Source organism: Bradyrhizobium sp. 26S5 (assembly GCF_036923295.1).
Taxonomy (GTDB): domain Bacteria; phylum Pseudomonadota; class Alphaproteobacteria; order Rhizobiales; family Xanthobacteraceae; genus Bradyrhizobium; species Bradyrhizobium septentrionale.
The window spans coordinates 57,672-114,686 of the sequence record NZ_CP145949.1 but is presented as its reverse complement, the minus strand read 5'-3'; the positions used below and the strand labels follow the sequence as shown (position 1 = coordinate 114,686).

At 60.6% G+C, this 57,015-nt stretch carries 49 protein-coding genes and 9 pseudogenes (2 of these 58 running past the window's edge); 20 read left to right on the top strand and 38 right to left on the bottom strand.

Going from position 1 to position 57,015, the window contains the following annotated elements; translation table 11 throughout:
• Positions 1-374 (bottom strand): annotated as a pseudogene (locus V5279_RS46105) (ATP-binding protein) (its annotated part extends 130 nt beyond the left edge of the window); the annotation flags it as partial.
• Positions 375-680: 306 nt separating this feature from the next.
• Here V5279_RS46105 and V5279_RS46100 point away from each other — a divergent pair.
• Positions 681-869 carry a hypothetical protein gene (locus V5279_RS46100; RefSeq protein ID WP_207835012.1) on the top strand — a complete coding sequence of 63 codons (189 nt, stop codon included), beginning with the start codon at positions 681-683 and terminating at the stop codon, positions 867-869.
• On the top strand, positions 850-2,919 hold the full coding sequence (locus V5279_RS46095) for a recombinase family protein (protein WP_173640842.1): 2,070 nt from the start codon (positions 850-852) through the stop codon (positions 2,917-2,919). Before V5279_RS46100 ends, V5279_RS46095 begins: the two co-directional genes overlap by 20 nt.
• Before the next feature lie 34 nt (positions 2,920-2,953).
• Here the strand turns inward: V5279_RS46095 and V5279_RS46090 are convergent.
• The 4 genes and pseudogenes from V5279_RS46090 to V5279_RS46075 form a co-directional block, all read right to left on the bottom strand.
• Positions 2,954-3,301: pseudogene (locus tag V5279_RS46090) on the bottom strand (ATP-binding protein); the annotation flags it as partial.
• Positions 3,298-4,830 carry an IS21 family transposase gene (gene istA / locus V5279_RS46085; protein ID WP_422389058.1) on the bottom strand — a complete coding sequence of 511 codons (1,533 nt, stop codon included), beginning with the start codon at positions 4,828-4,830 and terminating at the stop codon, positions 3,298-3,300. The pseudogene V5279_RS46090 and the gene istA (V5279_RS46085), both read right to left, overlap by 4 nt.
• Positions 4,831-5,132: 302 nt before the next feature.
• Positions 5,133-5,857, bottom strand: a pseudogene (locus tag V5279_RS46080) (ISNCY family transposase); the annotation flags it as partial.
• Positions 5,858-5,980: 123 nt separating this feature from the next.
• Positions 5,981-7,390, bottom strand: a complete 1,410-nt coding sequence (locus V5279_RS46075) for a DUF2130 domain-containing protein (RefSeq protein ID WP_338702091.1) — start codon at positions 7,388-7,390, stop codon at positions 5,981-5,983.
• Positions 7,391-7,864: 474 nt separating this feature from the next.
• Here V5279_RS46075 and V5279_RS46070 point away from each other — a divergent pair, with 474 nt between their 5' ends.
• Entirely contained in the window at positions 7,865-8,131 is a 267-nt protein-coding gene (locus tag V5279_RS46070) for a hypothetical protein (protein WP_338702089.1), read from the top strand.
• A gap of 33 nt (positions 8,132-8,164) precedes the next feature.
• Here V5279_RS46070 and V5279_RS46065 read toward each other — a convergent pair.
• Positions 8,165-8,345: pseudogene (locus V5279_RS46065) on the bottom strand (DUF3606 domain-containing protein).
• 109 nt (positions 8,346-8,454) lie between these two features.
• On the opposite strand from V5279_RS46065, the gene ligD reads away from it, so the two are divergent.
• Positions 8,455-9,375 carry a non-homologous end-joining DNA ligase gene (gene ligD, locus V5279_RS46060; RefSeq protein WP_338702087.1) on the top strand — a complete coding sequence of 307 codons (921 nt, stop codon included), beginning with the start codon at positions 8,455-8,457 and terminating at the stop codon, positions 9,373-9,375.
• Complete coding sequence (locus V5279_RS46055; RefSeq protein ID WP_338702084.1) at positions 9,375-9,542, top strand: hypothetical protein; 168 nt, start codon at positions 9,375-9,377, stop codon at positions 9,540-9,542. Before ligD ends, V5279_RS46055 begins: the two co-directional genes overlap by 1 nt.
• A 49-nt stretch (positions 9,543-9,591) precedes the next feature.
• Here the strand turns inward: V5279_RS46055 and V5279_RS46050 are convergent, their stop codons facing one another.
• Entirely contained in the window at positions 9,592-10,206 is a 615-nt protein-coding gene (locus V5279_RS46050; protein WP_338702082.1) for a cell envelope biogenesis protein TolA, read from the bottom strand.
• A gap of 139 nt (positions 10,207-10,345) precedes the next feature.
• On the opposite strand from V5279_RS46050, the pseudogene V5279_RS46045 reads away from it, so the two are divergent.
• Positions 10,346-10,888 (top strand): annotated as a pseudogene (locus V5279_RS46045) (DNA ligase); the annotation flags it as partial.
• 72 nt (positions 10,889-10,960) lie between these two features.
• On the opposite strand, the gene istB reads toward V5279_RS46045, so the two are convergent.
• Together istB and istA (V5279_RS46035) are read right to left on the bottom strand one after the other, a co-directional pair.
• Positions 10,961-11,824, bottom strand: coding sequence for an IS21-like element helper ATPase IstB (gene istB / locus V5279_RS46040; protein WP_166107168.1), 864 nt, complete (start codon positions 11,822-11,824; stop codon positions 10,961-10,963).
• Positions 11,824-13,323 carry an IS21 family transposase gene (istA, locus tag V5279_RS46035; protein ID WP_166309211.1) on the bottom strand — a complete coding sequence of 500 codons (1,500 nt, stop codon included), beginning with the start codon at positions 13,321-13,323 and terminating at the stop codon, positions 11,824-11,826. The genes istB and istA (V5279_RS46035) overlap by 1 nt, the downstream gene beginning before the upstream one ends.
• Before the next feature lie 158 nt (positions 13,324-13,481).
• Here istA (V5279_RS46035) and V5279_RS46030 point away from each other — a divergent pair.
• Positions 13,482-13,962 (top strand): annotated as a pseudogene (locus V5279_RS46030) (hypothetical protein).
• A pseudogene (locus tag V5279_RS46025) lies at positions 13,895-14,092 on the top strand (hypothetical protein); the annotation flags it as partial. The pseudogenes V5279_RS46030 and V5279_RS46025, both read left to right, overlap by 68 nt.
• A gap of 127 nt (positions 14,093-14,219) precedes the next feature.
• Here the strand turns inward: V5279_RS46025 and V5279_RS46020 are convergent.
• The 6 genes from V5279_RS46020 to V5279_RS45995 form a co-directional block, all read right to left on the bottom strand.
• Positions 14,220-15,383, bottom strand: a complete 1,164-nt coding sequence (locus tag V5279_RS46020) for a YiiX/YebB-like N1pC/P60 family cysteine hydrolase (RefSeq protein WP_338702080.1) — start codon at positions 15,381-15,383, stop codon at positions 14,220-14,222.
• Positions 15,384-15,457: 74 nt separating this feature from the next.
• The gene (locus V5279_RS46015) at positions 15,458-17,212 is read right to left on the bottom strand and encodes an ATP-dependent helicase (RefSeq protein WP_338702078.1); all 1,755 of its coding nucleotides are present in this window, start codon (positions 17,210-17,212) and stop codon (positions 15,458-15,460) included.
• Complete coding sequence (locus tag V5279_RS46010; protein WP_338702076.1) at positions 17,209-19,029, bottom strand: ATP-dependent nuclease; 1,821 nt, start codon at positions 19,027-19,029, stop codon at positions 17,209-17,211. Before V5279_RS46010 ends, V5279_RS46015 begins: the two co-directional genes overlap by 4 nt.
• Before the next feature lie 1,515 nt (positions 19,030-20,544).
• Positions 20,545-21,309 (bottom strand): ImmA/IrrE family metallo-endopeptidase, encoded by a 765-nt coding sequence (locus V5279_RS46005; protein ID WP_338702074.1) that lies wholly within the window; start codon positions 21,307-21,309, stop codon positions 20,545-20,547.
• Positions 21,306-21,737, bottom strand: coding sequence for a hypothetical protein (locus V5279_RS46000; RefSeq protein WP_338702072.1), 432 nt, complete (start codon positions 21,735-21,737; stop codon positions 21,306-21,308). Before V5279_RS46000 ends, V5279_RS46005 begins: the two co-directional genes overlap by 4 nt.
• The gene (locus V5279_RS45995) at positions 21,734-22,309 is read right to left on the bottom strand and encodes a sigma-70 family RNA polymerase sigma factor (RefSeq protein ID WP_338702070.1); all 576 of its coding nucleotides are present in this window, start codon (positions 22,307-22,309) and stop codon (positions 21,734-21,736) included. Before V5279_RS45995 ends, V5279_RS46000 begins: the two co-directional genes overlap by 4 nt.
• A gap of 197 nt (positions 22,310-22,506) precedes the next feature.
• Here V5279_RS45995 and V5279_RS45990 point away from each other — a divergent pair, with 197 nt between their 5' ends.
• Genes V5279_RS45990 through V5279_RS45980 form a run of 3 tightly spaced genes read left to right on the top strand, consistent with a single transcriptional unit; the run spans position 22,507 to position 27,145 of the window.
• Positions 22,507-23,670 carry a hypothetical protein gene (locus tag V5279_RS45990; protein ID WP_338702068.1) on the top strand — a complete coding sequence of 388 codons (1,164 nt, stop codon included), beginning with the start codon at positions 22,507-22,509 and terminating at the stop codon, positions 23,668-23,670.
• Between the two features lie 2 nt (positions 23,671-23,672).
• Positions 23,673-25,940, top strand: coding sequence for a ThiF family adenylyltransferase (locus V5279_RS45985; protein ID WP_338702066.1), 2,268 nt, complete (start codon positions 23,673-23,675; stop codon positions 25,938-25,940).
• A 29-nt stretch (positions 25,941-25,969) separates the two neighbouring features.
• Positions 25,970-27,145 (top strand): patatin-like phospholipase family protein, encoded by a 1,176-nt coding sequence (locus V5279_RS45980; protein WP_338702064.1) that lies wholly within the window; start codon positions 25,970-25,972, stop codon positions 27,143-27,145.
• Between the two features lie 342 nt (positions 27,146-27,487).
• Here the strand turns inward: V5279_RS45980 and V5279_RS45975 are convergent, their stop codons facing one another.
• Positions 27,488-27,709 (bottom strand): hypothetical protein, encoded by a 222-nt coding sequence (locus V5279_RS45975; RefSeq protein ID WP_338702063.1) that lies wholly within the window; start codon positions 27,707-27,709, stop codon positions 27,488-27,490.
• Positions 27,710-27,905: 196 nt separating this feature from the next.
• Here V5279_RS45975 and V5279_RS47165 point away from each other — a divergent pair.
• Positions 27,906-28,143 (top strand): annotated as a pseudogene (locus V5279_RS47165) (IS30 family transposase); the annotation flags it as partial.
• Between the two features lie 194 nt (positions 28,144-28,337).
• On the opposite strand, the gene V5279_RS45970 reads toward V5279_RS47165, so the two are convergent.
• The 10 genes and pseudogenes from V5279_RS45970 to guaB form a co-directional block, all read right to left on the bottom strand.
• Positions 28,338-28,946: a UbiX family flavin prenyltransferase gene (locus V5279_RS45970; protein WP_166106874.1), complete on the bottom strand. Its 609-nt coding sequence runs from the start codon at positions 28,944-28,946 to the stop codon at positions 28,338-28,340.
• Between the two features lie 91 nt (positions 28,947-29,037).
• Positions 29,038-30,165: a nucleotidyltransferase family protein gene (locus tag V5279_RS45965; protein ID WP_166106876.1), complete on the bottom strand. Its 1,128-nt coding sequence runs from the start codon at positions 30,163-30,165 to the stop codon at positions 29,038-29,040.
• Positions 30,166-30,677: 512 nt separating this feature from the next.
• Complete coding sequence (locus tag V5279_RS45960) at positions 30,678-31,442, bottom strand: dTMP kinase (protein WP_166106879.1); 765 nt, start codon at positions 31,440-31,442, stop codon at positions 30,678-30,680.
• A gap of 143 nt (positions 31,443-31,585) precedes the next feature.
• Complete coding sequence (locus tag V5279_RS45955) at positions 31,586-32,242, bottom strand: hypothetical protein (RefSeq protein WP_338702260.1); 657 nt, start codon at positions 32,240-32,242, stop codon at positions 31,586-31,588.
• 518 nt (positions 32,243-32,760) lie between these two features.
• Positions 32,761-33,048 carry a hypothetical protein gene (locus V5279_RS45950; RefSeq protein WP_338702259.1) on the bottom strand — a complete coding sequence of 96 codons (288 nt, stop codon included), beginning with the start codon at positions 33,046-33,048 and terminating at the stop codon, positions 32,761-32,763.
• 357 nt (positions 33,049-33,405) lie between these two features.
• Positions 33,406-33,561 (bottom strand): annotated as a pseudogene (locus tag V5279_RS47160) (helix-turn-helix domain-containing protein); the annotation flags it as partial.
• Between the two features lie 121 nt (positions 33,562-33,682).
• Positions 33,683-34,375, bottom strand: coding sequence for a 7-carboxy-7-deazaguanine synthase QueE (locus tag V5279_RS45945; RefSeq protein WP_166106886.1), 693 nt, complete (start codon positions 34,373-34,375; stop codon positions 33,683-33,685).
• Between the two features lie 61 nt (positions 34,376-34,436).
• A complete protein-coding gene (locus V5279_RS45940) occupies positions 34,437-35,624 on the bottom strand; it encodes a UbiD family decarboxylase (RefSeq protein WP_338702257.1) in 1,188 nt (395 codons plus the stop codon).
• Positions 35,617-36,090, bottom strand: coding sequence for a phosphoribosyltransferase (locus tag V5279_RS45935; protein ID WP_166106891.1), 474 nt, complete (start codon positions 36,088-36,090; stop codon positions 35,617-35,619). Before V5279_RS45935 ends, V5279_RS45940 begins: the two co-directional genes overlap by 8 nt.
• 56 nt (positions 36,091-36,146) lie before the next feature.
• Positions 36,147-37,331, bottom strand: a complete 1,185-nt coding sequence (gene guaB / locus V5279_RS45930; RefSeq protein WP_166106893.1) for an IMP dehydrogenase — start codon at positions 37,329-37,331, stop codon at positions 36,147-36,149.
• Between the two features lie 269 nt (positions 37,332-37,600).
• Here guaB and folE point away from each other — a divergent pair, with 269 nt between their 5' ends.
• Both folE and V5279_RS45920 read left to right on the top strand, forming a co-directional pair.
• Positions 37,601-38,245 (top strand): GTP cyclohydrolase I FolE, encoded by a 645-nt coding sequence (folE, locus tag V5279_RS45925; protein ID WP_178132628.1) that lies wholly within the window; start codon positions 37,601-37,603, stop codon positions 38,243-38,245.
• A complete protein-coding gene (locus V5279_RS45920; RefSeq protein ID WP_166106896.1) occupies positions 38,229-38,813 on the top strand; it encodes a 6-pyruvoyl trahydropterin synthase family protein in 585 nt (194 codons plus the stop codon). The genes folE and V5279_RS45920 overlap by 17 nt, the downstream gene beginning before the upstream one ends.
• A gap of 477 nt (positions 38,814-39,290) precedes the next feature.
• Here V5279_RS45920 and V5279_RS45915 read toward each other — a convergent pair whose 3' ends face one another.
• Complete coding sequence (locus V5279_RS45915; RefSeq protein ID WP_166106898.1) at positions 39,291-40,073, bottom strand: tyrosine-type recombinase/integrase; 783 nt, start codon at positions 40,071-40,073, stop codon at positions 39,291-39,293.
• Between the two features lie 1,410 nt (positions 40,074-41,483).
• On the opposite strand from V5279_RS45915, the gene V5279_RS45910 reads away from it, so the two are divergent.
• Positions 41,484-42,635 carry a hypothetical protein gene (locus tag V5279_RS45910; RefSeq protein ID WP_338702251.1) on the top strand — a complete coding sequence of 384 codons (1,152 nt, stop codon included), beginning with the start codon at positions 41,484-41,486 and terminating at the stop codon, positions 42,633-42,635.
• A 159-nt stretch (positions 42,636-42,794) separates the two neighbouring features.
• Here the strand turns inward: V5279_RS45910 and V5279_RS45905 are convergent, their stop codons facing one another.
• From V5279_RS45905 to V5279_RS45890, 4 genes are all read right to left on the bottom strand, one after another.
• Positions 42,795-43,868 (bottom strand): relaxase/mobilization nuclease domain-containing protein, encoded by a 1,074-nt coding sequence (locus V5279_RS45905; RefSeq protein WP_166106903.1) that lies wholly within the window; start codon positions 43,866-43,868, stop codon positions 42,795-42,797.
• On the bottom strand, positions 43,865-44,191 hold the full coding sequence (mobC, locus tag V5279_RS45900; protein WP_338702249.1) for a plasmid mobilization relaxosome protein MobC: 327 nt from the start codon (positions 44,189-44,191) through the stop codon (positions 43,865-43,867). Before mobC ends, V5279_RS45905 begins: the two co-directional genes overlap by 4 nt.
• Positions 44,192-44,810: 619 nt before the next feature.
• Positions 44,811-45,791, bottom strand: a complete 981-nt coding sequence (locus V5279_RS45895) for a ParB/RepB/Spo0J family partition protein (protein WP_338702246.1) — start codon at positions 45,789-45,791, stop codon at positions 44,811-44,813.
• Positions 45,781-46,542 (bottom strand): ParA family protein, encoded by a 762-nt coding sequence (locus V5279_RS45890; protein ID WP_338702244.1) that lies wholly within the window; start codon positions 46,540-46,542, stop codon positions 45,781-45,783. Before V5279_RS45890 ends, V5279_RS45895 begins: the two co-directional genes overlap by 11 nt.
• A gap of 663 nt (positions 46,543-47,205) precedes the next feature.
• Here V5279_RS45890 and V5279_RS45885 point away from each other — a divergent pair.
• Positions 47,206-47,409, top strand: a complete 204-nt coding sequence (locus V5279_RS45885; RefSeq protein ID WP_338702268.1) for a WGR domain-containing protein — start codon at positions 47,206-47,208, stop codon at positions 47,407-47,409.
• A 153-nt stretch (positions 47,410-47,562) separates the two neighbouring features.
• Positions 47,563-47,790 (top strand): HU family DNA-binding protein, encoded by a 228-nt coding sequence (locus V5279_RS45880; protein ID WP_338702266.1) that lies wholly within the window; start codon positions 47,563-47,565, stop codon positions 47,788-47,790.
• Positions 47,791-47,838: 48 nt separating this feature from the next.
• On the opposite strand, the gene V5279_RS45875 is transcribed toward V5279_RS45880, so the two are convergent.
• From V5279_RS45875 to V5279_RS45865, 3 genes are all read right to left on the bottom strand, one after another.
• Positions 47,839-47,982 carry a hypothetical protein gene (locus tag V5279_RS45875; RefSeq protein WP_338702242.1) on the bottom strand — a complete coding sequence of 48 codons (144 nt, stop codon included), beginning with the start codon at positions 47,980-47,982 and terminating at the stop codon, positions 47,839-47,841.
• Positions 47,983-48,043: 61 nt separating this feature from the next.
• Entirely contained in the window at positions 48,044-48,355 is a 312-nt protein-coding gene (locus V5279_RS45870) for a DUF736 domain-containing protein (protein ID WP_338702240.1), read from the bottom strand.
• A 712-nt stretch (positions 48,356-49,067) separates the two neighbouring features.
• A complete protein-coding gene (locus tag V5279_RS45865; protein WP_148777359.1) occupies positions 49,068-49,250 on the bottom strand; it encodes a hypothetical protein in 183 nt (60 codons plus the stop codon).
• 148 nt (positions 49,251-49,398) lie between these two features.
• Between V5279_RS45865 and V5279_RS45860 the strand changes: the two genes are divergently transcribed.
• Positions 49,399-49,599: a hypothetical protein gene (locus V5279_RS45860; protein ID WP_338702235.1), complete on the top strand. Its 201-nt coding sequence runs from the start codon at positions 49,399-49,401 to the stop codon at positions 49,597-49,599.
• A 140-nt stretch (positions 49,600-49,739) separates the two neighbouring features.
• Here the strand turns inward: V5279_RS45860 and V5279_RS45855 are convergent, their stop codons facing one another.
• The 4 genes from V5279_RS45855 to repA all read right to left on the bottom strand — a co-directional run bounded on the left by V5279_RS45855 (position 49,740) and on the right by repA (position 53,925).
• A complete protein-coding gene (locus V5279_RS45855) occupies positions 49,740-50,159 on the bottom strand; it encodes a hypothetical protein (RefSeq protein ID WP_338702233.1) in 420 nt (139 codons plus the stop codon).
• 104 nt (positions 50,160-50,263) lie between these two features.
• Complete coding sequence (gene repC, locus V5279_RS45850) at positions 50,264-51,496, bottom strand: plasmid replication protein RepC (protein ID WP_338702231.1); 1,233 nt, start codon at positions 51,494-51,496, stop codon at positions 50,264-50,266.
• Between the two features lie 198 nt (positions 51,497-51,694).
• Positions 51,695-52,714, bottom strand: a complete 1,020-nt coding sequence (repB, locus tag V5279_RS45845; RefSeq protein WP_338702229.1) for a plasmid partitioning protein RepB — start codon at positions 52,712-52,714, stop codon at positions 51,695-51,697.
• Entirely contained in the window at positions 52,711-53,925 is a 1,215-nt protein-coding gene (gene repA / locus V5279_RS45840) for a plasmid partitioning protein RepA (protein WP_247446093.1), read from the bottom strand. Before repA ends, repB begins: the two co-directional genes overlap by 4 nt.
• Positions 53,926-55,664: 1,739 nt before the next feature.
• Between repA and V5279_RS45835 the strand changes: the two genes are divergently transcribed.
• Both V5279_RS45835 and V5279_RS45830 read left to right on the top strand, forming a co-directional pair.
• Positions 55,665-55,910 carry a type II toxin-antitoxin system VapB family antitoxin gene (locus V5279_RS45835; RefSeq protein ID WP_338702223.1) on the top strand — a complete coding sequence of 82 codons (246 nt, stop codon included), beginning with the start codon at positions 55,665-55,667 and terminating at the stop codon, positions 55,908-55,910.
• A 505-nt stretch (positions 55,911-56,415) separates the two neighbouring features.
• Positions 56,416-57,015 carry the beginning of an RHE_PE00001 family protein gene (locus tag V5279_RS45830; RefSeq protein WP_338702221.1) on the top strand. It continues 600 nt past the right edge of the window, so only the first 600 of its 1,200 coding nucleotides appear in the window; its start codon is at positions 56,416-56,418; its stop codon lies beyond the right edge, outside the window.

Here is a 57,015-nt window from a genome sequence, read left to right as displayed (position 1 = left end):
AGGATCGTGGCGTGGTGGACCAAACGATCGATGGCAGCCAACGTCATTGCCTGGTCCGGGAAGATACGCCCCCATTCGCCAAATGGCTGATTGGCCGTGATCAGCAGCGAGCGTCGTTCGTAGCGGGCGGCGATCAACTCGAACAGCACACTGGTTTCCGCCTGATCCTTGCTCACATATGTGATGTCGTCGAGGATCAGGAGGTCATAGCGATCGAGTTTGGCGATCGCGGACTCCAGCGCCAGCTCGCGCCGCGCGACCTGCAGCCGTTGCACCAGATCAGTGGTGCGCGCGAAGAGAACGCGCCAACCGTTCTCGACGAGAGCCAGGCCGATCGCCGTGCCGAGATGGGTCTTGCCGCCGCCCGGCGGGCCAGCGTCATAATGCCGGATGTCTGGGATCTGAGGTTGAGATCCTCTACCCATTTCATCCGCGATGTGGAGCGTTAGTCGTCGTTGTCGCCCGCAAGCGGCTCGGGAGTGAGACGCATTTTGTTATCAGACAACCTGATGCGACGTTAACGCTTCTGCCGGCATGGATGACGGCCCCCGCCGCCGCTTCCTTCCGACTGACGGCTGATCCGCGGCTTCCGGTGGATCGTCTGCTGGAGGCGCGCGTTCTTGCCGACGCGGTCTTAGCCTCCTCTCCCAGGGAATCGTCCCAATCGCGAGGAGGCGGTCATGGCGGACGCATCACGTCGTCAGGGGGATCTTTTCGGGAGCCCTCCAAAATACAGCAGCATTCCAATCGAAGCCCACCAGCAAATGTTGGAGCTGTTGAAGGAGCTTCTGACCGAAGCACTCACCGACAGCGCGGTCGACGCAAACGACGTGAACCGGGAGGACAGCGGTGAGCAAGATCACGCCTGAGCACCTTGCTCGCCAGGCCGTCGTGTACGTTCGTCAGTCGACGGCCGACCAGGTTATCAACAACCGAGAGAGCCAGCGCCGCCAGTACGGCTTGGCCGACCGTGCGCGGCAGCTGGGCTGGAGCGAGGTGGTCGTGATCGACGATGATCTCGGTCGCTCTGGTGGCGGCACCACGCGTCCCGGGTTCGAGAAGCTGCTTGCCGCCATTTGCGAAGGGCGAGTTGGCGCTGTGGTCTCGATTGAGGCCTCTCGGCTGGCCCGCAACGGCAGGGATTGGCATACGCTCCTGGAGTTCTGCGGGCTCGTCGGAACACTGATCGCCGATGAGGACGGCGTCTATGATCCGCGCCACCCCAATGATCGCCTTCTGCTCGGCATGAAGGGCACAATGAGCGAGATGGAGCTGTCTATCTTTCGGCAGCGCTCGCTTGAAGCCTTGAAGCAGAAGGCCCGCAGGGGGGAGCTCTTCCTCAACGTTGCAATCGGTTATCTCAAAGTCTCCCACGATCGGATCGAGAAGGACCCTGATCGGCGCATTCAGGAGGCGCTCGCACTCGTGTTCACCAGGTTTGCTGAGATGCAGACACTTCGCCAGGTCCACCTGTGGTTACGGCAAGAACGAATCACTTTGCCCGCGGTCAGCCATGGCCCCGAGGGTCGCCACGTCGAGTGGAAGTTACCAGTCTACAATACGATCTATCACATCCTTACCAATCCCATCTATGCTGGCGCCTACGCCTTCGGGCGCTCGGGCAGTCGGGTGACGATCGAGGCCGGCCGCAAGAGGATCGTGCGGGGCTTCCGGCGGGAGCGCAGCGACTGGGAAGTTTTGATCAAGGATCACCATGAGGGCTACATTACGTGGGCGGAGTTCGAGAGGAATCAGCGCTTGATCACCGATAACGCCAATGGGAAGAGCTTCATGAGTCGTGGCTCGGTCCGCTGCGGCGAGGCCCTTCTTGCAGGGCTCCTTCGTTGCGGTCACTGCGGTCGCAAACTTCACGTTGCCTACAGTGGCACGCACGGCACTGTTGGGCGTTATCATTGCCGCGGTAGCCAGATCAACCATGGCGGAGATCCGTGCATCTCATTCGGCGGCCTGCGCGTGGATCGCGCAATCAGCGCGGAAGTCATCGCACGTTTGCAGCCGCTCGGTGTCAAGGCTGCGCTGGCTGCCATGGAGGCTCGCGGCCGTGAGCACGCCGAGAAGCTGCGCCAACTTGAACTGGCTCTGGAGCAAGCGCGCTATGAGGCCACTCGTGCTCGTCGGCACTATGAGGCCGTCGATCCCGACCATCGCTTGGTAGCTGGCGAGTTGGAGCGGCGTTGGAATGAACGCCTGCTGGCTGTCCGCGCGCTCGAGGATGAGCGCGGGGCGTTTTTAGCCAAGCCGGAGACGACTCTGAGCGAGGCGGATCGCGAGCGGTTACTCGCGCTTGGCTCCGATTTGGAGCGAGCCTGGAACAGCCCTGGGGCGACGCCTGCGACGCGCAAGCGGATCATCCGAACTGTGATCCGCGAGATCGTTGTGCGCGTCCACGATGAGGCGATCGAGCTTGTCATCCACTGGCAGGGCGGCGATCATACAGCACTGAAGACCAGGAAGAACCGTACGGGTCAACACCGCTGGAGGACGTCCGCGGATGCCATCGATCTCGTGCGTGTTCTGGCACGGCAGATGCCCGACAACACGATCGCGGCAGTCCTCAACCGGGCCGGCAAGTCGACGGGGCGGGGTAACAATTGGACCCGCGCCCGCGTTTGCCACTTGCGCAACCAGCAGGCTATCGCGCCCTACCGAGAGGGCGAACGCAAGGAGAGAGGAGAAATCACTCTGGATGAAGCCGCCGCAGCCTTGCAGGTCAGCCCATCGACGGTTCACCGTCTGATCGCGGAGCAGAGCTTACCTGCGCACCAGCTGTGCAAAGGCGCACCTTGGGTGATCAAAGCGCTTGATCTGGAGCAACCCGAGGTCAAGAAGGCCGCGCAGGCGCGACGCTTCCGGCGGCCGCCGTCCGACGATCTGCGCCAAAGAGAGCTTGAACTATAACGGCATAGCGAGGTGAGCAGTATGAATCGGACTCGGGTGGACCGAACAAGAGCAAATTGGCGCCGGCCTTCAACCAGGCGTCGCCAGCGGCGAGCGCCATCGCCTGTGCCTTTGATAGCATCGGCACGCTTTCGAAGTCGAAGGTGGCGAGCGTCTTGCCGGCGGGCAAACGCGCTTCCACCATGTGTCGCTCGATCCGACGGCGGGTGCGATCGGCCGCCTCGTGCTCGGCAAGGGCGGCGAGGAAGCGGGCGGCAGGCCACCCTTCCTTGTCCGACTGTGCGGCGAGCTTCGGCCAGATCGCCTTGACGCCCGGCAGGCGGAGCTCATTGAGAAGCAGCTCGACACGGGCAGCATCGACGGAGGTAGCGATACCGGTCATGCTGCCTCTCCCAGGTTCGAGCGGCCCGACATGACGCTGACGGAGGCGAGTTCATCGTAGACGTCGAGCGGCGCCAGCTTGACGGCGACACGCGGGATCGAGGCCGCCTCGGGTCGGAAGCGGTCGCGCAGCGCGGCAAGATCGGGTAACTGTCCGGCGTCCAGATCCATCGCGATCACCTCGGCGAGTTCTGCTTCGCAGGCGCGCTCGTGAGCCAGCGCCAGAAGCTCGACCGTCACCTTGCAGGCGCGCCGGTCATCACCATGCTCCCGCAAGGTCTCGAACAGACGTTTGTAAGCTGCACGCGGGAAGAGTTGGTCGCGATAAACGAGATTGAGGAGCGCCATCGGCTTGCGCCGCAGGGCATGGATGACGTGCCGGTAATCCACAACATGACCGCCCTGGCTCTCGGACACAGGCCGACCGCGCCGCAGCGTCACGACCGGCGTGACGCCAAGGAAGCATTCGAGCCGGTCGTCGAAGATGCGCACACGCAGGCGATGGCCGATCAATCTTGAAGGCACGGTGTAGAATACGCGCCGCAGGATGAAGCCGCCTGACGACGTCACCGGGATCACTTTCTCCTCGAAGTCGGTCGTGCGGCCTTTTGGCAGCGGCGCCAAGGCCTCCTTCTCGAGCGCGATCGGCTTGGCGAGGTTGGCGTTGCGCCGGCCGACAATCTCGTCGACAAAAGCCCGGTACGCATCGAGACTGGCGAACTCGCGCGTCCCCCGCAGCAACAGCGCATCTTCCAGTGCCCGCTTGAGATGGCCGTGCGCGCTCTCGATCGAGCCGTTCTCATGTGCGATGCCCGCATTGTTGCGCGTTGGCGCCATGCCATAGTGGCCCATCAGCCCGGCGTAGCGCTGCGTCAGATCCCCCCGTGCGTCGGCGGCCAGATTGCGGAATGCTGCCGACAGGCTGTCGCTGCGATGCTCCCGCGGCACGCCGCCAAGCGCCCACAGCGCGTTCTGCAAGCCCTCCGCCAGGGCGACGAAGCTTTCGCCGCCGAGCACGACATGGACATGCTCGAAGCCGGAGAACGCCAACCGGAAGTGATAGAGCCGGTGATCGAGCGGCTCACCCGCGATGGTAATACCGAGCGCGCTCACGTCGGTGAAGTCGGACAGACCCAGGCGGCCGGGCTCGTGCTGCTGGCGGAAGATCACGTCCTGTTCGGGGCCGTTGAGCGCCCGCCAGGCGTTGATGCGCCGCTCCAGCGTGCGGCGGATGTTCGGGTTCAAGTCATGATGCCGTCGGCGCAGCTCGTCCAGCACGCCGATCACGCGGATGCCGGGCGCAGCCTTCAGGATCGGAACGATCTCGGCGTCCCAATACTGCCCGAGCGGATCGGACCGGCGCCGGCCCCTCGGCGTCTTCTTCTGCGATGGCGGGCGACAATCGCCCTCGATTCGATACGCGCTTGCCTTCGAGAACCCCGCCTTGGCCGCGGCGGCCTCGGGGGACAGTGTCAGTCGGTAGGTCATGTACAGCCTCATCTGGTGGTCGGTGATGTGGAGGCCAGGCAAGGCATCGATTCCCTCTTGTCGAGACGAACCAACAGCTTGCACCAGCCGCACCCGGCCGCCAGACGGGTCCAAAAACGCGCGACGCCGATGGGGACGGTCCTCCGGTCGGGCTGCGCCCTCCCTTCGGTCCGTCCCCATCGGCGCAGTCTCACCTTGATTGTCGCTGGAGTCTCACCCTGATCGCCGCCGCGCAGCCCGGCGAGGAGGGCGCACGGACGCGAAGCTGGCCGGGGTTGCGCAGCGGCCGGGCGCCCGGATGAGAGCCCCAATGCCAGCGACGGCGACTGGTCGACTTGCGGGTTTTAGCCCGCCTTGAACAAGCTCGGACCTTGGCCACGTCTTCGCGGAGCCTTCTGGCTGCGGCTGAAGTCGAGCAGCTTCTGCTGCTCGGCAAGTGTACGCCAGAACCGACCCTAACCGCTTGTTCTCGACGATCTCCGCCTGGTCGACTTGTCGCACCTTGTCGAACGTCCGGTAGGGCGGCGCACGGCCCCTGTGCTTGATCACAAGCCGCCCGTCCGGATGGTCGAACACGGTGACGCGCTGGCGGGCGAGGGTGCTCGTAATCTCGTTCGGCTCGAGGATGAACAGCATCTTGTCGTATTGCAGCGTCAGACTCTGCGATACCGTGCGCTCTTCCTTCCAGGCAAAGGCATCATCGACGACGTCGTGCTCAGTCAGCGGTCGATGCACGTCCTTGTCACTGAAGGGAGGCTTCGCAAACCGCCGATTGTAGCCTTCCATGAACGCGGGCAAAAATGCGTTGCCGGCCTCGATGGTTGAGATTCCGGCCAGCCGCATCTCCTTCAACAGACGATCTTGCAGCGTTCCATTGGCTCGTTCGACGCGACCCTTCGACTGCGGAGCGTTGGCACAGATGATATCGATGTTGAGCTAGTGCAACGCCCGGCCAAACTGGGTCATGCCGTCACCCCCGGGCGCCCCGACCCTTGTTTACCCGGAACGTCGCGTGCTTATCCGAGTAGAATGCGACCGGCTTGCCGTAGCGCTGCAAATAGGCGCGCGTCGCAGCTCTTCTAACGGTGGTCTATTGCTCGCATAACATAGATTATGGAATATATTCCTATTTCCCGAAAGTACCATGCTTCTCTTTAACGTAAACAATCGAATCTGCCTGGCCTTGGTTGCCTCACTCCGCGGCTTCAGCAGGTGAGCTTTTCAGCTCCGCAAACTTCGCGGCCATGGTCGGATTGCCCCGGGTCAGCTTCTTGATCGTCACATCCTGGGCCTTGTCGTTCGCGAGGCGCAGGTTGCGGTCCGCGCCGATCAACGCATCCTTCGTCTTCTGCAGATGATCGATGGACTTATCGATCTCAGCGATCGCCGTCTGGAAGTGCCTGGAAGCAAGATCGTAGTTCTTCGAGAATGCAGTCTTGAACGTCTCAAGCTGGCTCTCAAACTGAGTGATGTCGATATTCTGTGCCTTCACGAGCGCGAGCTCGGTCTTGTACTTGAGCGAGTTGATTGCCGCATTCCGCAGAAGCGTAATCATCGGCAGGAAGAACTGCGGCCGGATGACATACATTTTGGGGTAACGGTGGAAGACGTCGACAATGCCAGCGTTGTAGAGTTCGTTGTCCGGTTCGAGCAATGAGACCAGGATGGCATACTCGCAGCCCTTCTCGGTCCGATCCCGGTCAAGCTCCTTAATAAAGTCCTCGTTCTTGCTCTTCGATGCGGTTTTGTCGCTTTCGTTCTTCATCTCGAACATGATCGAGATGATCTCTGTACCTGCCTCATCCGCGTCGCGGAAGATATAATCGCCCTTGCTGCCGGTCCGCGCGTCGTTGTCCTTCTCAAAATAGGCCCGCGGAAAGGCCATCGCCCGCACCCGGTTGAACTCGGTCTCGCAGTGCTGTTCGAGGGTCTCGCCGACCATCTTGGTCGACAGACGGGCTTTCATATCCTTCAGCCGCTCGATCGCGTCATCGCGATCCTTGATTTGCGTTTCGTACTTGTCCTTTAGCGATTGCTCGGAGAGCTGCTTTTCAAGCTGGACCTGCTTGATCCCGTTTTTCAGCTCATCGCGCTCCTTCTCGATGGCGCCGACCGCTTCGGTAACCGCGAGCTTCTTTTCAAGCTCGACAGCCTGGAGCTTGGCCTTGAGCTCTTGGATTTCTTTCTCCTTGGCGGCCGAGATTTTGTTCTGCTCGCTGGCCAGGAGCGCTTCGGCAAGCTCCGAGGCCGCTTTCTTTTCCCGCTCGGACTGGGCAAGCGCGTTCGCGAGCGTGTCACGTTCCTTTTCCACGGCACTGAGCGCTTCCGTGACAGCAAGCTTCTGAGCGACCTCACTTCCCTCAAGCTTGGACTTCAACTCCTGAATTTCGGCGTCTTTGGCCGCCGCTGTCTTCTGCAGATCGTTGCTCACCTGAGCCTTGGCCAGTTGAACAGCGCTCTGCTTGTCACGCTCGGCCAGTTCCAACCGTTCGTGGAGCTGCTGGGCAAAATCGGCGTCACGGACCTGCTTCAGAATATCCACGTAACCAGACTCGTCGACCTTGAAGGCCTTGTCACAGTGGGGACAGATGATCTCGTGCATGTTTCCTGTCCGCATCGGGTCAACGGCTGTTGTTATTCAAAACGTGGATACGAGCTGGCGGAATCAGCCTGCCTGCCATGAGAACAAAATTAGAACGCGCCCGTTTGGTGGGTCAAGCCAGAAGCAGCGGTTGTGCGCATTTTGCCTTGGCAATCCCCTACTTTCAGAAGCGCCGCACTTTCAAGCGCTAAAGCAGGTGTTTGAGCGCGCCGCCGCACGCCGCGAATGCCCCCCCAGGCCGAGCCCTGGCCGTGATGCAATGCTTGGTTGGCGCGGTGTACCTGCGCGTATTCGTGCTGCGCGAGCCCGTGACGGCCCGATCGCTGCGTCCTCGGCTAGAGAACCTCCTGTTGCGGGCGGGACGGAACACGTGGAAAAGCATCTGCCCCGGCGATTTCGAATCCCTGCTCTGTGTTAGCAGCCGGAACGAATCGAGGGTTGCAAGGATTCGTCCCGCGCGGAGGAGCGATCTTGATGCTGATGACCAAGGAGAGGCGGGCGGCGATCCGCACGGTCCGGGGGTGGGCGATAGCCGTGCTGCAGGAGGCAGGCGCGATCCGCGAATGTGAGTACCACGGCTGGATGCAGGACCGCGCAGATCCACACGCCCGTCAGCGGGCGCTCGAAATCGCTGTCCAGGATCCGCCATCGGGTCTTCCGCCCGAGGCGGCCGCCTGCGCGGTGACCGAGGTCCTGGACTCGATCGGCGACACCTGCCCCGAATGCCTGCCCGAGGTCTAGGCAATCCGCTGGACATTCGACGCGAGCAAAGACCTAGCGCCCGAGACGCTTCTCGACGCGCTTCCGGCTGTTGCCGACCTTTTTGACAGCTTTCTTGACCGCTGATGCCGACCGCTGTCTTCTTGGACTCGTACCCCACTTCATACTTTTCCCCGCCGGCCACACGGGCCCAGTCCTGCTTGCGCCCGCGCGCCGTCTTCTTCGCTGCCGCCATCGGCTCCTCCCGTCGGACTTGACAACAGACCAACGCAGCAAAGGATTCAGGGGTTCCGGAACGATTCCAACTGTGTCAGTTTGAATCAGCTGTTGCGTGGAGTGCTTGCGTGGCGTTTCAGCGTAAGAACCCGGCGGCCATCGGCGTCAAGGCGCCCTTCCCCGGCTTCATCGAACCGGCCCTAGCGACCTCGATCGAGCGGGTACCGTCCGGCAGGAGATGGATTCACGAAATCAAGTTTGACGGCTACCGGGTCCAGGTCCACCTGGTCAACGAGGCGGTCAGGATCTTTACCCGGCGTGGCCACGACTGGACGCACCGCTTCAAGAAAGTCGCCCACGACGCCTGGCGCATCAAAGCCAGCTCCGCGGTCATCGACGGCGAGATCGTCGTCCCCGCTGCCGATGGTAGCACCGATTTCTCGGTGCTGCAGAACGAGCTCAAGGGAAAGTCCACCAGGATCGTGCTGGCGGCGTTCGATCTGCTGTATCTGAATGGCCGCGATCTGCGGAAGCTGCCTCAATTCCAGAGGAAGGCCGAGCTGAAGAAGATCGTCGATGGCACCGACGTCCAGTTCAGTGAAGGTTTCGAGATCGACGGTCAGGAGATGTTCGCGCACGCCTGCAAGCTCGGCCTGGAAGGCGTGATCTCAAAGGTGCGAGACGGTGCCTATCCAAAGGGCCGCACAAGCGATTGGGTGAAGAAAACGTGTGTCCAACGCGAGACACTGACGATCGCCGGCTTCGCACTCGACGAGGGAAAGTGGGACGGCATCTATGTCGGCCGCCGCAAGGGCAACGATCTCGTCTATGCGGGAAAGGTCGACCACGGCTTTGACAAGACTTCCGCTGCAGATCTCCAGAAGAAACTTAAGCCGCTGATCCGAAAGACGCAGCCGTACACGAAGCGGATCGCACATAAGGGCATCTGGGTCGAACCAAAGCCGCTCGCCGAGATCGAATATCGCGCGAAGTCGGCCGAGGGAAAGGTCCGGCACCCATTCTACCGAGGCCTGCGGGAGGACTTGTGATGGATGCATTCGATTGCTTCTGGCAGTGGGCCAACAAGCCCCTGGAGGGTCATCTGACCATACCGGCCGAGCTGTATCAGGCCGTAATGGAGCTCGCTCCGGAGGACCGACGGGACCGCGCCGTCGTGAACCAGGCCGCAGCACACGTACGAGATTCCGAACGATGAACATCTGAAGTTGACCGCTGGACTTCACGCGTGGCTGTCGCCACAGAAACTATCTCCGCGCGCGCCGCAAGGCGGCTTCCAATCGCTTCTTCTCCTTATCCCAGCGGGTTTGTTCAGCCTGCGATCTGTTCTCAAGCGCCTCGATCTCGGCCTGGATGGCGGCGGCCCGCTTCGCGTGCTCCTGCTCGGCCTTGTCCAGCGCAGCCTGTGCCTTGTCGACCGCCTGCTGATGGCGTTCAAGCTCCTTCTGCCTGGCGGCCACTTCCTTGGCCCTTTCAAGCTCGCGGCGCCTTTGCTCCCGTTCGTAGGCGAGAGCGGCGTTCCGCTCCGCGGCCTTGTCGACGGGTCGCGACGGAGGCTTCTTCGGCTTTAAGCTTTTCGACTTGCGGGCGGCTTTCTTTGGTCCGCCGCCACCAAGATCGGTGGGCAGCTCGGCATGTTCGCCGAAAGGCCGATCGGTGCCAACCGGGCGCCTGAGAACGACACCGGGCTTTGCCATGGTCGCTGCAACAACGTCCGGATCGTCACTTTCCTTCGCCGCACCCTGATGGAAGAGATTGCTGTCGGCGCCCCACGCTTCCAGAGCCGCCTTCATCGAAGGAGCGGCGATCGCCAGATCGAAGAAGCCCAGCGAAGTCTGGTAGGTCTTCAGTTTTCTGGCCATCGGCCTAATCCGCCCCCGGGTCAATCTTCACCGTTGCGCACGCCCGGTGCCTGCGGAACACGATGCGGCCTCGAAGCGTTCCCTAATCCTTGAAGGACGTACATGCATTTCGCAACGCGCTTTTAGTGATGGGTCTCGAATGACCCGGACGTCGACCCTGCCCAAGCGCCTGCAGCCGATGCTCGCTACGCTCACCGACGCGCCGTTCGACGACCCCGGCTGGGTTTTCGAGGACAAGTACGATGGCTTCCGGATGATCGCGGAAATCCGGCGGGGCAAGGTTGCCCTCTACAGCCGCAACGGCAAGATCCTCAACCGCAGCTATATTGAGGTCGCCAAAGCGCTGGAGGACGTGAGGAGCGACGCCGTGATCGACGGCGAGCTCGTCGCAATCGGCAAGGACGGCGTCTCACATTTCCAGCTGCTTCAAAACGCGCTGCGCCATGAAGCGAAGCTCAAGTTTTGCGTCTTCGATCTCATGTTCGAGAACGCAGTGGACTTGCGCAAGCAGCCTCTCCTCGAGCGCAAGAAGCGGCTGAAGGTGATTCTGCCGCGCGACAAGCTGATCGCCTTCAGCCGTGACCTCAAAGGAGACGGTAAGAAATTCTTCGCCGAGGCCGAGCGGAAGGGTCTGGAAGGCATCATGGCGAAGCGCGCCGACAGCGCGTATGCGTCCGGAACACCTGCCAGCAGCGCACCGGCAGGCATGAAGAAGACGGATGCTGGCCGGCGTTCGAGACGCCGTAACCCGCTGTCAATCGGCGTTCGACTGGGACCCCCTATCGGCATCCAAAAGGGACCCCTTTGATCGGCGTGCTCTGCTGGTAGCGCTCGGGTCGTCGGAGCTGGTCGGGGTTGCGGAGACGGCGCGAGCGCGGGTTGTTTGAACATCGTCGCGGCTTTTGAATCGCCAGCTGTCGTTGCCGGTCTCGACGATGTCGCAGTGATGGGTCAATCGGTCGAGTAGCGCGGTGGTCATTTTGGCATCACCGAACACACTGGGCCATTCGCCGAACGCAAGATTGGTGGTGACAATGATGGAGGTGCGCTCGTAGAGCCGGCTGATGAGATGGAACAGGAGCTGACCGCCGGATTGCGCGAACGGCAGATAGCCCAGCTCGTCGAGAACGATGAAGTCCATGCGGGTCAGATGCTCGGCGAGCCGTCCCTGCCGACCGTTGCGGGTCTCGGTCTCGAGCCGGTTGACGAGGTCGACTACGTTGTAGAAGCGTCCTCTGGCGCCATCGCGGATGCAACTTCTGGCGATGGCAATGGCCAAGTGGGTTTTGCCTGTACCGGTGCCGCCAACCAGCACGACGTTGCGTTGTTGGGCGATGAAGCCGCCGCCAGCGAGATCATTGACGAGAGTCTGATTGATCGGCGTGCCGTCGAACTGGAAGTCGGCGATGTCCTTGGCGAGCGGCAGCTTGGCAATGGTGAGCTGGTATTTGATCGACCTGGCTTGCTTCTCGTTGATCTCGGCGTTGAGCAGGTCGCCGACAATGCGTTGAGGCTCGTGCTGGCGCTTGACGGCAGTTGCCATGATCTCGTCGAAGGCAGCCTTCATGCCGTAGAGCTTAAGTTCGCCCATGAGGTCGAAGATTTGGGTTCGTTCCATCAGATGGTCCTCCGGAGGTTGTCGTAGCGGGCACAATCGGCGATCGGTGCATGACGGAGCGTCAGTGCGGCCGGCGTCATGATGTTGGCCGGTGGGGCGGGTTCACGTTGACGGGCCAGGATATTGAGAACGACATCGGCGGAATGGACGCTGTGACTGAGCGCTTCGGCACAAGCCGCTTCCACCGCGGACAGACCGTCAGTCAGCACCGCGGTGAGGATGTCGACCATCTGCCGATTGCCATCGTCGGTGCTGGCCAGCTTGCGCCGGATCCGCTCGATCGCGGCCGGCAGCACCCAGTCTTTGAAGGGAGCACCGTTGCGCAAGGCGCCGGGTTTGCGGGCGAGCACCGGCACATAATGCCAGGGGTCGTAGACGGTATCGCCGCGGCCAAAGGATCGCGGGTGCTCGGCAACGATACGTCCATCCTGACGGATCACGATGCGATCGGCATAGGCTTGAACCTCGACCGGTCGTCCGACTGCACTGGCTGCGACCGAGTACTTGTTGTTGTCGAAGCGCACCAGGCAGGTCTTCGAGACCGATGCTGTCACCGCATGGAAGCCGTCGAAGCGGCCGGCATAGGGAACGAGTTTGGGGCGTTCGGCTTCGAACACGTCCCAGATCGTCTGATCGACCAGCTCCGGATGGCGATGAGCCTTGGCGTAGGCGATGCACTTGTCGAGCAGCCAGGCGTTTAACTCGTCGAGGTTTTTGAACCGCAGCCGCGGCGTGAAGAAGCGCTCCCGGACCAGCCCGACCTGGTTCTCGACCTGCCCCTTCTCCCAGCCCGACGCTGGCGTACAGGCGACCGGATCGACCAGATAGTGGCTGCACATCTGCAGGAAGCGGCGATTGTAGAGACGGCCTTTACCGACAAAGATCGTCTCCACCGCGGTCTTCATGTTGTCGTAGATGCCGCGGGTGCAGGTGCCTTTGAACAGGGCGAATGCCCGGTCGTGGGCGTCGAACACCATCTCCTGCGTCTCCCGCGGATAGGCCCGCACGAACAGCATGCGACTGTGACAGAGCCGAACATGAGCAGCCTTCACCATCACCGTGGTGCCGCTCAGCAGGACCACCTCGTGGCTCCAGTCGAACTGGTAGGCTTCGCCTGGTGCAAAGCTCAGCGGCACATAAGCCGACGCTGTCGAGGTGCCGCGTTCCTTGGTCCACCGTCGGGCGTATCGACGAACCGCATCATAGCCGCCGGCATAACCCAGGCCGCGGAGTTCCTCGAATAGCCGGATCAGCGTCAGCCGTTCCCGCGCCGCCTTGCTCTCATTCCCTGCCAGCAACCGATCAAGCTCGGCACTCCAGGCACCCATCTTCGGGAGCGGCTGCGTCTCGCGCTCGTACCGGAACTCCGTCGCTTGAGAACGAATGACCTTGCGAACCACCTTCCGCGATACGCCAAGTTCTCGGCAGATCGCCTTGATCGGACGACCATCAACAAAGTAGGCGCGACGGATCTTACCAATCGTCTCCACCACCAGCATCCCAACCTCGGCTTCCATGACTCGATGGAAGCCACTGTGGACCCTTATCCCGGGGTCCCGATTGGATGCCGATCACCCCGAAACGGGGTCCTTATTCCATGCCGAAACACAACCCGCTTCCATATCGCCGATCCGATCTCTTGCGACTGGATGTCCGGATGGCCCCGAAGTATCACCCTACGCCCCTGTCGGGCGGCGATCGAAAGGCTCTGGCGAAAGAGCTCGGCAAGGCACGCGCGATGGCCAACATCCTGTCCGCCCAATCGGCGGCGATGCGAGCCAAGGGCGAGGCGATGATCCAGCAAGCTGACAGGCTGCTTTGCGAAAGCTGGAACGAGCGGATGTGGAGCGACGGCGAGCCGATCGATCCATCGCCCACTATCGACCAGGCCGTGAATGGAGGCTTCCCCTGGGTGGGAGATCAGATGCGCCCGCTGCAAGACTCCGAGCGACGTCGACCTCGCGGCAATGAAGCATCCGCCGACCACCTTCGTGCACGATCTCGCCAGCCGGCTGCGCTGCCGCAAATGCGCCAAGGTGGGCCGGCGCCCATCTGCGACTCTGCTACAACGAACGCCTCTTCCTCAAGAAGCCCGGCCCGTCTCTTCGGCATGCGCTATCGCATGGCTTGCTGCATGACGGGGACCCTTACGGCCCTGATGCCGTCTACGCCTGCTGGCTGATTTTCCGGCTCTGCCTCATTCCCCTCTTTCCTTACCGGGAACAGCTACAGCTTCCCTTCGATAAACCAGCGCCAAGCCACCCTTAGAACCGCAGGCGGCAAATGCTGCATCCGAGACCGGGGATAGCGAAAAGACCGGCTCTTAATCGGTTGGCTTGCTTCGATCGCTTTCGGCAGCAAGCTTCCAACTGTGGAAATGGGCCGTTACCTATTGTCAGTCGCGCGTTGCAGACGGGAAAACCCTCTCCAGCACTTCGTTCAAAACGTTGAGCCTGGTATTGAGTTCGGAGACCGCCTCGTGGGTCATCCTGACCCATTCATCCCAAACGTGGGACTGGCCGACCGGATCAATCAGGATCGACGACCGGGAGACGATTTGGTCCTGTGTCGCCTTAATCATCCCTAGCGTGTCGGCCAAGTTCACGTCGGGGTCTGCCTTAAACGATTCTTCCAGCGAGTATCGCATGCCTTCATCGTCAATTGCCTGGGCGGCCTTCATCATCGCCTGCCATTTGCCCTCCAATAGCAATTCGAATGCAAGGTCATCGATAAATCTGACCTGTTCCCGTGCCTTGTTGGCCTCAGGATGATCGGGAAGCCGATTGGCCGCGATACAGGCAGAATTGATGAACGGCAGGCATTCAAAAAAACTGGTCGGCTTTTTAAGGGTGAGCGTCGGATACTGGGCGAAGAACTCATCGATGGGGACGGATAGCTTGGCATAGTAAGAATTCAACAACTTAGATTGACCTGCCATTGGCGATACCGCCCGGTCTCCATCCAGAGCACTCATTTCTTCGATGTTGCTGGGCGAAAGTACGCTTACGAAGACATCGGACGTGACATCGGCAAAGTGGGCCGATTTCTCCAGGGTAGCCGGCGTCGTCTTCATCGGATGGATCGATGCAAACTCTGGGGCGCCAGCGACCCGGTAAACGGCCGCCACCAGTGCCGAGCAAAACGTCTTATCATCGCCCGAATCCGATATCGGCACCCCGGGCAACACCGATCGCAGGGCCGCCTGCACGGAATATTCCTTCCCAAAGAACTTGAACGCTTCACTTGCGGCCGCGCGTGCGATGGCCTGATTGGGGTACCGAAGGACGCGCACATGCTTGAGGTCATGCACGAAACAATTCTGGGCGCTTATATTTGAGACACCATCCGCTAGCGCCTCAATAAGTGTAGGAAGCGCCGTGCAGATGAGAGCATGACTAAACTTGCCGCGGGTTACCTTCGCAATTATGTCCGACCTGCGTTTGCCCTTGAACGAGCTTGCTTCCGCATTACGCGTGAGAATGACATCACCAGGGCGCAGCTTCGTTAGGTCGGGTTTGAACACCCACAGGCCGTTGTATCTCGGGTTCTTCTCTTTCATCGTCTGCCTAACAAGACATTGCGAACACGGAACGGATCAGTGGCGTTGCCGTTGGGCAGCGTGTAGCCGAGTTCTCAGACAAGCCCAACACCGTCTTGCCCGAGAAACCGAGAGGGTGCATTTCCCCAACGGTCTGGCTCGGCGATGTACATCAAGACGCGTTCCGCGCGCGTCACCGCAACATAAAAGAGCCGCTTCTCAGCGTCCATATCCTCGGCGCGGAAATGAGGAAACCGGCCCTCGCGTAGGTTGATGAGAGCGACCGCGCCATATTCGCGCCCTTTTGAATTGTGGATGGTCGTGAGGCGTACTGCCCTGTCCGGCGACGCAAACAATCCCAGGTCTTCTATGGTCAGGTTGGCAAGGTCGACGTTCTGGCCTCGCATATCAGCCTTCATTTCCTGAACAGAGGCGTAAAACAACCCGGCATGCGCTTGGTCGATTAGTCCATCGCTTTGCAGGATAAATCCCGTCGCCTGCGACATCGCGTCAAGCCATTGGATCGCCCCACCCGCTTGCGCAAGGCGCAAAGCTTCGCGCAGCAACCGAACGAGCGTTACACGTCCGGCGTACGAGAAGATTTCGAAGCAGGCCCTTGCGGTCGCATCCTGCACGGCATGAAACAGGGCGCGCTCAAGCTGGCGAATATTGTGTGCTCCGGGATCAACGATATAGCCGCAAAGCTGTTCCGCCAGCGAGGCGAAGAGACGGGATCGGCGATACGGCCTCGCTCCTGGGCCGACGACTGGCACGCCAAATTCTCGGAGACGTCGGGAGAGCGGAAACAAGGGTGCCCATTCTCTGGCGAGAATAGCAGCGTTGCCAAACTCAATCCCCTCATCCGCCAGTAATGGAAGAAAATGCTCGGTAATCGCTTCGAACGTTCCGCTGGTCTGAACAAGAGATGGCTCGATGCGGGCAGCCCGGTTCCGCCCCACGCTCTGCATCGCTGGCACACGAGGAATAAGGCGCTCCGCATGCGTCACGATTGGCGGACTGGATCGGAAGTTACCCGTAAGCGATAAGTCCGTTCTTGCGCCAATATGTACAGCAAATGGCTGAATGAGCTCCGGACGCGCGCCCGTGAACCCGAAGATCGACTGAGCCGGATCGCCCACGGCGAATATCCGCGACAGTCCCTGCGCGTGAATGAGCTTCAAAATCTCGATCTGAAGTTCGGTCGTGTCCTGAAATTCGTCGATCAGAAAACTCGAAAAGCGACACGAAAGGGAATGCGCGATCAATGGATGATCGCGCAAGAGGCAATAGGCCTTATAAATGATGTTGGCGAAGTCAACGAAGCCCAGCTCAGCGCACTTCTGCCAGAAGTATGGGGCAGCGCGTCTAACGGGTTCGTTGCCCAGGGCAACCCCGATCAAGTTTCCATGGATGTCCAAGCTGAGGGATGCGAAGGCCTCGAAGTCAGCCGCCCTCATTTGCAGCAGGTTTACCTGTTCAGCCGCCCAACGCGCGATTTCTTCAAATTCTGGGCGATCACGGGTGAGCACCCGGATAGAACCGGCGAAGCCCGGCACCAGCCACACAAATGGGCGTAGCACTTCGCTCAGACAGAACGAATGGATCGTTGAAACGACGAAGTGTTGCTTGTCGCCGTCGAGCAGGTGGGCGGCCAGCCGCTGCTCAATTTCCTGAACGGCGGCGTTGGTGTAAGTGATGCAAGCGACCGCTTGCGGGCTTCCCCGCAGCTTCTCGATCTCCTGCGCGAGACGTGCTGTGATCGTCCGTGTCTTTCCACTGCCGGGACATGCCGTAAGCAGGATGTTGTCTTCGCACTCGACAGCGTCGCGTTGTTCCGCCGTTAGGCTCATTGGGCACGCAACCATTCAACTGCATCTGCGATATAACTAGGAAGCTCGGTTGCTTGCGCGACGTGCCGAGCCGCGACTTGTGCGAACCGGCCTTTTCCGAACCGCTTCGCTGTCCGCAGGACAGCGTCCTTCAACTCGTCGTCGACTCCCAAAAAGTCTGCGTCAGATATTTTTTGAGCGATACGCGGTGCACCGAGCGCTCGCGTTGCGGTTTCAAGCATGGCGAGATTACCGTCGGTCGTGATTTCACGCTCGAAGGTCGTATCGCCGAGAAAGACCTTCACGTAGGCATTTTCCAGAGCGGCCAAGGCCGGCCTGACGGGCTGATCGTCGTCCTCGTCAGCAGCATCCGCCTCTGCGCCTGCGTCAGCAAGTTCATTAGCTTCAGCCGGGTCCAGATCGGCGTCCGCGACGATAGCGCATTTTTTCGGCAGGCAGCCGGCACTGAAGAGTTTGGCGAACACATCGAAATGAACGCCGTGAATGGCTATGACTGAAATGCCCTCGCGCTCAAGGTCGACGCCTAAAATTGCCTTCACGAGCGGCGGTATCAACAGGACTTCGGCCGCACCTTCGACGAGCATAACTTTGCGCGCGAAAAGTAGGCTTGATTTTGTGGCATCGAGATAGCGTTCGAGATCTGTAACATCTTCTTCCGCAAGATCGGCATTAGCAGCGATCGTGCCGGCAAACGGGGCCGTCGCGCCCGTGTTAGTCAAAAGGATAAACGAGTCCAGCGCCGCCTTCGACGCGATATTTGGACTGTGGGTCGTCAAAAGGGATTGGAATGGTAAAGCGCGCAGCGCTTCAAGAAGCGTGAGCTGAAGCTGAGGGTGTAAATGCGCCTCTGGCTCTTCGATCAAGATTAGCTCACCGGCAGAGCGGCCAATTGCGGCCCGCTTACGGAAATACTCTATCAGAATTGATATATATAGAACATTGTTGAGACCGAGACCGTTGCGGCGGGGCTCGAATCGCTGCATCGCGGCACTGCTCAAGAGCACATTCAGATTTCGTACAATGGATTGAAATGACGGCGCGGATAGGCCTAATTCCACATCGAGGCTGAAAGCTGGCCCGGTGACTTCCTTAAGAGCGGTATCGATCGCTCCCGAAATCGCTTGGACAGTGGGCGAACCTTCGATGGTATCGTTCGCGTCCTGGATTGCTTCGATGAGTGCTGCCTGCTCGTTCTCGCTGATCGCGCTAGCGTCGATCAATCTGGCCAACGGGGACTGCCGTGGCTGGCGTAAATCGTTTTCGACGTCGCGTAAGGCATGGAGGTAGACGACCAGAAACGACTGTAGGTATTGAAGGCTCACGGTCGTGGCGCCAAGCGCGTCGTTCTCCGTGTCCCATTCGATATGTCTCAGCTCGACTGCGGGATTGCCGCCACCCACCAACTCCCATGCGTAGTCCGCCAAAGTGAGCGTGTTGGGCTGCCGGCTCCTCAGGCTGATAGCTTCCCGCACGGCCCGCTTCGGCCTGAAGCGATAGAAAAGGCGCGCTCGATCCTGTCCAATCTGCGTTCCATGCAACATGGCCTCTTCATTGTCGCGGCCCTCAAAACCTGTGAACTCCACGCCGATCAACACCTGAAACGGTAGGCGTTGGTCAACATCGCAGTGTACGTCGTCTTTCACGAGGGCGCGGTACGCAGACGACAGGTTCACGTCGAGGCACAGGCGCAAAGCCTGAATGAGGTTCGACTTGCCGGTATTATTCTCCCCGACAACACAGGTAGTACGCTCCGCGACCTGCGCGTCGATGAATTTGAGTGATCGATAATTCTTGATGACAATACGGCTTAGCTGCATTCGATCCCCCGCGCGCGCTCGCTCTGTCGGCAAACGTCCCACTTTCGCATGCGGACGAGCTAAATTCACGCTATAATCGTTGCAATTTAACATCTTTAGGTAGTCCGGCTACACTGGCTATTTGCGCTTGCGAAGCGGGACATCGCTTTCCTCGGGGCGCGCCACGCTGTTGATGCCACCTGCCAAAACCTTGCGCTCGGTTTCGCCCGTGTCGGACTTGGCCCCAATCATGGCTTTCGTCCTGCCGGGTCTGCGCGGCTAGCGAATCGGCAACGATCTTGCCATCGGACACTCGGAAGCGGATCCACTCTCCGGCTGCTAATGGGGTTCGTGGAAGGCTTCCTCGAATGGTTATCCAACCTGACGATCGCTTGGGGGTCGGTACAATGAAGGTTTCACCCGAGGGAAAATTGCCCCATGTTCCGTCTTCAATCTGTCCTGAGCTTATTATTGGAATGCTATCCAATTGAACGACTAGGCTATCAATGTTGCCTGAGGGATTAGGCGTGTGAAGAGTAGCGGTACGCGCCCTTGCCAACGCGGCGAAGACCAGCCGACAGGAGGTAGCTAAGTTTGCGATACTTCCGTCGCAGAGGGCCAAATTTTGGACATCAACTCCGGGCATAGATGCGACGCGCCAGTTTTGACCAGAGTGGCCAAGGTTCTGGAGCAGATCGAGACGGGCGCTTGTCGTTTCTGGCGACCATTCCATAAGGACAACGATGCCTCGCGGCGCGTCCGCTCTAATGAAGTCCGGTCCGAAGGACGGTTTATAGCCGTTCAAAAACTCGTCGCGCCGGAATCCGAGAATGCGAGCATTTACGCCAAGAATTCGAGCTACGTCCGCTATGCAATCAGCAGCAGGCCTGTACTCTTCTTGGCAGATGATAAACAGAAGGTCTCCTGAAGATAGCCGAAGACCATCGTTGATAAGAGCGGTGGCGCCTGCGCGGCTAGCGTCGTACTCGTTTCCAACGTTCGCAGCGGTGCCCTCTGATGAAATGGTCATTCAGACTTACCTTGATAGACAAAAATCAAACATGCGCCTGTGTTGCAGCGTCAAACCACCAAAGCGGCATGCTCCTTTAAGTTGAAAGCGAGCGCAACCCTCTAAAGTTCAATATAAATCTCTTGTTTGGTTCGCCGGGCTGCAATCGGGGGTTGGCGGGGCAATATAATACCGCCAGACGATCTAGCTCGGTCCCACCAGCGAAAGCCTGACGTTCTCCGGCCAACCTTCAAAGGCGACTACCGCCGGTCAAGTGAAACTGTCATCCAGTCTCGCATCATTTATCCGATGAAGCCTTTTGACTGTTTACGGATAAAACTTCCGACCGGTTACAGTCGTAATCCGCTCGTCATTTGGAAGGCGCGCAATTTCGCTATGGGGGTCGCCGCAATAAATCCGCGTCGAGCTTTGCTCTTAGTTGGGATGCAATCTCGTCAGCAGCCTGCGATTATTTGCGGCGAAACGCCGACCATTCAATCCAAAAATTCTCCCCGCCGTGAGGGCGCTCAACCAAGGCCTTCCGCAGGGAGGATCAGCAAGGTCAACACCTCTTCATTTGGCAGCAGAAACGACTGCTCCTGAATTTCGTACCGATCCGCGCCACGAAATTCAAACCATGCGTCTGCGCCGATATTCCGCACGTATGAAATCTCCGCAGCGCCGCCGAACAGCATCTCAAATGCGATACTCTCGGCATCAAGCTCGTCTTTGGGAAACCACCAGCCGGGCACCATTGGCGCTCTTCTGAACCAGCGCTTTCCGGATTTGTTATGGCAAACAACTAACAGCGGGAAGCGGTCGGACTCGACAAGTTTGAGCAGGGTTGCCGTGGCACTGACCTTGAACTCATCCGCTATTTCCCGCACAGACGAGAGCACCACGCGTTTCATCTTCCCGGCAATTGGCCGGAACATGAAATCCGGCAGCAATAGATCGGAGGCAAATTGGTCGGCCTGGGTCTCTGGATTGAGAGCGCTGTATGACGGATTTCCGATGTCCCCTGCACCACAGAAGAGAATGCGGCCCCGATGGTGGTGCCAATGCCCAATCTCGTGAGCGATGGAAAACCTCCGCCGGGTTGGAATCGAGCGGCTGTTGACTGTGATGATCGCCCGATGCTGAGCGCCCACGATCATAGCTTCGCATCTATCAAGGGGCCGATATTTTATGACCGCGCCGCCCGCCCATGCGATCGCCTCAAGATCGATCTGGGCCGGCCTCTCGATCCCGAGCGCAACTAGCATTTTTTCCGCGGGGCGCAAGACACTCACTCCTTGCCGTCGCGTTCCAACCGCTCGAGTTCAACCATATCTTCGATCAAGCCTTCGATATCCTGATCTGAAAGTCCTTGCCCCTTACGCGCAGCCATCATGAATTTCTTGTCTGGATCGCCGCCACCCGATTGGAGATGGCCAAGGCGTTTTCTCGCTGCTTCGCGCTCAAGGGTGGAGACATTGCTGCCATTGTCACGCCATGCAGTCAGTTCGGCGCGGGCACGTTCGAGGCGTGCACGGGCAGATGCCGCGCGTGCAGATGCAAGTGCCGAATCGATCCGTGCGACCATGGCATCGGGATGGCCGCCAGCGGCGGCAATCTCCTTGCGCAACTCGTCTCCCGATGCGTTGAGAATACTGTCCACCAAGCCGTCCTCTATTCGCTCAAGCTCTTCATGCGCGGTCGGTTTGTGGGGAGTGCTCATGTGATCCACCCGTCAGGATAGGTCTTTCTCATCTTCATTCTGATCCGCTTAATGGCGTAGTCGATCTGGCCTTGATCCAATCCGGTCGCATCGCGCAGTGCCGCGCCGCGCAAGTCCTCCTGCCAGCCGAGCAGCACGAGTTGGGCCTCAGGATCGTCATTAAAGCAATCTTGGATCGCCCGTATGGCTTCGGCATCCTCCCTTTGCACCAGATCGTCCTCAGGGCTAGGCGCGGAGGATGCCGCTTCGGCACTACCGGCTGCGTCCCCGTCTGGAAGCGCCTGTGTCCTGCGCCACGCCTCGCGATCATGGCTTGCAATGCTCCGCATGGTTTCAACCAGGAAGGCCATGAAGGGAACGTCACGCGGACAGTTCCGGTCGGCCGTCAGGGCGCGGCAAAGCGCCTCGTGCACCAACTCGCCCTGCGCGAAACGGGTCCCGCGCACCTTGATGGCTTCGATCGCCGCGAGCTTGAGTTTGTCATCCGGCGAAAGCGCCTCGAACGCGCCGATCAGCTCTTCCGAGCTGAGGTAGCCGGTCTCGGATCGCGGATTCACGAAGGGTCTGCCCATGGACTCATGCCGCTCACCGTCCTGCTGGCTATGCCGGGCACCCGCCTCTTTTCAGAAATAGGTGCCGAAAATTCTGAAATGGACCTCTCGCTGGGCATAGTCCCCAAGAAGGCCAAATCCGGCCTTTCGTGGGGACCCAGATCATCGTTCTTTCTTTGTTCTGATAAAGTCCTCCGAAATCGAACGATTCGGCGCTTGTGCGCGCCGCCCAAAACCTAAGGGAACACCACATGGTTGCGAAAGTCCACTTCTTCCCGCTTGGAAATGCGGACACGCTTCGCATCGATCTTGCGAACGGTCTGAAAGTACTCGTCGATTATGCAGACATGCGCTGCGCCGACGACAATGACGATCTGCGGTGCGATTTGCCGGCCGAGTTGCGCCGGGATCTTTCAAAGGCCGGCCGCGACTACTACGACGCCGTCTGCATCACCCATCTGGACGACGACCACTGCAAAGGCTTCGGTGGCTTCTTCTGGCTGCGGCACGCAAAAACCTACCAGGGCGCGGAGCGCATCAAGATCAACGAACTCTGGGTCCCGGCAGCAGCCCTCCTTGAGGAGGGCATCGACGGTGACGCCCGGCTTGTACGTGCCGAGGCCCGGCACCGTCTGCGCGAAGGCAAGGGCGTCTATATCTTCTCCCGGCCGGCACGGCTCAAGAAATGGATGGAGGACAACGGGATCGACTTCGAGAGCCGCAAGCATCTCATCGTTGACGCCGGAAAGCTTGTTCCCGGCTACACCAAGGAGGGCAAGGCGCAGGCCGAGTTCTTCGTCCATTCCCCGTTCGGGTGGCGGCAGGACGAGAACACCGTTGTCGACCGGAACGAGGACTCGATCGTGATGCAGGTTACGCTTCGGGAGGGCAGCCGCGATTCGTATCTGTTCCTCGGCTCCGACGCGAACCACGAAACCCTCTCGCTCATCGTCCAGATCAGCAAGAAGCACGGCAATGAAGGCCGGATGCTGTGGGACCTGATGAAGCTGTTCCATCACTGCTCCTATCTCTCCCTGGGGCCGGAGCGCGGCGTCGACGAGACCAAGGCGGTGCCTGACGTGAAATGGCTCTTCGAAACGCAAGTGCGGCGCGGCGGCATCATCGTCTCGCCGAGCTGGCCTATCCCGGAGAAGGGCTCAAAGGAGGACAAGGACGTCCAGCCGCCACACCGTCAGGCCGCCAACCACCACCGCCGCGTCGTGCGCGATCTCGACGGCACTTTCGTCGTGACCATGGAGCAGCCCTCCAGGGCCCGGCCCAAGGTGTTCGGCTACGAGATCACCGCCTTTGGCGTCGCGCTGATCATCGGGGCGCCGATGGTGAGTTCGGCCGCCGCCAGTTCGACACCGCGCGCGGGATAAGCATGCTGGAAAGCTGGGTCGCAGCGTTCGCTCCCATCGATGTCGCGAGTCTGTCAAACGTGCAGGCCCGCGACGTCGCTGCATTCCTCGGTCGATATGCCGGAGAGATCGCCACGCCCATCGAATTTCGGCGGTCCGGTGACGCCGAGCTCATTGTTCTCGATCTCTTGACCGGCGCGCCCCAAGCCCCTGTCTACCCCATCCGGAAGATTGAGCGCATCGGGCTTCTCTTTCTTGGTGAGGGCCGGTTGCCGTTCGTCGTCATGCTGCGCGACGATTTCCCTGACACCGAACATCAGCAACTGGTTCCCGACGGCTACCCCTCCGTCATCTGCATTGATGACCGGCCGTGGGCGGAGGCGCGGCTCACCTGGACGCCCGCCGAATTACTCGATCGCATCATATCATGGTTCCGCCGGGCTGCGCGCGGTGAGCTGCACGACGCCCGACAGCCGCTCGATCCCATCCTGATCGGCAGCACCCTTAGCTTTCTCGTCGCGCGCTCGGTCCTCGATTCGCCTGCCCCGGGGGACCTTGTCGGCGAGCACGATCAGCACTCCGGGAATGTTCTCCGCGTCAAGCTCCGCACGGAGATCGGCCAGATCAGGCCCGGCATGGAGCCTATGACGATCGCCGCCTATCGCGTGCCGCCGGAAAATATGAAGCGTCTCCGCCGTGCCCCGACGAATCTTGCGGGACTTTCTGCAATGCTCAATGAGCGCGGAATTGATCTCCTCGGGGATTTAAGGGACCGCTTTGCAGCCGGGCTCGCGGCGGGTGTGGAGTCAGCATGGTTCCTCAACGGCCGGTTTGCCGTCATCGTCGAGATGCCGATCCTCTCGCCACGCGACGGGGAAGAACGCGGCGTCGATACGCGCGCGTTTGTCACAGCGGTATCGGCTGGCGACATTGCCGTCGCGCTCGGCATTGCACTGAAGCAGAAGACGCCCGGCGAGGGCAGTAAAGTAGGTTACGTCAAGGCGATCGGCTCCTCTCTGGCCGATGCCAATGCGCTTGCCGCAATCGTGGTTCAAAGCGCCGAAGTGCACCTTGAATTTGAGCGCAGTCTTGCAGCGCGCCTCGCGGGACGAGCGGAACTCGATGCCCGCAAGGCGGTGCTCGTTGGCGCTGGAGCAATTGGATCGCACGTTGCGGACTGCCTCGTGCGCGAAGGCCGGTTCACGTGGACCGTGATCGATGACGACCGGCTCTTGCCGCATAACCTCGCCCGGCACATCGGGCACAATCCGGAAGTGCCCCGCCCCAAGGCAATTGTTCTCGCGGGCCTTCTCAATGCGACCATGCAGGGCGGCAATGTCGCACAGAGCATTGTCGCTAACCTGTTCAGCGACGAGCCCGCGCGCTCCATAATAGACCAGGCGCTGGCGGAGGCTGACATCATCATCGATGCCACCGCTTCTGTCCTCGCGGAGCGGGCCTTGTCAGACCATCAGGCGGGCGCACGCCGCCTGAGTGTCTTCTTCAATCCGTCCGGAGAGTCGGTAGTGCTTCTGGCCGAAGCCCAGGACCGGTCCGTCACGCTGCGTGATATCGAAGCGCAGTATCTCGGGCTCATTTTGCGCACCCCGCGGCTTGCGGACCATCTTGGGAAGCTTGCGGAGACTGTTGCCTACACGGGGGCCTGCCGTGCAATCACCAACCGGATTCCAGAATCGCGGGCGGCCATCCTTTCCGGCCTGGCCGCCAGCGCTATCGCCACCGCGGTCGACAGGCCCGGCGGCGATATCTCGATCTGGACGCTGGAGGCGAACGGCGCGGTAAATGTCGACTCGGCTGTCGTGGAGGAAGTGCAGCGCTTCGAGGCGCATGGCTGGACCATTACCCTCGACGCCGGCCTCGTGCGGCGAATTCATGGGATGCGCAACGACCGGCTTCCCGTGGAAACCGGCGGCATACTATTCGGTTCGATTGATATTCCGGCCAAGCGAATCCATCTCGTAGATGCCCGTCCTGCGCCGCCCGACAGCATCGAGAAACGGACGGAATTTGTCCGTGGTGTGATCGGTGTCGAGGAAGCCATGAACGAGGCCCGGCGGAGGACTGCCGGGCAAGTCCGGTACATCGGGGAGTGGCACTCTCATCCACCGAAGGCGTCCGCCCGGCCAAGCTCAGTCGATGCTCTTCAGATCGATTGGCTGGCCGGGTTGATGGGGATGGACTCGGTGCCGGCCTTGATGGTCATTGCCGCCGACAAGCAGCTATCGGTCATCTTCGCCGCTCAACGTGCGACCCCGCTAACACGGGACTGATCGATATGACCGGTGGAGAGCCCGAACCCATGAAGAGGACAATCGGCCTGGCTCTTTCAGGAGGCGGCTCGCGCGCGGTCGCCTTTCACTTGGGCTGTCTCCGCGCCCTCAACGATCTGGGAATTCTGGACCAAGTTAAGATCCTCTCGACCGTCTCCGGCGGCAGCGTCATAGGCGGTCTTTATGCAATGAACAGTGCGTCGTTTCCCGAATTCGAGAAGCGCGTTCGAGAAATGCTTGCCGACGGGTTGATGTGGCCGACCGTCAAGATGGCGTTCTCCAGTTCCGAAGGCCCTAAGGCGCTTCTTTGTGCCACGATGACCGGATCGATCAATCTCGTCCTCCTGCTTGTCTCCTGGATCGTCTGGGTGCTCTCGTTCGCGATGCCGCCGGAGAGGCGTGGAAAACTCCAAATCGCGGGCTGGAGGCCGATCCGTCGTTTTGCGAGTAGGACCACGATACTGCGCCGCGCGATGGACCAAAAACTGTTCAACGGAGCGCGGCTGCGCGATCTCAAAGGCAAAACGCCGCTTCTCATCATCAATGCGGCTGAAATGCGCACCGGATCGGCGTTCTATTTCTCGGCGAACGAGTCGGGGTCCTGGAGGCTTGGTAGGTTGGCGCGCCCGGATATTCCTCTTGCTTACGCGGTCACGGCGTCCGCCGCGTTTCCAATGTTCCTGCCGGCCTTCGACGAGGTCCTGCCGTTTGACAGGCGCGACGGGTCGCGGCGCGTCGAACGGGTTTCGCTCTCCGATGGCGGAGTCTACGATAATCTTGGCCTCGCTCCGCTATGGCCGGACAGAGAGCCGTCGATCAGCCTGAACGTCGATCCCGTCGATACGATCATTTGTTGCAGGGCCGGTTATGGCCTGCGCCATGATCCGCCGAATCAATTCCTGCTGGCGCGGCTCAAGAGCGCCTTCGCTTCCATTCATGATCGTGCCCAGAATGCAGCCACAAAGCGCCTCTTTGACCTCAAGAGCCATGGAAAATTACGCACCGTTGTGATGCCCTACCTCGGCCAGGATGACAGCCGCCTGAAATTCGCTCCGACAGGTCTTGTCACCCGCGAGGAGGCGTATGCTTATCCCACGGACTTCTCAGCGATGCAGCCGGAGTGGATTGAGCGCCTCAGCCGGCGAGGCGAGCAGCTTACAACGGCTTTGATCGCTGAACACGCACCGCACCTTCTGAAGAGCTAGCGACCTTTCCCGCCGACTTGCACGACACTTGCGCGGCCTTCTTACGCAGGCCGTCAACGGCGTCTCTCATCATGCCTACCCTGCGCCGGTGCGCGCCCGCTTCAAGGGCTTCGCCCTCGGTCATTCGATATTGTCATCCGAGCTGACTCACGTATCTACAACTGAACACGTCGGCCTCGTAGAAGATGTCGGTCGGCTCATCACGCCTAAATTGCGCTACTTGGCGTTATCTCTCGGGCTGCCATTTGTGTCTTTCCGCTCCGGCCGAGCTCATTCGGCTGGTTCGGGCGCCTGGGGCGATGAACCCGATATTCCCGATTAGTCGCATGGCGCCCTCACTGGCTAAGCACCCCTTACGTAAAATTTTTCAGATTGAGCACGCATATCGCCATCCTGCGGGCTGTCGGTGAAGCGGAATTGGAGGAGACTTCGATCGTCACCTCCGGCTGTTGGGCCGAACACCTTGTCACCCCGGCGCTTGCCGACCGGGACGCCCGATCCACTATAGATGTACTCACCGGATTCCTGCAGCGGACGCCCGTCCTTAGTATAGAGGCTCATCATTCTCCTCCTGATGCGGAAATTGCAGCGGCACTACAATAGTGGCGCCCAGTTTCATCCTTCGGGGCACGCCAGTAAAGTCAGAGAGCAGACCAATTTGAAAGCGTGAAGGAAGAAATTGTTTCGCGTTACCTTGTCCTGCCAGATTGCCCCATCGGGAGCATGCTCGAAGCGGATGACAAAACGTAAGGGTTATGAAAGAGAACTGCGACGCAACGCGGCCACCGTCGGCGGCGGTTTGGAGTATCGAGCAACAACCGCCCAACGGCATGCGGATCGATCCGCTCGCCGGCCCAAGCCAACCAAGCTTGCGCTCAATGCAACCTCGTCCACTGATGTGGAGGAGAGACTTGCTGGCGGCGACGTAGCCCCGAGCGGCGGTCCCGTTCCTAGCTAGTCCCACCGTTCCGTGGAAGGGCCGCCGGCATGGCCGGCACTAGAATCGGCGATGGGCCAAAGCCTGAAGACCGAACTATGCACCACGATGGTTGGTATTCGCGTTGGCAGAGAGGTCGTAACGTCTATTAAACTCAAACACAATCAATTGCTTACTCGATAAATTCAATGCCGGCCGGGCCACGAGTCTTTTGTGTCGCGATATGCGGCGGTACGAGACGCTAAATCTGCAATCTCACTTCAACGGCCGGCGTCTCAGATCTGAATCTTCGCCCCAACGTCGGATGGGGCCCACTTCTATGTCGAACAAATCCAACATACGTCCCACCGTGTGATCCACCATCTCCTCAATCGTGTTGGGTCTGGCATAAAACGCCGGAACTGGAGGTGCGACGATTGCACCAATTTCGGATAACGCCGCCATGGTTCGAAGGTGACCGGCATGTAACGGGGTCTCCCTTACCATCAGCACAAGCCGCCTGCGCTCCTTCAGCGTGACGTCGGCCGCTCGTGTTAGCAGTGTTGTCGTCGTGCCGTTAGCGATTTCAGACATCGACCGAATCGAGCATGGCGCAACGATCATGCCGAAGGTGCGAAACGATCCGCTCGCGATCGATGCCGCCATATCGTTGATGTCGTGAGCGGTGTGAGCCAAAGCCTTGACGTCAGCGATCTTGACCGCCGTTTCATACGCAAAGGTCAGTTCAGCTGTCTTTGACATCACCAGATGCGCTTCAACGCCGGCGTTGCGCAACAGCTGGAGCAGACGCAGGCCGTAAATTGCACCGGAAGCTCCTGAAATGCCGACGATCAGTCGGCGCTGAGATGCGATCGGGGCGTTCATCTAAACTCCTCACAAGTTGTACAACCGACCACCGCACAGGGTGCGTTCTCCACAGCAATGCCCTGGCGCTGGATCGGGCGAGCTTTTCTGCCTACCGTCGCCCCCACAGCTTTGGCCACACGTCTCCGAGATCATTGATCTCGATGGGATCGGCGCCTTCAGGCGGCACGCGCGCGTCGTGAATGAAGTCCTGTACGAAGGACGGCAGCGGCACGCCGAAATCGGCAAGATGTTTCAAGGTGTAATATCCGCCAGCGACCAGATTATAGTTGTCGAGGATGGCCACGGTGCGGCCGAAGCTGGCGGCGTCCAGCCGCGGTACCAACCGGATCAAATCGGCGTATTGGTAAAGACCTTTGCTATATTTGTGCACGCCCTCCCAATAGAGCTTGTAGATCAGATGTGCCGTGCTCCACGCCAGATCGGGCACGTAGAGCCGCTCGCCAGCGCATTCGACCGTCTGGACATGAGCCAGAAGATCGTCGAGTTCGATGTCGAGCGACAGCTTGTGGTGAATGTCGACGACCGCATAGCACCATGGGGCCTCCGTCAGGGCATCGTGCCAGAACTGGTGGGCCCACGGCTCGGCTGCGATTGCGGCCTTGGTCTCGTCATCGAGATTGGTCGGCTGCAGGCGGCGGACTAGAAAGCCGAGTTCGAAATGGCTTTCTTCGACGATCGCGCGCAATTGCCGGTCGGCGCGATAGAAGCGGGGAAGATCCGGATCGCGCTGAGCCTGATGGAAGCCCGACTTGAGCGCAAGGCCTTCGGCCATCTCGAGGTCAGGCCAAGCTACGCCGAGATCAAAATCCCACGCCGCTCGCATATGGCGTGCCGGATAGAGGAAGCAGGCGGAAGCTGCGCCCTTGAGCAAGGAATGCCGAAGACCGGCGTGCTGAAGCTCACCCAAGAAATCGCGGCATCCGGCGATCTGGGCCCGTTCGAACGCCGTGACCGCAAGACAGGCGCGAACGGTGCGGAGATGGTCATGGGGCGTCATCATTGCGGCGAGGTCCTTGAGAACCTCTGTTGTCAGTGAAGGCAGGATTTGCCAGGAATCGAGCATTCGAGCGAGCAACTCGCCGGAATTCTCGGAGGCTCGCGCCACCGTCGCGTCCGGCGCGACACCAGCGATCAATGCCATCAGGTCGGCTTCGGCCTGCACCGCGCTCGAACCACCGGTGGTATCGCTGCCGTGTCCGCCAGCTGCTTCGTCCACGGCCGGGGCAGCGGCTTGCAATTGCCGTTTGGTACTGCGACTTTTGGCCGATGCTTTCGCCATATCAGATTTCAATCCTCACCATCGGCAAGTCCTCGCGCGCTGGAGCAGGAGCAAGCTTGGCAACGACCTGCGACGCAATCGCCGATGCCGTTCGCGAAAATGCGCTGGTAGGTCTCGTGCCACCTCGCCGACCAACAGCCGGCGTTGCCACGAGCGCCGCGGCAATCTCACTGGCCATGGACGCCGAGTCGTGGCGACGCGGCGGCCCCCTCCGCCTGTGTTGGGAGCCGCGCGAAGCCTTCGAGCGACGCAACTCCGCGACCACTGCGCTCGCGATGAGATCGATATCATAGCGCGGCATGACGGCCCTCCTAACTTTAGGGCGCTACCTAACATCCATACACCTAAAGATTGAATGTATCACAGGTTATGCCCCTCCTCAAGGTGTGCATCATGAGCCGGGTCAGCCATCGCGCCCGATTAGCCCACGCTCCGGCGATCAATCGCTGTTACGACAGCCCCATCGCCGCTAGGATCACGGCGAGTGCCCGCTGAGGTGGCCCGGAGTTATCAACCATCACGACATTGTCTTCGCGTTCCGCCAGCGCCTTGAGCGCTGCACGCATGCGATGGAGGTGGCTGCGCAGGCCTGCTTCGCGCGCGGGCGACACCTGACGCGCGGACGGATCGCGCTCAAGCATCGGCTGGCCAAGGCCATCGACGATCCGGGAGCCGGCTTCGAAGTAGGTGATCGTCCGATGCGACGACAGGATGCGCTGACAGCACAAATCGGGATCACAATCGATAAAAAATAGAATGCTCGGACGCGGCAGATTGGCCGCAAGCGGTTCCATGAAATCGGTCGACATACCCTCGAGCAGTCCGCGCACCTTGAGGGTGAGAATGTAACGATCGACCAGCACGCGAACGTCACTGTTCAAGTCGGCGCGCGCCTGAGTTGCTTGTTCATAGAGGCTTACCCAGTTGAGCAGGTTGAACGTCATCGGATTCGAATTGAGCCATTTCGCCCGTTCGAGCGCGTGTGCGGTAACGTCCGAACGACCGAGCTTCATGACACGGGTGGCCACCTCCCGGGCACGACAGGCCGCGATCACCTCGGCAATCAAGCTGGATTTTCCAGCACCATCGACACCTTCGAACGCAAAGAAATTGTTGGGCCGGAGCAGTGCCGGCTCGAGCAGATTAATCGGCGGTTGTTTCGGATAGACTTCGGGGATGTCGCCCTGCGATGGTGTATCGTCGGAAAATTGCATGGAGCCTTCGTCCTCGGAATTCAAGCCGCGCTGCGACAGTCGCTGGCGATCCGATCGTCACGACCGAGCTGGTCCCGGCCGACGGCGTGCCGGCGGTCAAGAGCCAGGCTCCATATTACCTCATCGCTCTCGACGCGCGAGCGTTACGATTGCTTGGCCACCGAAGCCGACTTCTCCCCGGACGCGGACTTCACATCTTCGCTGGGCTTCGCCGCAACCGCCTGCTGAGCCGCCTCGACTGCTTTGGCGCGCTGCCGTGTCACCGCATCGACGACAGCAGCGACGATCCGGTTCCGAAAGTCGATCGCGCCCGCTGCGGAACCCTGAAGGCGCGGCGACGCAAGCCGCGAGGCGATCTGGCTTGCAAGCACGTCGACATGGTCGATGCCCTTGCTCTTACGCGCGTCGAGCTTTGCAATCACGGCCTCGGCAACCTTGGCGACATCCACCGCCGCGAAATCGCTGCCGAAGTCCGACCGCGTTTCGGGAATCCGCGATGCGACCTGACGAGCGACTCGGCTTGCGATCTGGGTTCCTGCCAACGTTTTCGACGCCGCCGAAGCGGCGTTGGGCCGTGCATCGGCCGGACCGCCAGGCTGGCCCAACCGCTGCGCGACCGCGCTCGCGACCGCGCCCGCAAGCCGGTTCGGCCGCGCCGATTTCCGTGCGCCCGGCGCATTGAGACGACCAGCGACGGCACTGGCCACAGCTCCGGCAAGACCTATCGCCCGTTTGCGCGGGCGTCGCTTGGAGGCGATCCGTGCGAGTACGGCGCGCGCCAGACTATCAACTTGGCTCATAGTGCTCTCCTGGTTTGTGCTACCGATGACGAGACCGCCTGCGGTCACGATCGGCCGATGGAAATAGGGCAACGCTCCAGGCGCCGCGGTACGGCTGCGCCTGGAATCGGATGTGCGAATCTACTGGCGACGTTTCCCTCGCGCCGCCAGACGGCGTGCGACAGCACTGGCGACCGCCGCCGCCAGGGACTTGCGCTTCGGCCGGCGCGACCGTACCGCCAGCGTTTGGTTGACCGCGCTTGCAATTACTGCGGGCGGGACGCCGCTGGGACCGCGTGCCGCAGGATGCGATAGCCGTCCGCGCCGCTTCGCGGCGCCGGTTCGTTTTGATGCGAGGCGTGCCGCGACCGCCGACGCGATGGCGGCCGGTGCCGGCCGACCTTTGCCCGATAGTGCCAGACGGCGTGCGACAGCACTGGCGACGGCAACCTCAAGAGGCGGACGTCCGCGACGAAGTACCTTGCGCTTTGCTTTGAGGCGACGAACGACTGCGCTCGCCATGGCGTTGACTTTGCGACTCATTTGCGCTCTCCATCATTACGACCGGCCCCGGAATTGGTGACCGGTCGGATTGTCGTGGCTTGCAACAAGATTTCCCTAGCGCGCGAAGCCAACCATCCGCCAAGTTCGTTCCGCGCAACCAGCGACGACGGCCCGTGCACGAGAATCGGCACGCCCGCGTGGCGGCGCAGACGTTCCAGGAAATCGATGATGTCGGCCGCCGCAAGCGGCGCGGCATAGGTCGCGAACGCGGCCTCACCGCGCCGGCCGAATGCCCACAGCACGACGTTGTCGGCGCGTGCCATCCATGCCGCATGCACAAGGTCACCGGAAGCGACCTCGTAGAGGCTACGTCCCGCCGCACGCCGAGTCATGCCATTCCGAGATCGCTCCGAATTGCCAGCGCCATTCGCTGCCGGCGGGGCAAACCCCCAGTCTCGCACGTGACGCATCACGGTCCACCGCGACATTTCGCTCTTGCAGGTGCGAAACGCTAAGGCCTGCACGCTGCGCCACGTCCATAGCGCATCATCGAGGCCAAGATCGTCGGGCAAACGGGTGCCCACCGCTAGCCGCACGGCCTCCAGTCCGCGCGGAGCGCGTGATCGCGTTGGCCGGCCGGCCGCCCGCGCCATCAGTTCCGCCACACCCCCAGTTCGAAACCGCATCGCCCAGTTGCTGACCGAGGCGCAGCTTGTCCCCAGTATCGCCGCGACCTGGGATTGCGACAGTCCGCGACCGAGCGCCCGAACCGCACGGATGCGGCGGACCTCCCTCTGCGCAGGTGTAAGGCGCTGCACAGGTATATGACGATCCATCATACAACCCAAGATGACATAAATCGCACCGGTTTCAAGTCATTTCTGCACCAATAATTTCACTTATTTTTGCACAGGTCGGCAACGTCTTTCCGACGTTTCCACACGATACCGAGCGATGTCAGGCAACTCCGATCAGCTTGTGGACCTGGAGGCACAGCCGATACCCGAAAGTCATCGCCACCTGCGTGCAGGCGTGGAGATTACGGGCATTGTCACGGGCGTTGCCGTCGTCCCGCGGCATCACGAAGACGGGGACGCCGGCTGGTGGGCGAAACAGCCGCGTGACTTGCCCAGCCTTTTGTGTCGATGCACAAGGCAGCCCGTCGTCGGGATCGATGTCACCGGCACCAATCACATATTTGAAGGCGCTGACGCGCGGTACAATCCGGCTATGCAGATGCTTGGTCTTAGGACTGCATACGATGGTGATTCCGGGATCGTCGGGAAGGTCGACCCACAACGTGCCGGCGGTCTCGACTTGCACTCGAAGTTGACGAGCCCGGAGCTCTCTGACCAACGGAGCGACGTTCTGGCGCAGCGGCTCGCCGCCGGTAAGGACAATGAGATCGGCGAAACGCGGACGCTCGCGGTCGATGCGCGCGAGCAGTTCGTCAAGCGACGGTCGCCACGACGACGACTCGAAATCGGTATCGCACCAGAAACACTTCAAGTTGCAGCCGGCAGTGCGCACGAACACCGATGGCTCACCCGCGAATGGCCCTTCGCCTTGCAGCGTATAGAAGACTTCCTGGATCCACAGGCTGTCGCCGTCGCCAACCTCCTGTCGTCGGGCGGGATTTGTGCCGTACACGGTGACCTCCATACCCCGGCGATGAACGACCTCACCGACCCATCCGGATCCGGCGCTTCCGCTAATACTCTACCCAGTCATACGCAACCGATCGATCGCAGACGATGCCGACGCGTTCACCCTCACGCCGGCCGTGCCGGATGTGCGGCGCCAAACGACTATGAAGAGGAAAGATGGCCAATTCACCGAGCAGGTTTTCTCCGGCCTCACTGACCACGAACATCTTGCACCGCTGATCGAACGCCATCGCCGCATCCAGCAGATCGACCGACGGCTGTGGGGTCCGGATCAGGGACAGGAACTCGCCCTTGGCGGTTAGCGGATAGGTGATCGAATCGACGACGAAACCAAGCGACGTTAGATGCGCAAACAGTAGCATCTCATTCTGCAGCGACATCAGGGTCAGCCCGCTCTCCTTGCCGCAGAATAGGCCAAGACAGGACGGTTCATCGCGAACCTTGATCTGTTCGACCTCAATCACTGGGCTCAGCGTCGGCGCGCAGTAATAGCCCTTAAACTCGCCAAATGGCGCCTCCGTCTCGCGCCGGCTGGTTACAACGCCGCGGATCACGATCTCGGATTCAGTCGGCGCCGGAGGATAGTTGGTACGGTCGAGGTCCAGCGCATGGCCCCCAAGCCGCGCCGCCGCCTCAAAGCTGTCGAGGTCCACCGGTAGTTTGGCGGCGGCAGCCAGGTAGCAGGCGAGCGGTCCACCATTGAACAGCGTGATCGGTACCGCACTGGCCCGCTTCAATCCATCGTTGACTATCCGGTGACCGTCAGTCCGGGCATCCATGAAGATCACGAGCTTCCTCGGCCCAGCGACATACGCGCGGTAGAAGCCGAGATTCCAGGTGCCGTCCTCACTCTCCAGACAACCGATGAAGGACGTAAGATAGCGACCCTTGTCGCGTGGCTGGTGATGCAACAACGGAAGTGTATCGAGACTCGCCCGCAAATTGACCGCGAGGCTTGGACTACGCATGACCACGCCAGTGCCACTGAGACGCTGCGTCAACGTCGCGAGGCTGGCCTTCGCAGGGACATCGAGGCTGCGGAGCAAGATTTCGCGCTTCAGCAGATTCATCACGAGGCGGAAACCGGGGCAGCCGAGAATGTCGTTGAACTGAAAAGTCGGATAGAAGCCGTGTCGGTTGATCCAGTCGCTGACGAACGAAGTGACCCCCAGCACCGGGGCAATCGGCCGATCAACCATCATCACGCGGGCGTATGTCAGTGCTTCACGCATGGGACAAGTCGTCCTTCCCTTCCCAGGGGAACACAACCCAGCCGTGCACGACACAGCCGTATATATCGACTACACTGCGCGGTGTGCGGGCGCCGAGATTGCGCTGGTTGACGACCAGAGTTGCAGTAACCGGCTCGGCCCCGACATCGCGTAGTGCAGCTACTGCCATCGGCATCGTCATCGCGTGACCGACGATGTCGTCGATCAGCAGCACCCGGCGTCCGGCAACGGCACCCCGGTTGGAAATGCCGTGCCACACCGGAGCGGACTTTGAAGCATCGATGGCGTCAGAAGTCGTGCGCGCGATTTCGATGACGGAAAATGGACGCACGCCGATTCTGTGCGACAGCATGACTGCGGGAACCAGGCCGGAGCGCGCGATCCCAACAATGGCCTCAACTTTCTGCGCAGCAACACGTTCAGCGATCAATTCGACAAGGGCATCTATCTCGGCCCAGCCGAACATGTGAATGGCGGCGGTTGCGGCGCCTCCTTCCGGAGGCACAGAGCTGGCTATGCTAGTCACGACGACCGTTCCAGCCGGTTGGCTGGAGCGACGAACATCGCTGCATAGTTCGGATGGTGCGCCGGCGTATGATCCTGCACGTGCGGACGCCCTTCGTAATTGCCGCTGGCCGTTACCCGGATGAAGCGGGCCTTCTGCTGAAGTTCCGCGATCGTCAGGCTCCCCCCATAGCTCAACCCAGAGCGCACACCGCCGAGATGCTGTCGCAACACATCGGAAAGCAGCCCGGCATAGTCAAAGGTCGCTTCCACCCCTTCGGGAACATAGTTCTTGAATTCCTCCTCGCTCACTTCACCTCCCTCGAGCCGCTTGAGCGTGAGCCCTACGCCAAGTGAAACGAAGCCGTTGGTGATCTTGTAACGACGTCCGTCGCGCTCGATCGGAATCGCGGCGCTTTCCTCGGTACCAGCCAACAACTTGCCCAGCATCACCGAAGCAGCACCGGCCGCGAGCGCCTTGACGATGTCGCCGGAGGTACGGATGCCGCCATCGGCGATCACCGACACGCCGCGGAGCTTCGCCTCGCGTGCGCATTCAAGGATCGCGGAGAGTTGCGGCACCCCGGCTCCGGTAACGATCCGGGTCGAGCAGACGCTGCCGGGACCAATGCCGACCTTCACGGCGCTGGCCCCAGCCTCGACCAGATCGCGCACGCCTTCGGCCGTCGCGACATTGCCGGCGATAAGATCGACGTGCGGATGCGCGGATTTGAGCGCTTGGACAGTATCGATGACATAGTCGGCATGGCCGTGCGCGACATCGACGACCAGCACGTCGGCGCCAGCCTCGATCAGCATTGCGGCCCGGGCGAGCGTGTCGCTCTTAACGCCGACGGCTGCGCCGACGCGTAGCCGTCCTTGTGCATCCCGCGTCGCGCGCGGAGATATAGCAGGGTCGACCACCGCAGCCTTGGTACGGCGTACCTCTTCGGCCTGAGTGTGTGAGGTCGTCATACGATGAATGATGCCGATGCCACCCTCCGCCGCCAGAGCGACGGCGAGCCGAGACTCCGTGCACCACGGTGTGTTGGCTGAGACGATTGGAATCGCCAACGCAATTCGCGGAGTCAGCCGCGTCGAGAGGTCGACAATGGTCCGCGACGTCGCACGTGTGCGGTTTGGAACCAGAAGCACATCGTCGAACGCATATCCTTGCGGAATGCCATCGTTGAAACTGTTCATGGGCGATCTCTGAATTCTGCAAGGACAAAGCAGGTTTCAATCGCGCCAGCGGCGAGGCTCACGATCGCAACCTCAAAATCATCGCTATCCATCAGTATATCTTAGGTTGCGTTTTTTTGCAAATGGATATCTGATGGTTTTGCGACGGACACTCCGTCGAACGTGGTTACGTAAGAGGCCAACGCAAGGAGTGCAGGATGACAATCGAGTTGAATATGGGCGGCGCTGCCGACCCAATCGGCAGCCGCTCCGCACGCGTCAACGGATCAATGAACGGCCATGTGAACGACACAATACCCGGCCTCCGCGTTCCCGAGAACGATTTGCGCCCGTCGCGAGCAGAGGCGGAAACGGCCGTGCGCACACTGATCCGATGGGCCGGCGACAATCCGGAACGTGAAGGCTTGCGCGAAACGCCGGCGCGCGTGGCCCGCGCTTACGAAGAATGGTTCGGTGGCTACAACGAGAACCCGGAGAGCTTGTTGCAACGCACCTTTGAGGAGGTCGGGGGCTACGACGAGATGGTGCTGCTGCGCGACATCCGCTTTGAGTCGCATTGCGAGCATCACATGGCACCGATCGTCGGCTGCGTGCACATTGGTTACCTTCCTCGCCACCGCGTCGTCGGTATTTCGAAGCTGGCTCGCCTCGTAGAGCTTTACTCAAAGCGGCTGCAAATCCAAGAGCGGCTGACCGCCGAGATTGCCAGCGCACTTGACCGCGTGCTGCAACCGGTCGGCGTGGGGGTTGTCGTCGTCGGCGCCCATGGCTGCATGACAACGCGAGGAGTCCACAGTCACTCCTCGACAATGGTCACGACCCGATTGCTCGGCTCCTTCCGTGACCAATCGCAAGCACGTCGTGAATTTCTCGGTTCGATAGGGAAGGGCACAGGTCATGGAAGCCTATATTGATGAACGTGTTGACGACCGTTCGGCGAACGTGAATGCTGGCAATGGGACGACCTACCTCATCAGCCGAGAGATCAGCATTGATGCCGGCCACCGGGTCACCGACCACAACTCCAAATGTCGCAATCTGCACGGTCACCGATACACGGTCCAGGCATGGTGCCGAGGACCTCTGTTCTGCGATGGTGAGCAGAACGGCATGGTGCTGGATTTTGGATTCCTCAAGGAGGAGATGATGGCCGAGATCGATGCCACCTGCGATCACGCCTTCATTTTTTGGGTCGGAGATCCGTTGTGTCGGCAGATGTTTGGCCTCGATGACAGCAAGCTCGGCTCCGAAATCGACGGCGCCGTGCGCCGAAGTGGCGCCTTCACCGGCGCCGGACGCGGCGGCGCCAAAATCTGCGTTCTACCTTACGTCCCGACGGCAGAATACCTTGCTTGTCACTGGTTCAACTTACTGGCCCCCCGCGTCACGCAACGTTCGAACGGTCAGGCCTCTCTAGTCTGCCTCAAGGTGTGGGAGACACCGAACTGCTGGGCGGCCTACGGACCAGGAACGAGCTACTGAAGGTAGCTAAGAAATGTCCCGAAATTCACCCTGTGTAGATCGGCGCGTGGTCTGCACACCGATCGGCGCCATAACATCCCGGTAAGTTTCACTTCATAGGGGTCAAGGTTCGACGCCGGTACACAATCTGGTTGCAGATTCGAGTCCTGCCGGCCCGTTATTGCGTGACACAACCGAACCATCTAGTTGGCTCAAGGAGACGCCTCAATCGATGATGTCAGCCGACGAATTTGAACCTGCCGCAGGCACGATCAACACGACCGATAGGCATGCTTCATATCCGGATAGAAGACCTATACCGAGGCACGACGAGGAAGTGTGATCACGTTGGAACCTCTCGCGACATATCGGCTCCAAGCGTCCATCAACTGTCGCCGCTTTTTCAACGCATTGCCACGCCGATAGGCTTGCTCGGTCTCATCACCCACCTTGTGGGCCAATGCCATCTCCGCAATTTCGCGTTCGAAACGCGTCTCGTCACCGGCCCAATCGCGGAAGCTGGATCGGGCACCCGTGCGCCGTCATCGCCGGATAGACTGTCTTCAGCGCATGGAGCACGGCATTCATGCCTAGTGGCTTAGTGTGGTCCTTGGACCATTGCCCTGCGAACACGTAAGCGTCGCGCGCGGCGTCCTTCGGGATGACTGATTTCAAGATCTCAATTGCCCGGTCACAGAGCGGCACTTGGAAATCTTGGCCTTCGGGATGGTCTTCTGTCTTCATCCGTTCGGCCGGGATCGTCCAAAGCCGCTCCCCGAAGTCTACCTCGCGCACGCGCATGAGACGGGCTTCGCCGGTCCGCACTGCCGTCAAGATGATGTATTCGGCCGCGAGGTTGACCGCCGTGTCCGCTGCCTCGTGGTTGGCTTGCAGCGCCTGGACGATGCCGGGGACGTCCTTGTATGGCGCGGCCTTGTGATGGCGCTTCGAGAGTTTCGGCTTCGACAAGAGCGGCTTCAAGGTCTTCCACATCGCGGGATTCTTCCCGAACCGAAGCCCCTTCGCCTCTGCGGCGTCAAGCACGCGCTCGATCCGGCTTCGCGTTTCGCGCGCCGTGCGGTTGATCGTCATCCATATGGGCGACAAAATCCCCAACACATCGTTCACGGTGATGTTGGTGAGCTCCGTACCCCGGATAGGCTTACACCAGACCTTCAGGTCACGTGTCCAATCTGCGAGCGTATTCTTGCCCTTGAAGCCGGCCTTGATTGATAGCAGGAAGGCGTCCGCGAATTCTCCGAAGCTGCTAGCCGCCACCATTTTAGCGCGCCGCTCCGCCTCCGGCTCCTTGCCTTCGGCTAGTTTCTTGCGCGCGTCTGCCGCCTTGAGGCGGGCGTCAGCGAGCGAGATGCCATCCCTGCCTTTGCCCTTCGCCGAGCCCAGTCCAGTCCGATTTCTCTACGCTTCCCGGTGCCAGGCACACGGTACAGGAAAACCCATTGCCGTCGCGCGTGCGCACCCGTCTCGATCGCGAGGTAAAGCCCACCGCCGTCACTGTGGCGTCCGCGCTCAACTATGGTCTCCGCTTCCCGAGCCGAGAGCTTGTGCAGCTGTCTCTTGGCCATTTTCCGCCCCACCATCCGCCCCACCATTGAGCACGGATTGCAGCGGATTGCGGTGAACGACCGTGAGCAGCGGCGAATTTTTCACGAAGCGATTATAGCACAATTTGCAATGGCTTAGAAGCTTTCAACGGACGATCCGGGACCTGCGCGGAATTCCACCACGGACGTGGTGATGCCAGTCGCGGCAAAATGCAGTCCCCGAAAGAGCATCCGCGACGAGCTGCGTCACGCGAGCCTTCAGCTTCGCGTCGCTATCAACGGCGGCAGTGGCTGAGAGAGTGGTATTCGAACCCACGGTACGGGGCAAAGCTTGTCCGAAGCGGGACCGAACTTGAATTGGACGCATGCTCACAATCTTCATCAAAAAATGAAGACCTAACTATGCACCACAATGATGGTATTCACGGTGGTAGAATGATCGGCTGCACCGCGATCCAGCGGGGCGAGGGTCGAAGACTGAGCAATGAGCCGGCGAAGGCAACATATGGCGGCTCAGACATGTCCAGCCTTGCGATAACGCGAAGATGATCGATTTGACCTAACAGTCACCAGCCTGATCGAGATGACTCAAGCCGTCCGACCTGAGCGCAGGATGCTGCAACCTAGTTTGGCTTGGTGTTGAACGATCCGGCGAATGATGTTTGCTGCACTTCATGGCGATCGACAGCCCCGAAGCCCAACTGGCCGACGACGGCAAGAGGCGTGCGTCGAACGCGCGACAGGTCGCGTGCTTGCCTCGTTACCCAGAGAGGGGTGCCTGGCCAGCTGAGATGCGAATTGACATGCTCGCGGCTTATCTCGATTTCCGGAACGTCGACGAACTCGTACGCGCGATTTCCAAGGGGCGCGCACCGGCACCAACAAGCTACCGCATCCGAGGCCGGTCACGAGAGCCAATTTGGTCTAAGGTCGTCGTAGACGAATATGTTGCGCGGGTCTGCGCCATCCGGCAGAATCGGCCGCTAACCGATCTGGCAGCACTGGTATGAAGCCACCGGAAACTGCTTTGAAATTGCCTCTGTATTGCAGACGGAAGCCGTTAAAGAGTGGCCGATGGGCCTACTTTTTCGAGCCATCCACCTGGGCACGCGAACAGGGATGCCATGTGAAGGCAGAGCCCTTAGACGAGGATTACCCTGCGGCCGTAGAACGCGCTGAATACGTTCTCTTGCCGGCATTCGACAGTTGGCGATCTCGTGGCCTGACGGACATGGTCCCCGTCGGCATCGCACAGGGATCATTCGACTGGCTCGCCAGCGTCTTCAAGGCGCATCAGAAGTGGAAGGAAATCGACCACAAGACACAGCGTCTCTATGAGCAGGGCTTGGCGTTGTTCGCTGACCACCTATTAAAAGACGGCACGCGCGCTGGGTCGAAGCAGATCGCCGACTTTACGAAGGGCTTCGTCGACGCCGTTTATGCAAAGCTGCTCATTGTCGAAGAGAAAGACGCCGATGGAAACGTCGTCCAGCGGGAACGTCGACGCTTTGCGAACGCGGCGATGACCGCGTGCCGGCGCGCCTGGTTCGTCGGGCAGCGCGCAGAAGAAAAGAAAGTGCCCGCCGTCAACCCGTTCTCAAAAATGGGACTGAAGGCGCGCGCACCAGGAAAGCCAGTGCGAGAGACGCCGACTGCAACTTGGGACGAACTCGTTGCCTTTCGCGCCAAGGCGAACGAACTTGGCCACCGATCGGTGGCAACGGCGGCACTTGTCGCGTGGGAGTGGCTCCAGAGAGAAGAGCACGTGTTCGGCGCGCTCGAGATCAGTCACTACCGACCGAAAGAACGTCCGAATAGCGTTCGCATCGTCCATCCAAAGAATGGCGAGGAAGCCTGGTGGCCACTGTTCGATGAGACTGGCGAGAACTTATTCCCGGAGCTGATGGCTGAGCTCGACGAGTTCAAGCAGACGACCGTGTCCGGCCTGGTCTTTCGACGCGACCATTCGCACCGGAGGTCACCTACCCCGGTGCCTTGGATCACGGCCAAGCAGGATCTTCGCTATCTACGCGCGGTCGTGAAGAAGATCGTCCGTGCAGCGGATCTTCGCGAAGAGCTTTCTTTTACACCATTCCGCCACGGCGGCTTTACCGAGGGAGCCGACAGCGATCTGACGGACGCCGAGCTCAGAGCCGCTGGCCGCCATCGCTCGTCGCGGCAGTTGCCGACCTATGCAAAGCGCACACGGAAACAGCTAATTTCCGGCACAAAGAAACGGCGAGAGGAAAGAACAAAGGCAGCCGGTTTGTCGGAATAGACACGACACGTCTGTCGGAATGACGACGGTGACAAACCCCTAAGCTATTGAGAAGCTTGGTGGGCGCACCAGGGCTCGAACCTGGGACCCGCTAATTAAGAGTCAGCGGGCGGCGGAGGTCCAATTTAGCTCGAAGAGTATCTAATCATCCAGGTCCCATTATCTTGTCCGCTCATCATCTCGCTTGTGATCGCGCACGTCATCTCCTCCCAGCTCTGCCCCGCGGCGCCGGCTACTAGCGAGCTCGGAGACCTCGCTTTTCAATACATGCCAGCGGGTTTCGACAGCCGGCATCTCGTTGACGAATTGCCGAATCTGGCGCGCTAGCTCGTGATCTGCTGCCACACCAGAGCGCTGTAGCTCGGCGGCATAGTCGAGATATCGCCTTCGGATCGCATCCTGACGTGACTTAGTTTGTTCATCCCAAGGATGTTTGACCGCCTTGCCGCCCCTCACCTCCGAAAGCACCTGCTCACGGGCAAGCCGATCGACATCGGGCGTTATCTTTCGCTTGCGTAAAGCGAGCACCACCCCGCGATCAGCCTTTCGAACCTGTCCCCGGGTTCGTCGCGGCGTTGCCTCCGCCGCGATCCCACGAAGCCGAAGCTCTCCGGCAAACCGTTCGCGCCAGACCTGAAGGTCCGCCTTGCGGGGGTTCAGGCGCTTGCCGTCATGCCCGAGGGACCGAACGGTCAAGTGCACGTGGGGATGCTTATCGTCGAGATGCTGGACGAAGACGTAGTCGCGATTGCCCCCGAACGTCTCGATGGCAAATGCCCGGGCTGACTCCTTGACTGCGACGGCATCAGTGCCAGCCGGCATCGACAGGATGATGTTGATCGAAAGCGATCCATCGCGGCGGCGCTTTTGGTCGAGACCAGCATCATCCTCCCATTGTTGCTGCAGATCTTTCAATCCGGCACGACCCGTCATCATTGCGCCCTGGTCTGTTTCCGCATCGAGCTCGCCGTTTCGCGTGATGTATGCCAAGTGCGACCTGAGATGCGCCACGTCCTTGGTGCGGCCAGTGATCTTGACCATCACCTCTGGTGCTCGGCGCACGATGCGCTCGAGTTTTGCACGCATCGCCGGCGTAAGGCGGCCGGGGGCGGTCGGGATGGGGATATCCCACTCGGCCCGCCGCGGGCGCCGATTGGGCGTTTCCCAGACATACGAAATCGGCGGAAGTTCGGAGGCCAGGTCATTCGGCCGCGGCGAGTAGCGCCGACTCATTGCTGCCCATCCCAATAATCGGCGTTGCCATTCAGCGCATTGCGCAATTGCGCGAGCTCTCTTTCGATGACCACTTTTGCCTCTTGAATTGCGGACAGATCGAACTCGACCGCCCTGCCCTGCAGCACACTGGTGTTTGCGGCACGCGCGATCTGGTTGATGTTGCCGCCGATCCGGTTGAGCTCGCGAACGATCGCGCGAAGCGCGGCATGCTCGTCTGGGGAATGCTGTACTGGCGATGCCAATCGCGAGCGCACGAGCGCGACGATCCAGCCGGTTCGGGTCATGCCACGCTGATGTGAAACTTCCGCGAGCTGCCGCATCTCGCTCTCGCGAAATCGCACCGTCACCTTCTCCGGCCGTCCGACCGGCAACGCCAAGATGCGTGGCGCTGGTGCAGCTAGGGCATCAGCAATGAGACGCCGCAGCAGCGCGGATTTGCCGCCCTGGGTAGCTGCAAGAACTGAGAACTCCGCCGCGACTTCGTCGGGGACGCGAAGCGAGATCAGAGCCATGCACTCCAATCCCAATCGCGATGTAATACATCGCTGGCGCGAAGCCTATCCTGCACTAGAAAACGTAGATCTCTCCACCCCCGCCATGTTGGTTCAAACCAACGGGCTTGGCATTCAAAGCTCGGCAGTTGCTGCAGCTGAGATCCAAGCCAGCCGACGATCGATGCGGAGAATAATTCCATTGGGAATGACGCAGCTGTCAGCCCCGATGCTTGCTCACCACGAACGCCGTGCGCGCAGATCGGCAACATTGGCGCCGAATATGTGGGCCGCGGCTTTCCAGCAGCCTGCGGCCTCTCTACAGCGCTGTGGGGGGCGCGTTCGGCCTCCGGCTGCTGCGCTAGCGCGCCATCCTTCGGATGGGAAATCCGCTGCGCCGGCGCACCAACGGCAGCAATTTTTCTGAGGAGGCTGTCCAGGGCCCGCTTCATGCGAAAAGGATCTCTTCGATTGAGATGGTCGATGCCGGAACCTCTTCCGCTTCTTCTGCGCCATCAACCAACAGTACTGCGTGCCGTGAGCCTTGAGACGCGAGTCGATCGACCAGAAGACGGCCAGTGCGATCTTGGTGACGCACTCTGATCGTCAGTGATGGGCTCATTCGCGCGTTCCGATCGACCGAAGAGTTGGAGGACTTTTCCGCGATCGCCGTCACGCGGTCTCTCTCAATGAGTCGCAATGCCACTTGCGTTGCGACCGGGCTTCGTGCTGGTTGCGCTCCAGGGGCGCCCTCGCCGTCTGCAGGAGAATCGCGGACCTCGGAGCGAATTTTGCTGGCCAGCTGACGGGCGTGGGCGTCGGTGAAGCTCTCCTGCGCTGCGCATAAAGTCTCGATGGCGTTGGGCTGCTCACGCCAAGCCTGGTAGAGTTCATACACAGCACGGATTGACGAGCCGGCAAGCTTCGACCGGAGGAACTCCGGCATGCTCTGGACCGACGCGTAGCGAGACACCCAGTCCCTCGGCTTGCCGAGCTTGCGCGAGATGTCGGCTTGGTTATCACCCTGCTCCAAGCGGCTCGCGATGAACGCCGCAATTTCGGGGGCATTGAGGTCGGCGCGCTGAATATTCTCGATCATCTGAACATAACGATCCGCAGAACCAACGGCATGAATGAGAGCGGGGATGTCACGTAGCCCGGCGCGCTTAGCGGCCCGATACCGCCTCGCACCCATGACGATCACGTACCGGCCTTCCTCGGTCGCTTGCCTCAGCACGATCGGTTGCAGCACGCCATGCTGACGGACTGATTCCGCAAGCTCCCCGAGCTTCTGTTCGTCGAAACCGCGACGAGGCTGGTCCGGATCTTCGTCAATACGGTCGATGGCGATGCAAGTCGGTTGTCCGATTGTGCCGGCACCTTCGTCCGCGGCGTCGATGAGCTGCTTAAAGCTGAGATCAAGCGCCATGTGCCGGCTCGTCCATCTGCGCGACGATCTTGGCGAGAACATCGCGGATTTCCCGACCAGCCTCCTGCGCGGAGCGGCGCTTCAGCTTCCAGACCGGCAGGCGTTCCGCAACGGCCTCAGCGTAGCCGTCCCTTGCAACGATCTGGCCCGGGAACACATATTTGCCAGCCTCGCGCAAGAGTTGCTCAAGATGCGTCCTTTGACGGGGCGATTTCGTGTTGAAGTTAGAAGGCAGCAACCCGAGGAACTTTGTATCCTGGCGGCCATAGCGTCTCTGCACGCCGATCACGGTCTGCATCAGACCTTTGACGCCTTTGATCGAATAGTCCTCCAGATAGATGGGAGCGAGCACATGCGAGGCCGCAACCAAACAGCCGACACTACGAAGTCCCAATGATGGCGGCGTGTCGATCACGCAGGCGTCGAACTGATCCGACGCGATAGCGAGATTTTCTTGCAGAGTCGTTATGGCGGCCGCATTGCTGCGATCGAGATCAGTCAGCGAGCTATCGGCCGACGCGAGCGTTAGACCTTCGTTTTCCCGAGGTACGACCCGTATCCCCGGCTTGAACAGATCCGCGGCTAACGTTGAACCGGCGTAGTGCCTCAACGTATCCGACGCATTGCTCTGCGCATCAACGTCGATCACCAGAACGCGGAGATTCGCTTCCGCCATGAACCAGGCCAAATGCACAGCAAGCGTCGTCTTGCCGACCCCGCCCTTTTGATTGTTGATGACAATGGTCTTCATCTTAAGGTCCGAAAAAGGTCTAACGGCGCGGGCGGCATTTCCTCGTCCAATCATGTCGTGGCGGATGTTGGTTTGAACCAACAGCGATCGCGAATCCGAACGTGGGAACGATCCCGAAATTCATCCGGCGAATCCCCTGCCAGAAGAGTCAGGTCAGTCCATTGCCCTCGAGGGGAGGAACTCTGGGACGCGAGGCCGGGATCGTGCTCGTTGCTGGAAGCTCTGCGACGGGGTTGCGAGAGGATCGTCACGCGAAGGCGCGGAGACCGTTTGTGGGCTCCGGGAGCATCGCCGCGGCGGCGCGAGTAGAGCCGTCCCCAAGGGGGCTCGCCAAGCAGGCAAGGCTATAAGAGCCGCAGGAAGCTTTGAATTATGAGCCGAGCTCTTGCGGGCGGCTGTTGTGATCAGGACTGGCGCCTTTGCAAGCTAGGCGTTGCGACGCGCGCGTCCCGATGGCGAAGTCTCCATCGAGGAGAGATTCAATCCGGCAATAGGACGGGACGGGGTTTCCGACGCAAATCGACCTATCGATAAAATGAATCGATCTGTCCCGTCGATTCATAAAACTCATTGGACACCGCTTCCCTCGGAAGCGAGAATCTGTCCGTGCCGAAACCCGAACCAGAACCGCTTCATCTGCGCCGCATCGATGCCGCGCGCAATATGCGGCGGTTTTATGCGCTGTCCACGCAGCCCACCTTGTTCGGAGAAATGTCGCTGATCCGCAATTGGGGCCGGATCGGCACGAGTGGCAAGACCATGGTGCAGACCTTCGATGGTCGTGCGGAGGCGATCGAAGCATTCGTACACCTGGAGCGTGCCAAGCGGAGGCGCGGTTACGCTGTCGCGGACGAGAAACCGTCATAGTCTGACAATTTTTCGGGATTACGGCTCTGCCTGTGATGCCGGCTCTATCTGTTCCACGGCCTTGATGTCAGACGAGCCAAATAGAAACAAGATGGAGCTCGTCCCATGACCGCTGCCAATGAGATCGCTTAAGGGATCGCAGCCTAGAACGACCTGACAAAGGCTCAGGTGAAAGCCATCGTCGATAGCGTTTTCAAGGCGATCGCTGATGCGGCCGTGAGCGGAGCCGAGACGAGTCTTCCCGGGTTCGGCAAGTTCAAGGTCAAGGATAGCCCCGCTCGTGAGGGCCGCAATCCATGGACCGGCGCAACGATTGCGATCGCAGCTTCCAGGAAGCTGACTTTTACGCCCGCCAAAGCGATCAAGGACTGTCTCAACTGAGGAGCCGACCGTAACGACGGTGCATCGTAAGATGCAAAATGAGGGGGCTCATGCCCCCTCCTCGGCTGCGAGCGCTTCGTTGCGTTGGCGGATGAGCTCGGCCAGTTCGACTTCGAGCGCCTTGCGCTCCGCCGGCGTTAACACGCATCCGCGCAGCTCGGCGCGTAACTCTTCAATGATGTCGATGGTCATGATCGCATTTCCAGTCGAAGGGAGCGGGCCCCGCCTTGCGGCGGAGCCCACTGGCTGAGCCTCAGTCCCGGTTCGGCCGGGACCAGATCAGCTGGAGACCTTCCGCACCTTCGACCTCGGTCAAGGTGGCGTAGATCGGAGCAGGGAAGCTCGGATCGTCCAGCTTGACGGAGAGGTAGTCGCGCTCGGTGTCCCTGGCGGTCTTCTGCCAGGCAGCACCCAGCTCGACGTTGCCCGAGTAGATGCGGAACTGCGGTCCCTTGTCGGAAGGATTCTCGACACGGATCAGCTTGGCCTTGACGTTGAGGTTGAGCGTCTTGATGGCGCCGGAGAAGCCGTTGCCCGTGGAGGTGAAGGTGCCGATGGTAGCCATTGTCTCATTCCCTTGGTTTTCTCGGGCCGCGCCTATCGCGACCTCGATGGCGGTCGTGAGACCGGAGGCGATCGACCTGCACCCGGAGGGCCGAAATGAAATGGAGGGCGGCCGGCGGCGACTTTCTTGGAGCCCGAGGAATGGTGCGCAGCGCCAGGGGAAGAAAGTCGAGGACGGACGTTGCAGGGACAAGATCGAGAGCCCGCGAAGCGGGATCGGCCTTCGGTCAGACCAGCGTCTATCGAGGACGCAGATGGGTGCGCCCATCGCGAAAACATATGGAATGAAGACAGGCGGCCCTGGTCGGTTCAGCCATTCGCATCTCAAGGCAACGGGCGTCGCAGCGAGACGTAGTTCACCTTAAAGCAGGCCACCTAAGCGCCGCGTCATCACCCGCAATGGAAACCGTCGCTGTCAGCAACGTCGGCGCACCTGTCGAACTTGCCATCGCAAGATCGATAACGAGGCTGGCGACGTACTCGCCATGTAGATGCAACCCCGCCCTCCGCATCCATGCGACCGACCGCCCTGCGAGGCGTGAACAGATGCTAGCGTCGCTGGACATGCCTGCCTTCGAATCCGGGACGATCCGCCGGCTCGCGCGTTGGAGCGAAGCTGAGCGTTCGGATTGCAACGCCACAGCGTTGGAGAGGGTTGTGAGCACAATCGGCCTCTGCAGCAATCCGGCTGCCGGGCTCGATTTCAACGAACGTTATTTGGCCGGCGGTCGCAGCGGGCTTTCCGCCCACTTCCGGGCAGCGGGATCGCGCAGCGGATCGTCCTCGCAGACCAGGCAGACGTAGCGCGGCCGGCCGGGTGCGACATCGTCAGGCACGGCCGTCATCGGCTTACCGCACTTCGGGCACAGCTTCCGGCTGAGGTAGAGCGGAGTCATGGTTTTTGCCTGCCGGGACCAGCTTAGTTCCCCGTGCGCCGCGAGCACAAGTAGATCGACGAAAATTGTCCGCATGCACCAGACCGCTTGACGCGGAGCGCGTCTCACACTGAAATCCGATTTTCAGTGATGTTGCGGGGGTGGCGTCGTGGAAGATTTTTATAGGGGCTTCGCGCAGCGGGCGCGCGATCTGGCGGAGAACGCGGACCCATTCACCAAGCGGCGGCTGCTCGACCTGGCCCAGCGATACGATCTCAAGAGCAGACCAGGAGCCCCGGGCGGTCGGACCCTCCCGCCGCCGCGCGCGACGCCACCGACAGCGCTGTTTTCCGGCTCCGGCGAAGCTTAAGACTAGTCCGAGCGCGGCCCGGTCGTCGGTTTTCTATGTTTTCATCGGCCGGTCCGGGTGTCGGCCGCCCGCGGTCGCGGTGCTCGCGTTAGTACAAGCTGGCTCTACAGCACCGAGCCGCGCACGCGCGCCGCGAAGGGTCATCGCCTGCGCCGCGCGATCTCGTCAGCGACCATGCCCTCCGCCCGCACCAGCCGTTCATGCAGGGTCTCGAGCATATCGAGGATGTCATCATTGGGTTCATTCTTGCCCTGCTCGATGGCTTGGGCGACGAGTTCATCGAGAGGCGTCTCCTCCAATTGGCCTTTCTCCAAGAGGTCTTCGAACAGACTGTCGCTGCTCGGCTGCGGTTGGATGCGACCGTCGGAGTTGCACCAGACTGTGAATGTCTGAAGTCCCAGAACAGCGTGCTCGACCATCTCCGCATCCAACGGAATCAGCGTCCCCCAGGCCTCGCCCGCCTCGTCCGCGAACCCCGCCACGTACATCCGCTGCTCCGCGGCGCCTTCATCACGAGGTTGGAAGAACGGCGTGAGGATGATTGGAGGGTGTTTTGCCATGACGATCTCTCCGAACGCTTTGCGTCGACCCGGCGCAGCAGCCGGATCAGCGCGGGTAATTTGATCACACGAAAAAAGCAACCTGGGAACGGCGCCTCATCGCCTTACGCCCGCTGCTTGTCTCGCCGGCGAGAATTGATCTGCGCCATCAGGATCGGGCCAAGCGAAAATTCGCCGACCTCGGCTTTTCGCGTCAGGCCGCGCAGATAACCGCCGGCAGAATTGATCGCCGTCCCGCGCTGCAGGATACACGCGACGACAATGGCTGCGGGGACCTCGCCCATAACCTTTTGAGCCTCCTCCCAGGCGCTCGGGCTGATGCCTAGCATCGATCGCACAACGGTGGCGGTAGCGAGGAAATCGCGCCAGTTCGAAACCCCACCCTTCGCATAATCGACGATGTCAGGACACGCACTCAGGACCATTCCTAACGGATACGCCCCCTCCCCGACTTGCGAGGGTTGAGGTTTTGGTTCAGCTCCCGCCGCCCTGCCTTCTCGAAGGACAGGTTCAAGTTCAATAGGGGCGTCTGGTTTTGAATTCTGTATGTGGCGCTCAGAATGGGACTCATTGGCGCTCGGATTCTTGGATTTGATGTGTGCTTCCAAAAGATTGAACACGTCGTCGGCAAGCTGAGATAACTCGTCGGCGATCGGCTCGAGCTGCTGGCGCGTGGCCGTGCGCGGAATTTGATCGACGATCGCGCGGAAGGCGGCGTGCACGACCTGCCAATCGGCCGGCCCCTGCCCTCCCCTTCGCGTCGGGACGGCTTCCTCGATGCCAGTTGCAATCATCTTCGCGATGTCGCGCCGGCACAGCGTGATGCGTTCTCGTACGAGCTTGAGTGCGCGGGCCTCGGCTTCGATATCAGCCGCCAGGCTCTCGAACTCCTCTGACCGCACGACCAGCGGCGACAGATCGAAGCCGAAGGCGAGCTCGATTTCGCCGGCATTGTCCTTCCGCGCATAGCGCTTGCCATTCGGACTGTCGCGCCGAACGATCAGCCCCGCGTCGACCAGCACAGCAAGGTGACGGCGAAGCGTCGATGCCGGCATGCCGTGCGCCCGCCGAGTGAGTTGATAGTTCGAGGGGAAGACAATTAGATCATCCTCCCCGGTGAGCGCGGTCTCGGGATGGAAGGTTAGGAGCGCGTTCAATACCGAGAGCGAGCGCTCCGACACCCCAAGGCGCGGCCGCGCCGTGCAGATGGCGTGGAAGATCTTCCACTTGTGCACGATCTTTTCGGGAAGGCGTTCCGTTGCGACCATCTGGCTTGCCACATGGGCAAGCGTCAACGATCGCCGCCCAAAGGGCGTCGTTGGGGAGTGTGACTGCATGTCTTTGCCTCAGCTGGGCAAAGAAAACCTGCTCGCCGAAACGGCGATTAAAATCGCGTAGAAACTCTTGACTGCGATTCGCGAAAGTGATTCTCTGTCAGTCGCCAAACTTGAAGAGAAGGCTTCCGGAACTCCGTTTCGGGGGCCTTTTTTCTTTTCCCTTGTCTGCTCCTGGTTCGGGTTTACGGGACGAGGCGATTAGGCCTCGGTAGTTTCCTGACCGCCGCTCGTCTTGGAAAAGGCGTCGAACAGGGTCGGGAGTTGGTCCACAAGAAATGCCGCGAATGTCGCCGAGACATTCTTGTCGATGGTAAGCTTCAATTCGCGCTCGACCTGACGCACCTGCGCAATCTTGTCCCCGGATGCGGAAAAGACTGGCTTCTCTTCTGGTGGCTTCGATGTCCTCGGGGAGGATGGACGGCTCGCGGCCGAAAATGCTGCGAGAAATCGAGCGTCGGTTTCCCGCTCTGCAAATTTCGGTTCAACGATCGCCGCTCTCACACGTTTGAGCGCCGCGGCATCCTTGATTAGTTCAGCGAACGACTGCCAGCGGCCGCGGCCAACTTTCGGAGCCTTCCCGATCGCTTGGATAACGTCGGTTGGAACCGATCGAGCGACGGCGAGAAGTTTCGACGCCTCCGCTCGATCGATCGACAACGCATCCTGCACAACTGACCGGCTATGCCCCGCATCTTCGATATGCATCGCAAAGGTCGCGCGCTCTAGAAAACTCAAATCTTCGCGCGGTGCGTTCTCGAGTCCTTGCGCCACGACAAGCGCTTCATCTGACAGGGATCGCAGGATCGCTTTGACGGGAATGCCCAGCTCACGTGTGGCGCGGACGCGGCGATGACCATAGGCGCTCTGGTAGCGCCCTTTTGCTTCGGGATGCTCGCGAACGAGAACGGGCACCTCTTGGCCACGTTGTGCGATTGACTGTTTAAGTGCCTCGAACGAGCTATCATCACTGTCGCGGAACCTGTCGGCGAGCGGTGATGGATCGATAAGCGAGGGGTCGATTTCAACTATCAAAGCACCCGCTGCAATTCTTTCGCGAAGCTCCTCGTTCTCCTTCTCGACTTCGGAAAAAGAATCCTTCAACGAGCGGACCGAACCCGACGAGACCCGCGGCAAGGCGCCGGGCATGTTGTCAGCTGACAACGGGCTGGATTGCGGGGCCGTGAAAAGGCTCTTGATGGTGTCAGTACGTTTGCTCATCGACCCCACACCTTCTTGAGAAGTTGTGCAACTTCGGCATTGACCGCGTCGACTGATTCCAGTGCCCGGTCGTAGGCGCCTCGCCCTACCGTGCCGCGCTCCAGCTCATAAAGTGACTGCTTGGTGAGACCGGCATTAGCGATTGCGGTCGATTTCCAAACGGTGGCCTGGAGCACATCCGATCCAAAGAGATTACGAAGGAGGGCCACGATTTGAGCTTCGGGCACGTCGTTGGGATCGTGACGCGTGATGACATACCGGATGAAATCGTGATCCAGTCGGCCGCCAGCTTCCTCGATGACGGACATGAGATCCGACGTCATGAGGAGAAATTGGCTCATGGATGCAACATCGACCATCTGCGGATGGATGGTCACGAGCATCGCGGTGGCCGCGTTTAGCGCGCCCATGGTCAAGTAACCAAGTTGGGGTGGGCAGTCGATAACAACGACGTCGTAGTCGTCGGCAACTTGGTCGATGGCGCTGGCGACGCGGCGAAAGAACAAGTCGTGTCCGCGTTCACGCCGCTCGATCATTGCGCGAGGCGTATGGTGCTCGAACTCCATAAGCTCGAGATTGCCTGGAACGAGACCTATCCCGTCGAAGTAGGTCTTCCGGACGATCTCGCGCATCGGCCGGCGGTGCTCGTCATACCGGATGGCACCGTAGAGAGTTTCATTCGCCCCAATATCAAACTCGGGCTGGTACCCGAACATCGCGGAGAGCGACGCTTGCGGATCGAGGTCAATCGCAAGGACCCGGAAGCCGGCAAGGGCAAGGTACTGGGAAAGATACAATGCCGTCGTCGTTTTGGCGGACCCGCCCTTGAAGTTTGCGACGGTGATAATCTGGAGCTTGTCGCCCGGCTGGCGGCGCGGGAGAAATTCCAACGCTTCTCGAGGGCGCGCGCTGGCTAGGTACCCGCGCAACTCATGAATCTGGGCCAGAGTGTAAGATCGGCGCCCCCCGGGACCCGTCGCCGGGTTCGGTCCAAGTCCGTCGAGCGAGAGCTGTCGGAGATACCCATCGGAGACGCGGGCAATTCGCGCAACCTCCCCGGAGGTGAACGAGCGGAGAGACTTACTAGCTGAAGGCGGGAAAAGCGTTGTAGCTAGCGAGCGAAGCTGGCCGGAAAGGATGCCGGCGTGCCGGGTGATCCGGGCAGACGCCGTCTCGCTCATGGTAAGTGTATCTTCCGCTAAGCTCGGCATTTGCTTTCTCAAGACGGTTTTTGCGCGTCAGACGCCTAATCTCCGTCTTGAGAGATGGCCACGATTCTATGATTTGAGCAAGAATTAAAGGGTTAATGACTTATTAACGCTCGATGGCGCGCCCCACGGCGAGCAGAGCCATTTTGATGCACCGCCTTGCTGTTGTCAGCTGACAACAACGGCTTCAGCGAGTCGGGCGAACCTCCACTATGGCGTGAGTCGACCGGCCCTCAAGAGTCTCCAAGCTTCATTTCGTAGCTCACCAACTGCTGCGCTGAACGGTGCTGCCGTCGCTGGGGAGCTCGGGCAACGGAACGCACTCCGGCGCGCAACCTCCGTTGAGTTGAGTGCTCAATCTCGGACCATGTACTGCAAACTCCAGAGAATCGGGCTACCTTGTGGCGTTGGTTCCTCCTGCCCTTCGCCCGACGCCGCCCCCCGGTCCCACGAGGAGCACCCTCCCCGCCTCGTCTACGACACTGGCCTTAGGCTCCCGAGCTGGATGGCGAGGCAGGTTAAAGTGGCGATGTCGCTCGCTGGGTTCTGCGGCGCGCCGGACCGTCTCGTGTCTATCGAGGGGCTGCCGCGTCACTTCGCTGCGCCGCCGCTCGCCCGAAAAGACGAGCAGCAGAACCGCACGGTCGCAGGGGTCCACCAGCCGGTTGGACGAACAGCTCGCGAGCAACCGACCAAGCACACCCCAAGGTCATCCGCGCTTGCTCTCCCTCCGCGCTGCCGTGAGCACACCGACGGACCACCAGCCGCGACGTCGATCTCAGGCTCGGCGCTGCAAAGGGACCCTCCTGCCCTTGCCAGGATGCAAGGTGCCACCGCTCGCCAATCATCGCTCCATCGGGACGCGTGCGATCCGGCGAAGGAATGGCATCGTGCAGTCGGGCCGTCACCTCGACCGGCATGTCGTGTTGCGGATCAATCTTGCGCGGGTTCGGATCCAACTCGTGATGCTGGCTGCCGAGGGGAGGGCAGGCGAACCCGCTGCCGGATCTTGGGCGATCACAGGCCGACATCGGCGGAGCCATAATCGTGCGTCATCCGGAAGAACCAGCCGAAGAGCACGCCGGCCTCCCGGCTGCCTCAGTCCTATCAGGAGGTTGATCCGAGGCGTCCGGCGTGGGAGCAGTACTCCTTTGGCGAGCAGCAAGGCCGTCGAGCGAATACGATCTTCCCGATGGGGGGTGCCGTCGCGAATACCTGCGTGGCACTCGGATGAAGGGAACGCCGGCTCGCGCTATGGTCCACCAACCACTCGGTGAGCGGTTGTTGTCAGCTGACAACAATTTGTGCCCTCCGGCCATCCGTGGCTCCAACTCGCCGAGACACGACCGGTATCGCATCAGTAGTCGCCGTCGATCCGCGCCCCGCGGAATTCGAACCCGGCAAAGGCGCGGGCGAGGACCGGGACGAGGTCGTCGTCAGCCCGGATGATCTACCAGGACGGCCTCAGGGGGAAGCAGCGTCCGGGAGACGAAGAGGGGAGGCGTTCACAGACAATTAACCATAAAGATTGACCTCACGCGCCGCGAAGGCCGCGCGTCTTGGGACTGCCGGGGATGCCCCTGGATCGAAGCAACCGATCGGGGACCGCGCCGTCGACCTGAGTGGGCCCAGATCAGCGAGGCCTAAGATCCTGACAAACCTGCCAACGGCGAGGCCGGTCCTTCCTTCAGTGTATCCGTTGAGATATTTAGGGATACACGATGAGGTCTGGAGGAGCGCGCATGGCCTTCCATATCAAGAAGCCGGAGACCGACGAACTCGCCCGCAAGGCGGCGGCGCTGAAAAAAATCGGCGTTACCGCAGCAATGCACGCGGCACTCCCCCATAAGCTCGCACGCGAGCAGGGTAAGCTGTCTTTGGTCGAACTCGGCGTCCAGTTTTGCCGGGATTTGCGCGCCAGGGGCAATCCGCACCGGGCGCAGCCCGCCGACATGGCGTTCCGCGACGGCCTGTATGAGGACGCCTGACGTTCATTGACACTTTGGTCTTGATCGCGCTCCTGACCGAGGAGGACGAGGCACGCGAGCTTTTGGCCCGCCTGCAGCGGAGCGGAACACGTCTGACGCCACCGTTGGCGGTGTGGGAGGCGACGGTCGGTGGAGCCCTGAGACGGCACGGCTCGGGCGACGCCTTCGACCGCTTCGGAAAGGGCCGGCATCCGGCGAGCTTCAATTCCAGGGGCTGTTTTGCCTACGCTTGTGCGCCTAGCATCCGGCGCGAGACTTTCCGCAATCAGATATCGAAGCCGCCTAAGGGACCCGGCCGGGGCGGCCGCGGCATCCGGAAAGGAAGCGGCTTGTCCGGAGTAGGGCCGGGGGTTGGCACGGAGGGCGGTCTTGTGGTCGATCTGAAGCTTAGGCCGCGATGATTTTACCGGGCTGCGGGCGCGGAATCGTTGATTACGCAGTGACGACCAACCAAATCGATAAGGGCTAGTTATCGAGAGTGAGGGTGACGGGAACCCGCGTCGCTATGACGGAATCCAATGCTATGTTAGCTTCCGTTTCGTCCATTCTCGTTAAGGTTATCAAGATCTTGCCGACAAGCTACAAAATCCCCGATCCGCTGCCCTGGGCTCAACTCGTCGGTCCGCTCTCGGCCGCCGAGGATACTGTCGCCCGGTTCGACGAGCGGCTAGCCAAAAGCCTAATCCGCGACGGCACAATCAGCCGGATGCACTTCGCCGACGCCTGCGCCAGTCTGTGGCTTGAGGGCGAACTTGTCCACCTCGACGACTTGGTGCTCCACGACGCCGGCATGGATGTCCGCACCCCCACCCACGAGCTGACCCGGGCCCATGCCGTGTTGCGCGTCCGTCGGCGCATCGCCGAGGCGAAGCCCGATTGGGCGCTGTCAGCTGCCGGACTAGCTGACCTCCGGGGCCGGGGCGAGCGAGAGGAGGGGACGGGCAACCGGAAGGAAGTTGAGGGAAGTCTCGGGGTCGACGAGGACGCGGAGCGGGAGGAGGTGGGTTTCGAAGGGCCGCTCAGCGTCATCGGCACCGATCTCGACCTGTCCGCCGCCTTCGCCGCGATCGACGCCGCGAACACCAAGGCGGAGCGCACGCTCGCC

What these genes read in the sequence shown, in the direction of transcription:
- V5279_RS46100 (WP_207835012.1), top strand. Translation starts at nt 681, where the DNA reads ATGGCGGACGCATCACGTCGTCAGGGGGATCTTTTCGGGAGCCCTCCA.
- V5279_RS46075 (WP_338702091.1), bottom strand. Translation starts at nt 7,390, where the DNA reads ATGCACGAGATCATCTGTCCCCACTGTGACAAGGCCTTCAAGGTCGAC.
- V5279_RS46070 (WP_338702089.1), top strand. Translation starts at nt 7,865, where the DNA reads ATGCTGATGACCAAGGAGAGGCGGGCGGCGATCCGCACGGTCCGGGGG.
- V5279_RS46055 (WP_338702084.1), top strand. Translation starts at nt 9,375, where the DNA reads ATGGATGCATTCGATTGCTTCTGGCAGTGGGCCAACAAGCCCCTGGAG.
- V5279_RS46050 (WP_338702082.1), bottom strand. Translation starts at nt 10,206, where the DNA reads ATGGCCAGAAAACTGAAGACCTACCAGACTTCGCTGGGCTTCTTCGAT.
- istB (WP_166107168.1), bottom strand. Translation starts at nt 11,824, where the DNA reads ATGGAACGAACCCAAATCTTCGACCTCATGGGCGAACTTAAGCTCTAC.
- istA (WP_166309211.1), bottom strand. Translation starts at nt 13,323, where the DNA reads ATGCTGGTGGTGGAGACGATTGGTAAGATCCGTCGCGCCTACTTTGTT.
- V5279_RS46020 (WP_338702080.1), bottom strand. Translation starts at nt 15,383, where the DNA reads ATGAAAGAGAAGAACCCGAGATACAACGGCCTGTGGGTGTTCAAACCC.
- V5279_RS46015 (WP_338702078.1), bottom strand. Translation starts at nt 17,212, where the DNA reads ATGAGCCTAACGGCGGAACAACGCGACGCTGTCGAGTGCGAAGACAAC.
- V5279_RS46010 (WP_338702076.1), bottom strand. Translation starts at nt 19,029, where the DNA reads ATGCAGCTAAGCCGTATTGTCATCAAGAATTATCGATCACTCAAATTC.
- V5279_RS46000 (WP_338702072.1), bottom strand. Translation starts at nt 21,737, where the DNA reads ATGAGCACTCCCCACAAACCGACCGCGCATGAAGAGCTTGAGCGAATA.
- V5279_RS45995 (WP_338702070.1), bottom strand. Translation starts at nt 22,309, where the DNA reads ATGGGCAGACCCTTCGTGAATCCGCGATCCGAGACCGGCTACCTCAGC.
- V5279_RS45985 (WP_338702066.1), top strand. Translation starts at nt 23,673, where the DNA reads ATGCTGGAAAGCTGGGTCGCAGCGTTCGCTCCCATCGATGTCGCGAGT.
- V5279_RS45980 (WP_338702064.1), top strand. Translation starts at nt 25,970, where the DNA reads ATGAAGAGGACAATCGGCCTGGCTCTTTCAGGAGGCGGCTCGCGCGCG.
- V5279_RS45975 (WP_338702063.1), bottom strand. Translation starts at nt 27,709, where the DNA reads ATGATGAGCCTCTATACTAAGGACGGGCGTCCGCTGCAGGAATCCGGT.
- V5279_RS45970 (WP_166106874.1), bottom strand. Translation starts at nt 28,946, where the DNA reads ATGAACGCCCCGATCGCATCTCAGCGCCGACTGATCGTCGGCATTTCA.
- V5279_RS45960 (WP_166106879.1), bottom strand. Translation starts at nt 31,442, where the DNA reads ATGCAATTTTCCGACGATACACCATCGCAGGGCGACATCCCCGAAGTC.
- V5279_RS45955 (WP_338702260.1), bottom strand. Translation starts at nt 32,242, where the DNA reads ATGAGCCAAGTTGATAGTCTGGCGCGCGCCGTACTCGCACGGATCGCC.
- V5279_RS45950 (WP_338702259.1), bottom strand. Translation starts at nt 33,048, where the DNA reads ATGGCACGCGCCGACAACGTCGTGCTGTGGGCATTCGGCCGGCGCGGT.
- V5279_RS45940 (WP_338702257.1), bottom strand. Translation starts at nt 35,624, where the DNA reads ATGCGTGAAGCACTGACATACGCCCGCGTGATGATGGTTGATCGGCCG.
- V5279_RS45935 (WP_166106891.1), bottom strand. Translation starts at nt 36,090, where the DNA reads ATGTTCGGCTGGGCCGAGATAGATGCCCTTGTCGAATTGATCGCTGAA.
- guaB (WP_166106893.1), bottom strand. Translation starts at nt 37,331, where the DNA reads ATGAACAGTTTCAACGATGGCATTCCGCAAGGATATGCGTTCGACGAT.
- folE (WP_178132628.1), top strand. Translation starts at nt 37,601, where the DNA reads ATGAACGGCCATGTGAACGACACAATACCCGGCCTCCGCGTTCCCGAG.
- V5279_RS45920 (WP_166106896.1), top strand. Translation starts at nt 38,229, where the DNA reads ATGGAAGCCTATATTGATGAACGTGTTGACGACCGTTCGGCGAACGTG.
- V5279_RS45915 (WP_166106898.1), bottom strand. Translation starts at nt 40,073, where the DNA reads ATGGTGGCGGCTAGCAGCTTCGGAGAATTCGCGGACGCCTTCCTGCTA.
- V5279_RS45905 (WP_166106903.1), bottom strand. Translation starts at nt 43,868, where the DNA reads ATGAGTCGGCGCTACTCGCCGCGGCCGAATGACCTGGCCTCCGAACTT.
- mobC (WP_338702249.1), bottom strand. Translation starts at nt 44,191, where the DNA reads ATGCGGCAGCTCGCGGAAGTTTCACATCAGCGTGGCATGACCCGAACC.
- V5279_RS45895 (WP_338702246.1), bottom strand. Translation starts at nt 45,791, where the DNA reads ATGGCGCTTGATCTCAGCTTTAAGCAGCTCATCGACGCCGCGGACGAA.
- V5279_RS45890 (WP_338702244.1), bottom strand. Translation starts at nt 46,542, where the DNA reads ATGAAGACCATTGTCATCAACAATCAAAAGGGCGGGGTCGGCAAGACG.
- V5279_RS45885 (WP_338702268.1), top strand. Translation starts at nt 47,206, where the DNA reads ATGCGGCGGTTTTATGCGCTGTCCACGCAGCCCACCTTGTTCGGAGAA.
- V5279_RS45875 (WP_338702242.1), bottom strand. Translation starts at nt 47,982, where the DNA reads ATGACCATCGACATCATTGAAGAGTTACGCGCCGAGCTGCGCGGATGC.
- V5279_RS45870 (WP_338702240.1), bottom strand. Translation starts at nt 48,355, where the DNA reads ATGGCTACCATCGGCACCTTCACCTCCACGGGCAACGGCTTCTCCGGC.
- V5279_RS45865 (WP_148777359.1), bottom strand. Translation starts at nt 49,250, where the DNA reads ATGACTCCGCTCTACCTCAGCCGGAAGCTGTGCCCGAAGTGCGGTAAG.
- V5279_RS45855 (WP_338702233.1), bottom strand. Translation starts at nt 50,159, where the DNA reads ATGGCAAAACACCCTCCAATCATCCTCACGCCGTTCTTCCAACCTCGT.
- repC (WP_338702231.1), bottom strand. Translation starts at nt 51,496, where the DNA reads ATGCAGTCACACTCCCCAACGACGCCCTTTGGGCGGCGATCGTTGACG.
- repB (WP_338702229.1), bottom strand. Translation starts at nt 52,714, where the DNA reads ATGAGCAAACGTACTGACACCATCAAGAGCCTTTTCACGGCCCCGCAA.
- repA (WP_247446093.1), bottom strand. Translation starts at nt 53,925, where the DNA reads ATGCCGAGCTTAGCGGAAGATACACTTACCATGAGCGAGACGGCGTCT.
- V5279_RS45835 (WP_338702223.1), top strand. Translation starts at nt 55,665, where the DNA reads ATGGCCTTCCATATCAAGAAGCCGGAGACCGACGAACTCGCCCGCAAG.